Genomic DNA, 43,712 nt, shown 5'->3' with positions numbered 1-43,712 from the left:
TCTGCACCGCAGTAACCAGACAGGGCCGCCCCTTGAGACCCCCTGGCAACGTCCCCGACGAGCGCTTCCAGCTGTTCCAGCGCAAGGGCAGCGCCAAGTGGCAGATGCGCTTCAGCATCCGCGGGCAGGGGCAGCTTAAGCGCTCCCTCGACACCGACGATCTGCGGGAGGCACAGCGCCGGGCGGAAGCAATCTGGTACGAGGCCACCTACCGCGCGCAGCAAGGGCTCACCGCCCGCGCCCATACGTTCGAGAGCGTGGCTGAGGAGTACATCGCGCAGATCCTGCGTGAGGTGGAGCGCGGCGAACGGCGGGCCGACCAGGGCAAGAGCGAACCCGCGGTGATCCGCCGGTATTTCGTGGGGTACTTCGGTCAGAAGCCCGTGGATGCCGTCAGTGAGGCCGATCTGGAGCGCTATGCGGAGTGGCGGCGCACCTACTGGACCGAGGGCCCTGGCAAGCTTGTCACGCACATCGAGTACGAGAGGGGAGGCCACCGGCTGCGTCGGCCCGTACGCCGCTCAGCGCCCTCTCTGAGCCGTCAGAGGGGCGAGTTGGTGGTGCTGAGGCAGCTGCTACGCTGGGCCTCGCGGCAGGGCTACCTGAAGACGCCGCCCGAGGTCACCATCAAGGCCCGGCGCACGCCGGACAACCGGCGACCCAGCTTCGAGCCCCATGAGTTCGCCCACTTACAGAAGATCAGCCTCGGCCGGCTGGTGGACCCCATCATGGACGGCAGCGGAGTTGTGGTGGAAGCCAGCGACAAGCGGCGCTGGCGCATCAAGCGGCTGGACGACCACACCCGGCGGGATCGCACCCTGCTGCACGCCTACGTGATGATCGGCGCGTTCTCCGGTCTCCGGCCCACGGAGATGTACAATCTCACGTGGGGCGATGTGCTGGGGTATCGGGCGGGGCGGGGCAAGCCCGTGGATCAGCGCGACATCCGGTTGCAGGTGCGAGGCAAGGGCAAGAGCGGCAAGGCGATCCCGCAGAAAGCAGCGATCCCGTGGTTTGACACCCTGTGGATGCTGTTCGAGCGCAGCATGGGCCGTGAGCCCCTTGATGCCGATCCGGTGTTCGCGAGCGAGGCGGGCAAGCGGATCACGTCGGTGGCCAATGGCTTCACCGAGCTGCTGAAGGCGGCCGGGTTGGAGCGTGATCACCGCGGCATCAAGCGCACGCCGTACTCGCTCCGGCACTTCTACATCAGCGAGCAGCTTGCCAATGGCTCCGAGGTGCTGGATGTGGCCCGCAATTGCCGAACGTCACTGGCAATGATCGACAAACATTACGGACAAGTGCGACTTGAACGTGTAGTGGATCGACTTCGACCAGAGTGGCGTCGGTCGTGAAATTATTTTTACATCAATGCGGCATATATTATTATAAAATATTCAATGCTCGCCTAATTTGAGCAATGCTCATCCAAAAAAACGTTAAACTATATATTTAGATTTTTTCATCGTGTAATTTAGACTGTCCCAGTATCGATTATATCACTTATATAAATATATATCATAATATTCTTAATATAAAATACCATATATTTAACGCCAAGCATATGTATTGATTAACTATTTGCCGATAATCTCCGGCATCATTTCACATCGTATCGCGACCAAATTATAACAGTCACATCACTGACTGGTGCTCGAATGCAACGCGGAGCGGCAAATCGTCAATCCGCCTCATGTTGAGATTGTATCAACATGGATGTGTATGCGACGCATAAATTTTACCGAAAAGGGGATTAGCCTTGAGCGTTGATGACATCCGCCAGTCAGCAACTGAAAAGAAATTGGTAGTTGTTTTTGGGGCCGGCGCAAGTATGGCCCTTACACCTAAAAGTAAAAATGCATTATCGTGGACTGGACTTGTACGATCGGCGCTAGATTATGGCAAAATGCGTAGTTTTATTAAAGAAAGTCAATATGACAGATATCTGGATGCTCTTCAATCAGGGGATGTTGATGAGCTCTTAGGAGTAGCTGAGTTTATTGGGCGCAAATTAGAAGCCCCGCACGGCGATAGCTATGCGCGTTGGATGCAAAACACATTCGAAAGATGGGCACCAGAACCTGGTGGTATGCAGAATGCGCTGCGAACCATAGAGGATCAACAAATACCTATAGCAACCCTCAATTATGATACGCTCATCGAGCTTGCCACCGGGTTACAGCCGATAGATTTTGCTGATACACCACAACTAATGCGTTGGTTACGAAAAGAACATAAAGGAGTACTCCATCTCCATGGTATATGGATGAACCCTAAAAATTGTGTCTTCGGCATAAGAGATTACGAGAATGCTATAGCCAGTGAAACGCGTGAGATTGTACAGCGCTCCCTTGGTTCTCTCAATAGATTGTTATTCGTAGGATGTGGCGATACCTTTTCTGATCCGAACTTTACGGCGTGGATCAAATGGCTTAGAAAAAATATAGGAGCGAGCTATCCACAGCACTATGCTCTTGTAAAGGACGACGAGGTCAGTCAGAAGTTTGCTGATCCAACCTGGCATGGCTTCGTAGATCCTATCGGATTTGGGGCTAATTATTCTGATTTACCAGGATTTTTACTTGATTGTTTCCCCACTCGCCGCTCAGCTAAGACGCCTGCTTCAAAAAGCAAAGCTGCAGCAGTGCAGTCCAATCAAGTTATCGACGCGTATCGCAATTTCTTGATGAGAGATTGTGGTCAAATGGCAATCGAAGGAATGCCAGGCGACATGGACGCTGGACAAAGAAAGTTCGACATCGAAAAACTTTTTGTCCCACTCGAAATGATCGGAATAAATCCAGCCAACACTGAGAGAGATACTGACGGCGATATATTTGCCCAGGAATGGAGAAATACATATCAGGATCCAATTGATTTCGCCACTGTGTTCGAACGAGAACAAAGAATTGCGCTTCTAGCACTTCCTGGAGGCGGCAAAACATTGCTTCTTAAAAGATTAGCAGTCGCATATGCTAATCCGTCAAGGCGCGCTTCTAGTTCGGACAAATTGCCAGCGTTAGCCTTGATACCGATTATGATCCGCTGTCGAGAGTGGAAGGAATATATCCACCAGCCTGTTATGACGCTACTAAAAAATATTTCGAGCATAACCGGAGACGGATCACTTAATAATCTAAGTGACGCTATAGAAAAATATCTCAAATCAGGCTCTGTGCTGCTACTTATCGACGGGCTCGATGAAATACACAGCGATGGAGATCGAACGGTCTTTGTTGAAAATTTAGAAAAATTTCTTGAGCAGTACCCAAAAATACGGATCATAGTAACAAGCAGGGAAGCCGGGTTTGAATTAATCGCTCCGGTCCTAAGTCGCTTCTGTTCTAAATTCCGCATTGCACCCCTTAATAGCGAAGCAATTCAAACACTTTGTGAGCATTGGCATAAATTAATGAGTGGTGGAACACCAGACGCTATGGCTGAAGCTGCCGAAGTGGCTGATACTCTACTAAATAGCGCGTCACTTAGCATGCTCGCTGGTAATCCACTGCTATGTACTATGTTATTAGTTGTTAAGCATGGTTTTGGACGTCTTCCATCAGATCGCGTCACGCTATATGATAGAGCGGTTGAGCTGCTATTAGATACATGGAACATAAAAGGCCACAAAGCTTTAAATATCAAGGAAGCAGTACCACAACTAGCATGTGTGGCATTAGAATTATTAAAAAGAGGTAAGCAGACTGCTACGGAAAGAGAGCTGCTTGAGATTTTGGATGCTGCTCGTTCGCAATTACCTATGATTGGGCGATATGCTAAGGATAGTTCTCATGAATTTATAAAACGAGTCGAGCTACGATCGAGCTTGATGTTACAGGGCGGATTTCGCAAGGAAGATGGCAGGGTAGTGCCGTTTTATCAATTTCGCCATCTAACATTTCAGGAATATTTGAGCGCTGTCGCTGTTGTGGATGGACATATCATTAATTCTAAAAAACCTCATTCGATCCTTGGAGCAATTGGTGATAACATACTTAGCGATGAATGGAAAGAAGTTATACCTATGGCTGCCCGCTTAGGTCGATCGCAATCGCCTCCATTATTAGACGCTTTGGTTGCGCATGCAGAAAAAGAGATGGTAGATTTTGTTGTCGACCAAGAACGTCGGCTCGAGTTCTCTTCGGAAACGCATCTGCCTCCTGCTACGGCGCGTATACTACGCAGCATGATCGAAGAAGCCAATTTGAGCCCTGAAAATCTAAGTAGAGCCGCGCCAATTGTGGCGTGTTTTGCTAACGGCTGTAACACGCCTGAAAATTGGCAAGCCTTGAGCCAAGGGCCTTACGGACCGGATCTGCGAGAAGCTGCTCTGGATATATTTTTGAAGCAGCCATACTGGAACCGTTGCCACTCACGGAACACGGTTGCGCTGTTAGAGGCCATGTCGAAGCCGGGAAGTTATTGGAAAGGCAATGACTGTGTAGAAGATTTGATGAAAAAGCTGACTTCCACAGATGAGCGGGATATCGTTCGCCATACTTTATCCATCTGCGGTTGTATTTGGCAATTTAGAGATGAAAGCTCTCTAACTTCTTCTATAGAATTGTATAATGTAATTGAAAGTCTACTGTATAACCAGACAGTGAAAGTTCAATTTTGTGCTGCTTGGGCTTGGGGTTTTTGGAGATTAGTGAAAACCGAAAATGGAGACCCGGTTCCGACACCAGATAGAGGTGTGATTGGTTCTTTGATTAATATTTTTCTAAATCAAATTCCCGAAATATCCGAGATTGGGAGATTTGCGGTTCCTGATCTAAATGGCTTGCCGCGCGGTTATTGCGATATTGATCTTCAATCAGATAAGCGGGCTTTGCTCAGAGGATGGTTATCCAATCCACCTAATAGGATTGATCACGATCAATCCGAGTTGGCATTATCAGTTGCTAGAGCGTCATTCATAATCAAGGATTTTGCCAGTAATGCGGAGATAATCGATTACATCAGAGCATCCGCGCTATCGCCATCGCACGTCGAAAGAATGAGAGAGATACTTAGAATGCTTGGCGAGCCGGATTTACTTGGGGAGAGACGTCAGCCTGCACAGTCACGACGTACTCAGCGTCGAAAAGTCGCCAGAAATAACTAAGATAGATATTTTTTATTTTTATAGATTGGCATCTAACGGAGTAGATGCCAATCAATTTTGCTTCCAAAGGGTATCATTTATTTGTAATTGAATGTTTATGTTGTAGCATATGATCATAATTGCTCAACAGCTGAACGCATCATCTCGTCGTTCACGTCGATGTAGCGCTGAGTAGTCGAGAGGTGCCGGTGGCCAGCGAGCATCATGATGGCCTTGGGCGAAATGCCCGCATGCGCGAGGCGGGTGATGAACCAGCGTCGACCGCTATGGCTGGAGCCGCCGTCCAAGCCCGCCTGATCATACCATCCACCCATGAGCTGACAGAGGGTATTCGCGCTGAACGCTGCGCGCTTTTGGGTGACCAGCACCGGCTGCTCGCGGGGAGGGGAGGAGGGCAACGAGGACCGGAACTGCTCGATCTCGCGTCGCAGCCGGGCATTGAGGAATACCACGCGCGCGTGCCCGCCTTTCGTGACGGCAGCGCTCAACCGTAGCTGCTCCCGTACCTTGCCCTCACCGTCGAGCAGGTCGCTCCAGCGGAGTGATGCGATCTCACCCACTCGAAGCCCCGCCAGATAGCTGAGCATGAGGGCCATCCGGTTGCGCGGGCCGTAGCGCCCCTGGCTTACCACCGCCGCGAGACGTTTGAACTCCGCCTCCGTGGGCACACGCGCTTGCTTCACCGAAACCTCACACTTTAAGCTGTTTTGCTGCAAAGTATGATATTTCCAGGCGTCCCCTAGGGCGAGCACATAGGTGCACTCAACGGGATCAACGACTTAGCCGCAAACATCACAGAACATAGAATTTGTGATGTTTCGCCCACGCCGATGATCCCCCTTCATGCTCGCACTTCAACGCCAATGGCTACACGGCTTCCTTGCACCTTAAGCGAGGAGCCCTGCATGCGCTTGATCGATACCGCCACCCGCGAACAGCTGTTGGCCAATGGCCGTGATCGCGACGGTGACCACCATCCCGTGCTCAAGCTGTTCAACCCTACGGGGCCAGCCACGTGGCTGATCTGCGCGATGGAAGCGGATGGCGACACCCTCTACGGGCTGTGTGATCTCGGCTTCGGTGAACCCGAACTCGGGTACGTGAGCCTAGCTGAGATTGAAGAGGTCAGCGCCGGCCTCGCAATCGGCTTGGAGCGGGATACCTCTTTCCGGCCCTTGTATCCGATCTCCACCTATGCACGTGCAGCGCAGGAAGCTGGTCACATTGTGAACCTGTGATCCATCGAAACAATAATCATGTCTAGCGGTTTCAATAGTGTGTCATGTTACGTGAATACATGATAAACATAAATCCAAGTGCGGATGATCCTGCCTTTTGCCTGATCTTCCGTGCAGTGGCACATTAATTGCACGCATGCTACCTTCGTGTATGACGCGTATATGCTATGGATTTGTCGCGCTGAGGTTGCTACACGTCTCTGGCATGTCTGAATAAAGGCCATTGATTATGTCACGGTTGCTGTGGGCGTGTAAATTCGAAATTCCGGGACCGAGCGCCTGGTCGGATATTGTTTCAAAGGTCTATGCACGATGGATAAATTATCATTATAAATCGAGATATGACCAAGATGTAGTGCTGGACATGGAGGCCGATAATGTTACATGCCCGCGTGAAGGTCACAGCTTAAGTTTTCGGATTGTAGATGGCAATCTGAGAGCATACAAGATATATTGGCAAACACCAAGTGATAAAGATGCTGGCCTATCTTGGTCTAACACAATTAGTTTCTTATCGATGGATAAATCGTGCTTGGTACAGCATGAGATACATCTTAATTCAATTGATTATTTTTTAGCACCAGCTCAATTCAGTGTAGGCACACCGTATGCGGTCCGCTTATTATGCAGTAAAAATGGCCCAATTTTAGGCGATCTTAAAATAACCGCTCAACGATACTCACTTAATTCCGAAGAAGTAGAAAATTTTATGTCGCTGCTAAATTCCGACGCTCGAAAGATCCCAATTGTAGTTGTATCTAGATTTGCCAACGGCAATAAAAACATTGTCAACGTTGATGAGCTATCACAAAGACTTGCGGGTGTAGCCTTTGTGGTCGAAGCGGAAGATAACTTAGCAACCAGAATGATATCAAGGGAACTTGGAAAGCTGGGCTGTTATGATGGAGCCATCAGAATTTATTGGCCCGGCTTTGCAAAATCAGACGCCGTTACAAGGCACCCTCTTATATTGGGGCGCAAAATAGAGGAGCATGGAGCCGGAAAAACGGTTAGCATTTTAGAAAGGCTTATATTTTCTGTAATATCTTTTCGTTTTGCTCCAGATCCGCGCTTAACAACCGTAGAGATCGAGGCAGAGCAAAGAAAGAGGGCTGAACGAACTCAACAAGCTATACAAACCAGTGGAGTTGATTGGGAACAGTATGCCCTTGAGATCGATAGTGAGCTAACAGAGGCCAGATCTGAGATAATAGGGCTCAAAGCGGAGAATGAAAATCTTAGACAGAACGCTAATCTGGATTTCTCATATTTTGAAGAAGTAGAAGACCTCCCCACCGAAGAAATACCCGAAAGAGATCCCAAATCAGTGCAAGAGGCGGTAACCTTCGCTGGGGAAGATTTCAGCAATGTCGAAATATTGATTAGCGCATTTGACGCAGCTTCTAAATCGCCCTTCGTGAGACCTAAAGAAGTGTACGAGGCCTTATCCATCATGAGCGCGGTTTGCACAAAGTGGTCCGAAAATCGTACTAACAATGTAACGCAAATGCTGAGAGAGGCTGGGTTGGGCAGAAGAGTTACGAGCTTTATTTCTTCGACAACAGAGAGCAAGCACGGCGATGAGTATACTTTCAATTATAATGGGACGAGAACATTATTTGAACCTCATATTACACTCGGGTCGGGATCTGCCAACACGTGCCTATCTATACATTACATATTAGACGAAGATAAAGCATGTTTTGTCGTTGCGCACATCGGAAGACATCTCACTAACACGAGAACTTAGATTTTGATCGCAGGCACTGAAGCTTATGACGCGATTAGGATATGAGCGCCCGCGCTAACGCGATGTGTCAGCAGTTCGCGCTCGAAGCGAAGATGTAGTCCGATGATGGAGGCTTTCTCGACCTCCCCGATGTGCGGGTACGGGCGCTCAGTAGCCCGTTCCCTCATCGTTAGGCGGAGCCGCTCCTACCCACCTTTGGGTCCGTAGGTGCAGGCAAACCACCTTGCGCGGTGGCAATCTCGACGGCTTCCTGCGCATGAGGACCAACAGGGTGTTGGTGCCGTTCGAGATAGGTTTTCGCCGCCGCCAGCCGATCAAGAGCCGCGCTCGGCTTACGGTACTGCTCCGCCATGAGATCTTCGGTCATGGCGAAGGCAAGCTCTTCGGCCAGTGCGGCTATGAGCGGAAGGGTGTCAGTGAGGGCAGGTTGCGCGATCATGATGCATCCTCGGTGCCCCATCTCAATTCTATTTAGGGCGATCTTCTCTTTCTCAAAGGGATAGATCCACACAGGCGTGCTGCATCGCCACTCATAGCGGACAGCCGACGGCTGGCACCTGGCTCGTCATTCGTCCAGAGGCAGTTGGCTGCTCCTGCTTAGTCGAGGTCATGCAGTTTCGCGATCGCTGGCTCGGTTGGCACATCACGGGCCTTCGATCTCCGCCCCAACTGCTGCTCCCGCAGGAAAATGAAGAGGCCGCTGGCGACGATGACCCCGGCTCCGGCCATTGTGAGCGGGCCAATCATCTCGCCAAAGAACAAGTAGCCAAACAGCATTCCCCATAGGATCAACGTGTACTGGTAGGGCACAACCGTCGTCGCAGGCGCCAACCGGAGCGACTGGTTCACGCATAGATTGCCCAACAGCGATCCAACACCCAGCAGTAGCATCAGCGCGAAGTCCGTGGGTCCCGTGGAAGTCCACCCATAGGCCAGCACCAGAGCCGCCCCGAAAATCAGCGACGACACGAGCTGGCTCGTCATCAGAATGGTGCCGGGCACGGCCGCTAGCTTGCGCGTGGTGATGAGGAACAGCGCGTAGAAGAAGCTGCCGGCGAGGGCACACACCGCTCCTACGGACAACGATCCCGGAGAGGGGTGGAGAGCAAGGGCGACCCCGCAGAAGCCAACCCCGATGGCGGCCCAGCGACGCCAGCCCACATGTTCGCCCAGCAGCAGGGGTGAGAGGGCGGTCACGTAGATCGGACCCGCCATGTAGTACGTCATGACCTCGGCCAGCGGCAGCGTGCTGACCCCCCAGAAAAAGAGCGATGCTTCAAGCGTCGAGAAGCCCGCTCGCACCAGCTGCAACCCCGGGCGTGGTGCATCGCGGAACCCGCTGAGCCCGACCCGGTGAATGGCAGGCGCCATCACGCACAGGCCCGAGATGCTGCGCACGAGCATCAGCTGACCCACTGCGTAGGTGCCGAGCAGCCATTTGCCCATGGTGTCGTTCAGCGCGAAGAACAGCACGCCGAGCAGCATCATCACGATGCCACCGATGGCGCCCACGGGCACGGCGGCACGCCCCACACTCACAACCACAGTTTCCCACCCTTCGTCGTTTTGGGGCAGCGGGAGGCAATCAGAGTTCAGGGGCCGATCGGCCCTGATTGTGCCACCTATCGGTCGGCTTCACGCCGAACTGGTTACCCCCAGGATGCATCCTGGCGGCCGGCTCGCTGCCATACCTGGCCGAAGCCGCCCATTCCATCGCGATGATCGGTAGCTCCCGCTACCGGCGCGCACGCAGGCCTTGATGTGCGTGCAACGGCGGCGAGCAGCGTTGCCATACCTCCGATCGCCACATCCGTGTACCGCTCTTCTCAACCGCCACCGCCAGCCCTTTCGCAGCTGGTCCGATCTGAGAATGGCACCGATGAATTTGCCGCTCCGGCGGGTGTTTCCGCCCATCCTGCTCCCGACATTCGTAGCCGTGGTTGACGGCACCATCATCACGGCGGCGCTGCCTGCGATGGCGAGTGAGTTCGGCGACGTGGAGCGGGTCTCCTGGGTGGTCGCATCCTACTTGGTGGCCAGTACCGTGGCGGCCCCCGTCTACGGCCGGCTGGGGGATGCCCTCGGACGACGACGCATGCTGTTGCTGGCCCTGGCGCTGTTCGTCACAGCGTCCGTGCTGTGCGCCTTAGCTCATAGCCTCCTGACGCTGGTTGGCGCGCGCATTCTGCAGGGCTTCGGCGGCGGCGGTTTGATGGTGCTGAGCCAGGCGGTGCTGGCCGAGAACGTCGCGCGCCATCAGCTCGGTCGAGCCCAAGGGTTCATGGCCGCGGTGATCGTGGCTTCCTCAACATTCGGTCCGGTGGCAGGCGGGGCGCTGACCCAGGCGTTCGGATGGCCGTCTGTCTTCCTGGTGAACTTGCCGCTCGGCCTGTTGGCTATGGTGCTTCTTGTGCGGCTACCCAGCCGTGAAGGCAGCGGCGAACGCGGCAAATTCGACTGGCCGGGCCTGTTCCTGTTCGCTGGATCGGTGGTGCCGCTCCTGTTGGCGCTGGAGCAACTGCAGCGTGTCGAACCTGCGACGCTGCTCGGGATCGGGATGTCCCTGGTCTGTCTCGTGCTGCTGGGGCGGCAGGAGCGGCGAGCAGCGCAGCCGCTGTTCCCCCTGGAGTTGCTGCGTCGCCCAGCCATGTGGCGAGCAAACGCCATGGCGGCCTGCTCCGGCGCGTTGCTGGTGAGCGAAGCGACGATCCTGCCGATCCACCTGCGAGCGGTGGACGGGGCCTCGGCCGGAGAGATCGGGCTGATGATGCTGCCGCTGACGGCGACGGTGGGGGTGGGGTCGCTCATCACGGGGCGGCTGGTCTCACGCACTGGGCGTGTCGCCATCTTCCCCGCAGTGGGTCAGACCGCAGCGGCGTTGGGCTTACTGCTCGTGGCGTTCGGGATGCGCCCGGTCGGGGCGGTACTCGGCCCGTGGGGTCTGCCGGCGATGCTGGCGGTCGTGGCGGTGTTTCAGGGCTCGGCCATGCCGGTGGCTCAGATCACGATGCAGTCCCAGGCTCCACCCGCCATGCTGGGGGCTGCGTCTGCGTCCGTGCAACTGTCGCGCTCGGTCGGCTCGGCCATCGGCGTCACCATCGCGATGGCCGTGCTGTTCGTCACGTTGGGCCGGAACGCTGCGATTGCTGATGTATTCGCCGACGCCGTTCGACACGGTCCCGCCGCCCTGGCGAGCTTGCCAGAAGCGTCGCGCGCTTCGGCGGTGATCCACATCCAAAGCGGCTTCTCAGCTGCCTTCTCGACCATCGCGCTTTTCGCCATAGCCAATGCAGTGCTGGCCTGGACCCTGCCGGTGCGGCGGCTGTAGGGGCTGCTCGCTCACAATCACCTGATCGAGCCGTCCCCGCTCCTCACCGACCCAAGCTCGGCCTTGACCGGGAACCACGGGCCTGTTTGTTCTCTTTTCGTTCTAAAAGGAGAGCGCCAAGTGGGTTTCTACCGGGTCGGCGAGGAAGCAGCAGATGGCAGCGGGCTCGTCCGCGTGCCGTTCATGCGCACGACCCTGTGCGCGGGCTTCCCAAGCCCCGCCGAGGACTTCATCGAAGGCGCGCTGGAACTGCCGCGCTGGCTAGTCCCCAACCCACCTGCCACGTTCATCTGGCGCGTGCGGGGCTGGTGCATGAAGGGCGCCGGCATCCACGACGAGGATTTGGCCGTGGTGGATCGGTCGCTGTCGCCCACCTCCGGCGCTGTCGTGGTGGCTGTGGTGAACGGCGAGATGAGTATCAAACGGTTGTTGATGACGGGCAACCGGCTCAGCCTCACGTTCGACAATCCCGATATGGATCAGGAGTTCGCCCTGGAGGACCTGGAGGAGGGGCTGCTCTGGGGCGTGCTGCTATTCTCGGTGCGCTGGCACCATGTGAAGGCGCGCTCGGGTGCGGTGCGATGAGCCGAGCCCTCGCGCTGATCGACGGCAACAGCTTCTACTGCTCCTGCGAGCGTGTGTTCGATCCCAAGCTCTCCGGCGTGCCGGTGATCGTGCTATCCAACAACGATGGCTGCGCCATCGCCCGCACCGCCGAGGCCAAGGCCCTCGGCATCCGCATGGGCGAGCCCTACTTCAAGATCCGTGACCTGTGCCGGCGGCAGCGGGTGCGCGTGTTCTCCTCGAATTACGCCCTCTATGGGGACATGAGCGCCCGCGCCAACACGGTGTACCGGCAGTTCGCGCGGGACGTGGAGGTGTACTCCATCGATGAGAGCTTTCTCGACCTCTCCGATGTGCGGGAACGCGACCGGGTGGCCCTCGCCCGGGACCTACGCTCTACCGTGCGTCGATGGACCGGCCTGCCCACCTGTGTGGGTATCGGCCCCACCAAAACCCTCGCCAAGCTGGCCAACCACATCGCCAAATCAATCCCGGAGCTTGGCGGCGTGTGCGACCTCTCCGACGAGGCGGAACGTGCAGCTTGGATGGTGGGGATCTCGGTCGGGGAGGTATGGGGCATCGGGCGTGCCTCGCTAGCCCGGCTCACTGCGATGGGCGTGGATACGGTAGCTGATCTGCGCGACCTCGATCCCCGGCCGGCACGTCAGTCGCTGACCGTGGTGGGCGAGCGCATTATCCATGAGCTACGCGGTCGGTCGTGCCTACCTCTCGAGATCGTGCCTGCCCGGCGAAAGGGCTGCGCGGTGACCCGTAGCTTCTCCACCCGGATCACCCAGCGGGATGTGCTGGAGCAGGCCGTTGCCGCACACGCGACGCGCCTCGGCGAGAAGCTGCGGCGGGATGGGCTCGCCGTGTCGGCGGTCACGGTGTTCTACCACACCAGCGAGCACGACCGAGGCGACCCCATGCGATCTGTCTCGACGGTCATTCATATGCCCGAGGCGACCAACGACAGCCGACACCTGATCCAGGCGGCGCTGCGGGGGGTGGAGAGGACCTGGAAGGAGCAGGGGCCATCGCCTTGGCGCTACAGCAAGGCCGGGCTCGTCACCACCGACCTCGTGCCGCTGGACGATGCCCCGCGCCCTCTATTCGACGCGCACGACCGGGAGAAGTCCGGTGCGCTGATGGCGGCGATGGACGCCTGCAATAGCCGGTTCGGGCGCGGAGCCGTGGTGCCGGCCCGGGCGGGCTTGGTGGACAAGCGTAGCTGGTCCACCAAGTTCGAGATGCGCTCACCGCGCTTTACCACACGATTGAATGAGGTGCCGACGGCCAGTGCGACGGTGCAGTGATTGCGCCGTGCTCCGACGGAACGGGGGAGCTGCGAAGGCGCCCCCCTCTGCAGCCTCAGGGCTTTGAAACAGTTTGCTCCTTGGGCTGATCCCAACAGCGATCGTAAAATTCTGACCTATCAAACGACTTGTTCTCAGGATCCGCTGGGTCCTTCATCCTCAACCCGAAATGCTTGTACATCTCTGAAATTCTCACATGCGCGGCGCGCATATTTTTGCGGCGATCCTCATCGAAGTAGCTGGGACCATCGAGTTCGAGCAGGACGATGTTGGCACACATCATGACCGTATAGCCCAGCGACATAGCCTCTGTCGCGAGCAGCGTATCCTCTCCATGAATATCATACGTGGGGTTGGGGAAGACTTCAAGGCGGCCTTCTTTTCGGAAATTGCGCAAAACGAACAGGCTACCTTTTAAGTCGGGATTCTTGTGAAAAATGTGATTGATGTCGTAGTTTCGACCGGCTTTATTCCAAAAAGCAGCTGGGTGACGCGGGTCCTTTCCGTCCCAGTAGGGAAAGAAAATATCTACTCCAGCGTAAGCTGACGGACCTTTGGCGGCCATTTCATCGAAGAACGTTATATCATCGCTCTTATGATATTTGGTTTCAAGTATGGCATCGTCATCCATCATGATGCCCCAGTCGTACGTGCTGCTGTAAAACCATTCCAAGCATTCAATACGGTTGGTAATGAGCGGACGTCCCTCAACCTCACGGATGGCAGCATCACCAAATCGGGACTTCAATTCGTCGAAGACACCATTGCCTTGGACGTTGAAGCTGTCAATGTCGTTCTGGCTCCACCCACTAAGCAAAATCGCTATGGATACGTTGGTTTTCTCCATCCACCAATTCAGCTGCTCAAGGAAATTTGCGCTCCTCAGCTGCCACTTGGCTGGATCAGGCGAGCGGTAGGACGTGATATAGGCGCAGAATTGCGCTTCTGCGCCAACGACATTGAGCGCGTTGCCAGAGGCAGTCTTGCTCAGAGGCTCGCAAGCGTGCCGGCGGAGCATGGAGGCTGACTTGACAGTGGGCATCATGTAGCGGACCCGACTGTCAGGGGTGGCAAACTCGACCAGCAAAGCGGCTTGCCGGTCGTCCGTATCTACGAACTGCGCTTTCGCTCCCACATTGTGTGCCTTGAGGAGCTTGCACAGGCCTGCCATTTCCAGGACTGGCAGCCGAACATCTTGATCAATGGGAACTGGTCCCACCGCATCAAACAGCCGGCACTTCATGTTGTCCGCGCGGCTATCGAAGGGCAGCACGGACGTTGCAAAGTGATGCACGTCGATATGATATTCTGTGACTATTTTTTCCTTATCATTATTTCGGCTGGAGTTACTTTGTAACGGTATCTTATAGGTGAAGCTATCACTTGAAAGATCAAGAGCACGAGGTATTTCAACCTTGCCTGGCATTTGATATTCGTATGAACGATGGTCAAGATGCTTGTTTGTCGATGGCACGCGCATTATCGTTCGCGCGCCATAGGTGACCTCGCGGTTCTGCCTCCATAAATTTGACAAAACTGCTTGATGTCGATCGATTTGATGCCGTATGTCTTGTCGTAGCTGACGGGCTTTTACCTTGATGCTGCCAGCTACGATGTTGTGCCATTTCAAAAAAGAGGTCGCTCGTTCTGCCGTCAGTTGTAAATGCGGGCCGTAACCGACCGGGGCAGCCATATACTGAAAATCTGTGTCCATATCATTGAACACTTGTGCGACAACCCGAACTCCGTTGGAGGCGGAAAATTCCAATTGATCCACGGCTATGGTAGCATTCCAGCCGGATGTCATCGGGAAGTTGAAAGCCAAGCGGTCAGCCTCACGGAACGAGAGCGTGTACCAGCGATCCCCCAACTCCGCCCACGCAAATGGCAAAGTTACTCGTGCCGTTGTAAACGTGTAGGCCGTATCTATATTCTCCAAGCATAATAACGTCTCACCCCCAACAGACATATTTCGAATGAGAATTTTCCGTTTATCGGCACCGCTGCCTCTTTTCTCTTTTCCGTCAACGAGCCGCTTAATCGTGGCCCAGCCCTGAACGATGTTAGAAATAATGGTTTGCTGCGGCAGCAAGACGGCGGCAGGCGCGTGTGTGGAAGCTGGCAGATTGGCACTGGCAGTTGGCGACGCACCCCCACTTGAGGCCGTGATATTCATTGCAGGTTGCGGCGCTGTAACGGGCACGTGACCGGAACCGAGTGCAGGCCCCTTAGTGGCGCTCCTTACGCTATCATAAACATCTGATGGGCTGCCGAGGCTTTTGATCCATCCGACTAGATCGACTGGTGCTTTCCCCAGTCGATCTGCTTCAAGGAGCGTGGTGGCATACTGCGTTACAGCTGTAGCGCTTCGCGCGTTCTTGAAACACAGCTGGACGGGCGCATAAAATCGGTTGTTTAGCTTAATACTATTGCATTTGAGCCCATGACGATCGCAATAGGCTCTAATTAGATCGTCGTTATTGATTAGGGGCTGCCAGACCTCATAGATGTCATGCAGCGCCGCATACACGCGCGACCAAAACGCGTCCTCGTGCTTGCGAGCCTTGCCCGCGTGACGTTGAGCGGCGCTCAGCCGGCTATCAATATCGTCCAGCTCCTTCTTCAGGGCGGGCTGCTGGGTGTTATGGCTTGCGCTCATCCTGGGCCTGCAACTTTTTAGATATCTAAAATTTTTTTGGAGACCCTGGGTATCGCTGCGGCATTAGCGGCATGTTAATAGGCGCGCGCCGACACATGTCTACATGTTGGATGCCCTTTTCCCTCACCAAACCAATGTGGCTCGCTACCTGCCGGCGATTAGCCACGGGTATGCCAAATCCGCGAATGATGTGACGTGGCAGGCGGAGGGCCTGCTGGGTCCAATGCTTAACTATCTGCGGTCAGGTAGTATGTTTCACTACCCAGCAACTCTCGCGAGTGCCGGGCAAGTGATGCAGGAGAGCGGCAGCCTCAGCACGGCGCGCACGAACATCACCGAGCGCGATCGCAAAACCTCGTTCGTGGTCGCGGATAGTGGAGGTTTCCAGATCCAGCAGGGCACGCTGGGGCCCTGGCGCTACGCGCACACCGTGTTGCAGTCACTCCGGTGGCAGGAGGACCACGGCGATTACGTAATGGCCCTCGACTTCCCGACCGGGGGCATCGCCACGGGCAAGATGGCCGCACACGTTCATCGGCTCATCCATGTGGACGGCGAGAACCTCGAGGCTATGAGCCGGGCCAATGGGTTGAGCGTGGCATTCAACGGGTGCCTTCGGCAGACTTACATCAACACGGAGACCATGCTGATCCACCGGCAGCCCGAGCGAGGTTTTCTCGTGGTGCTGCAAGGCACGAGTGAGCCCGAGAGCCGCGAGTGGTATCGTGTCCACCGGCCGCTCATTGATGCCGCCGAGGGCATCGCGTTCGCTGGCACCAGCAATACCAGCTACCGACTGATGCTACACCGCCTCGTCGACATGCGCGACGACGGCACGCTTGCGCGCATCAAGCACATTCATGTTCTTGGAACGGGCACGCTCGCGAGCGCGTGTGTGCTGACGACAATGCAGCGATGCATTCGAGCAAGCATCAATCCAGACCTTCAGATCACTTTTGATACGGCTACGCCATTCCAAGAAGCGAACGAACGCTACAGCTTGCTCGCCTATTACGTGGCCGACAACAAGGCACTCTCAATCAAATATGATCGCCCATCCGACGCTGAACTCAGCGAGTTTCGGCACCACAGCGAGCTGACGTTCGCCATCAACGATTGGTGTCACGCCCGCGCACAGGCTGAAGTACACAGACTGATCAAAGACGCGCAGGGCTCATATCCCGCCATGCACGGCCGGGCTACGCCTAATGCCGGTATCAGCATCATTGGCCAGCACCTCGCGGTGAATGATGTTGCAGTGGTGCGGCCTGATCGCCAGGACCCAGATCCCCGCAACTTCATCGTCAAGCCAGATAGTAAGACTTCACTGCTCATGTGCGCGCACAATGTGGACGCCGCGACGCGGGCGCTCGAACAAGTGACTGCCAACTGGCTCAGCGACGATGGCGAGACACGAAATAATTTCCCCGTCGATCTCCTGGTGATCCGCAGCCTTATCGAAATCATTTTTGCACCCAACCGCGTGCTTGGCCTCATGGATGAGCTGAACGAACAGCCGCCGATGAAGGTGGACTATCCAACGGCGGAGTTCCCGTCGCCAATACCGAGCGTATCGCCCTATCAGGCACACGATTTCATCGAACAAAATCGACAGCGCTTGGACGCGCTCGTTTTGTAGAGCACTCAAATCGGAACGACACGGCCCCAGCGGTGCCAGATCCGCTGCGAATGTAAGCCTGCCTTAAGCCGCCCGTGATCGGTCGCAAGCCTAATAGCCGCGGAATTATCGATATGATTAGACGAAGAGAGCTTGCTGGATTTTTTCGAGGCGATTACAAGCCTCGATGGAATGATCATCTCGATCTTACGATCGCGCTCATCGTGATGTATATTGCATCCGGCGTAGCGGTAAATGCATTCGCGAAATATCTGCCTGTATACCCCGTAAAACTACCGTTCAGCGGCAATCCGCCGGTGTCGTTTCCGCTCATCCCCGGCACGCTGCTGGTGGGCCTGATATTTGTAATGCGTGACTATACGCAAAGGCTCATCGGCGATTGGGTCGCAGCATTCATGCTCATCGCGACGATCATCGTATATTTTTGCGTAGATCGAGACCTGGCCTACTATAGTGCATTGGCGTTCCTCGTGAGCGAGGGGATCGACCAGATAGCCTTCCATGCCCTCAAAAAAGAGGATCTCAAAGATCGCATCCTGTGGTCTTCAGCCGTTGCAACGCTCTTCGACGGTGCCCTCATATTGCACGGCCTAAATGAACTTACCTGGCCCAATTATATCTCACATTACGCTGGAAAAATGCTGGCCACATTCGTGATCTGGCTGGTTCTCTGGCATCTGCACAACAAGCGTAGCTCTCTAGCCCCGGCTGAATGAACATGACCGCTGCTGCAACAATCGCATCCGCTACCCCGCTTCGAATGATCTGGGTGACGTTCCAGCGCGCCGGCTTCCATCGTTGGCCCGATGCATCTGGGGACCGCGCGTACCTTTCCGCCACCCACCGCCATCTATTCAAATTTCGCGTGTGGATACAGGTATGGCACGGTGATCGTGAGGTTGAGTTTCATACGTTCCTCGAATGGCTGGAAGATCTGTACAAAGACAGTATACTCCGGCTGGATGGAAAGAGCTGCGAGACGATAAGTGACGAGATGTACGAAAAAATATCGGCGAGATATGCTGGCCGTGATGTATGGATCGAGGTAAGCGAAGACGGTGAATGCGGTAGCTTCTCGCAGTACGCGGCTAGCGAGCAACGCAAGTGACCGTCTGGATTTTGCCCATTGAGGGGCATGAGCAGCGCTACACGGCGCAGTGGCTGCACCATCTCCCCGTGCAGCTGGCGCAGGCAGCGGCGGCACGCGGCGTGCCAGCGAGCGTGATCCAAATTGAGGGCGAGATACCCCCGCCGGTGCCCCTGGCGGGCGCCTTCCTCGATTTCGCCGGCACAAACATCTTCAAGAGTACACAGATCGCCGAAGTAGCTCGGCGTTTCCAGCGGGGGGAGGTGCAGCCGGGCGACACGTTCCTCATCACCGACGCATGGCATCCCGGCGTGCATCAGATCCGGTACATGAGCGCGCTGCTCCGCATATCCGTGCGCGTCATCGGACTGTTCCACGCGGGTCATTATGACCCCAACGACTTCCTCGGTCGGATCGCGCCCCGGGACGTGACGTGGGCAAAGGCAATGGAACGCGCGCTGTTCGAGGCCTACGGTGTCAGCGTGTTCGCGACCCATGCTCACGCCGAGCTGTTTCGGGCGGGCGTGGGCGCGGCGGCGGATGATCCGCGAGTGGCCGTGTGCGGGTGGCCCATGGAATATCTGGCGGCGGAGCTACAGCCGCACCTCGGGCAGCCTAAGGAGAACATCGTGCTGTTCCCCCACCGGCTGGCACCGGAGAAGCAGCCGGAGATCTTCGCGGATCTGGCAGGGTCGTTCCCCAGTTGGCGGTTCGTGGCGTGCCAAAAGACGGCTCTCGCCAAGCGAGAGTACCACGACCTGCTCGCCCGGAGCCGGGTGGTGTTCTCGTGCAGCCTTCAGGAGACCCTAGGCATCGGCTGCTACGAAGGGGTGCTGGCGGGTGCGGTGCCGGTGGTGCCGGATCGTCTCAGCTACCGCGAGATGTACCCCGAGGAGTTCCGGTACCCCGCGGAGTGGACAGCCAGCTGGGAGGCATACCAGCGGCATAAGCCGCCATTGGTGGCGCATCTCTCGGCGGTGCTGGATCGCGTGGTCACCGGTGGGTACAGCCTGACAGCATGCGAGCAGCAGCTTTCGCGCTTCTTCTTAGGAGCGGACCTGTACGATCGCGTGCTCGCCTAGTGAAATCGGGACGGATGCCGCCGGTCCACTCAGAAGGTTTGACGGGTACCATAGGATAGCGAGCAAGCTGCGCGTGGTCGGAAGCGCAAACTACAAACCATGCGAAGACCCATATAGACAGCACCCGCGTGTTCGGTGGAGCGCCGGACTAAGCACGCGAATTATTCTAAACGTTTGTAATTCCTTACGTTATGACTGGGTCTGTGCTGGTGAAAATCATATGATGCCACACAGACCCAATCGTGTCTTCGTGCTACTTGCGATTTCGTGACGGCGTGTCCCGATAACCGGGGTTCATCTTGAGTATGAGCTGGATCATATCGTCTTCAGTTCGCTGGCGCAGTTCGGGAGACACACGTGCACAAGCGATCCAGAGATCGATATGTTCACCGACGTTCATGCTTCTATCGCAAGGCACCGATCGAGCAGGGCGTGTGGGTCGACTAAAATATTTACGGGGCATTTTATCACCTCTTTTTGCTTGGTTCGTATTGGATGCGTGATACTGTGGCAGTTCGTCCGCAGTATCGATTAGCCAAACTTAGGCCTGTCATCGAAATCTCAGGCTGCACAATCTAGGAGCCTAGCACGCTCTTCACGTTGTCTCTGCTTAGTAGCGCGAATGGCGTCAATGCGTCTTTTCTTATGGTCGTCGCTTTGAGGAACGCCTGTGCGAGCGTCGCTAATCCTCTGTTTGTGTAAATCTGAAAGTGGCTTCCCTCGTTTGGCATCTCCAATTCGGCGCTTTGCTTCGTCAGTATGCGTTTCGCCGGCCTTGAGATAAAAGCGGTGCCTGCTCGTATTACGCTGAAGAATGCGCGCGGTCGCGTAATTCATTTCTCTCGCTTCGCGTGCCTCCTTTGTCGTCCAACTAAGCACCCACCCTTTGTCGGGATCGCGCATTCTCTTGAAAAGCTTTCCTGATTTGAGCAGGCTCGTTACCTTTTTAATCCTAGCGAGGCTCCACAGATCCACATAGTCAGAAAAATTTAGATCGAACCGCACGCCTCGGCTGATTTGATATTTCTGCGAGCGCTCGAGTTGGGCGCGCAGCCAATCTCGCGTCTCCGTCTCAACATTCAGCCAGTCTTCAATTTGCTTCTTCATGGGCATCTCCTTTTTTGCTCATATCCCTTTGTACGACAGTGGGCTCGTGCCCGTCGATATTTATGCCACATAGGTAAGAACATATAATATTCATCCGACTGACAATGCATCATTGGCTAACGACATAAGAAAGAACAATCTCTCTATATAGAGAGATTACTCGTCCTTAAGACGCTATCCAACGAAGCACAATCAGGCGTTGTCCCTGACGTTCCGCGTCGTGTCTGGCTCTTCAAGCCAGCCAGCCGCGGCTCCGTCGGGACGCGCTTTCCGCGCCTGCTGCTCTCGCAGCCATCTGGCGATGGCTGCTCGTGGCGCCACTTCGCTGCCGCTACGTGGAGAGCGCCACTCGCGGACTTCCAGTCTACCCATCTGATTTTGGGTCGTAATGGCTTTGGGAGAGGGTGCCGCGGGAGAGCATGCACCGCGGTCACACCAAAGAGCCCGAAATAACGAAAAATAAGAGCGCAAAATCAACAACTTAAAATCTATATCCTGGCCGGGCAGTATCCTTGTGCGTTCTTGTGCATTTTGTGATCGATCACGGATGGGGCGACGTCCTAGATCATCTCGATTTAATCTCAGGTTGAACAGCAGGACAACGGCAGTAGTGTCCTGGACATGAGAAGTGGTCGTGCTCAAGCGAAGGACACACACATGTCGGTGCTCAAGACCCTCAAGCTCAGCGCTGCTGCCCCCGCCGTGTCGGCCAACGACCCCCTCGCGCGGGCGCGTGAGAAGCTGCTGGGTCAGCTCGCGGAGCAGAGAGAGATGGTGACGGCCACCCTCGAAGGCCGGGTGTACCAGCCCCCCAAGACCCTCGGCATGCGCAAGGATGCCCAGGGCCAGCGGGTGCGTATGGAGGTCAACCGGCGTGTGCGCCGCGGCTGGTTCCAGGACGAGGCCGGCACGACGCACTTCATCCTCCGGGTCGGCGGCAAGCCCATGCCGCTTCAGCCGGGCAAGGCCGCCATCGGCATCGGCACCCTCGACAAGCTGCCGGCGATCATCGACGCCCTGATCAACGCAGTGAGGGCAGGGGAGCTGGACGCCCAGATCAAGGAGGCGGCGGTGGCCCGGGGTCTCATGATGGCGGAGCGGCGCAAGAAGAAGGCGGCGTGACCCCGTTTCGGTGACGGCGCACGTACATGGGTGCGGCGCCGTCACCCCGAGATGCGGTGATCTCCGCGTGGTGCAGTGTCGTCAAAACCGCCGATCCCGCAGAAAAAACGAGCGATCCCACAAGAGCTTAGGTTTGCGCTTGCTCACCCAGCACAGCAAGTGCGCGAAATCGGGTTTTGGTCGTGGGTAGTCGGCCGCATCCGCAGGTCCGCCAGCATCAGCTGCACCCTCACCCGGCTCGATCTACGACGGTCCACACGTACAGCCAGCTCAAGTACGTAACGTAGGCACTCTAGTACGCAGCATATGCAAACGCATTGTCTGCCTTCCGTTCGATAACGGGCGCAGCAACACGCTCAACGCAAACTCCACTCGTCCTCGCGATCCCGCCAAGACAGAGTGATCTTCTGAAAAATGAGCCAGATCGGCCAAATTTCGGCATCCACATGCCGAGATGCGCTCTCGCGCGTGTGCGTAAGTGCCCAGCATTCCCAGGTGCAGTTTGAACCGCCGGGCAACCGCTTCGGCTGGTTCACCACGGCAGCCACGCCGTGATCCTGGAGCATCGCTTCGAGCACATCGCCGAACCCGGTCGACGCCGCCGGGCCTGGATCACCAGCCTCGCCCCCATCTTCGATGCCTCGGTCCCTACGGAGGCCGAAGTACCGATCACCGCGTTTCAGCGCTACCAACACCTCGGCCAGATGGTGCTCGCCGCGGATGAGGTTCCAGCCCAGTCCGTGGAGCGAAGCCCGGAGCGCATACGGGATCAGGGACTGGATCATCTGGTGCTGAGGACGACGGTCAGCGGCAGCATCCGGGTTGATGTGGGTGGCAGCCCCGTCGAGGCCGCTCCCGGCGATCTCCTCGTGCTGGACCTAGCTAGGCCCATCCGCATGGAGACGGAGCAGGGCCGGGGAGCAACGCTGTTCCTACCGCGACACATTTTCGGGGATCGCGCCGACGAACTCGCCAGCATGCACGGTGGCGTTCTCGCCGGCTCCGCATACCCATTGGCCCAGCTGCTGTCGGACTTCCTACGCCACTTCAACGAATGCGCCGTGTCTGCGACACCCGGGCTCACGCACCATCTGGTGCCGGCTACGGTGGACCTGTGCCGGGCATTGGCCTGGGAGGTCAGCGGCAGCGCCACAGCAGCACCCTCCGGGGATACCCAACTGCGGTTCGCCGTGCAGCAGTTCATAGAGCGGCATCTGGCGCAGGTGGACCTGCCCATGCTGAGCGCCCAGTTCGGGCTCTCGCGGACGCCGCTGTACCAGCTGTTTGCCCCTGATGGTGGCGTCTATGCGTACATCCGGGATCGCCGGCTGACCGAGGCCATGCGGCGGCTGCGGCACAGCGAGGGCCGACGTCCCAAGATCGCGCGGCTAGCCCATGATTGCGGCTTCCACAATGATCTGGTGTTCAGCCGGGCCTTCCGGCGCAAGTACGGGGTGAACCCCAGCGATGTGGAGCCCGGACCCGAGATGCGGTTGCCGCTTCCTACGGATGCCCCGCTGCTGAGCTGGCTGAGGGAGCTTTGAGCCTCACAGCATCGCAGCGGCCTCAGGCGATCCAGCGGCTGTGAGCGCGTCCTACGGGAACGCGAATGCACCCACGGTCCGTATCGAGAGCCGACCACACGCACCATCAAAGCGCAGCAACTGAGCCCCGCGAGGACCGCAGGGGGCGGGTAGCGGTCTTTCAGCCGACGCCGGTATGTATGGCCCCCAAGCCGAGTTTCCGTGTTATTGGTCGAAACCGCCCAAGACGCGGTCGAGGGTCAGCTGAGGGTGGTCATCGGCACCAAGCGCGCCACCCCCCTTTGTCCGCAAGATCAAAAATACAGGCGAAAATTCGTTATGATCTTAAATTCTCTATGTAATCATAACCGGATCGTGTAACTTTTGATACAGCATCACTTGCTCTGACCAAAAATCCTTGGGATATCAGTTCATCTTTTGCGCCAATCCAGATCGCGCTCGATCTGGCATTTTTCTCGTTAAGCTGGCGGTGATTTGCATATATGCCTTCGCCCCCGATGTTTGAGCGATGCATCACTATGCCATTTTCATCCTTGACCGCTTCCTTTAGCAGCTCCAGGGCTTCAGAGCTTAGGTTTGTCGAAAGATTTTTCTCGAAAATTTCCACAAAATCAGGCAGCTGGTCGCTGATAATTCTAGTCATCGTCTGAGAAAGATGCCTTCGAAATTTATCTCGGAATTGATCTTTGGATATATAAGTTTCTATCAGCCCATTCTTCATAGCCCAGTCTTTGAATTCATTAAGTTTATCGTATTGCTCTCTATCGACGCTACTCAGAGCAACAGGAGTATCTGAAAAATATAGCATGACAGGTCGTTTTTTGCTAAGATGCTGTTCGATTTCCTCGACGGTGCCGCTCGCAGCCTTGCCAGTATGGCTACCGAGACGGGTCCAGAATATGCCTACTAGGATGTCGGCATGAGATAGCAATCGATCGTTGATGATTTGTTGGGGCCTATCACTTAAGTCAGGCGCGGAATGCGTCTCCCACCCAATTGGCATAATAATTGTTTGGCGATCTCGGGAATGTAAAACGTTCCATTCATTTAGTATATCTCTAACTATTTGCCGCTCTTCCGGAACATCGCTAGGGGACGCGATCATGATCTCAAAAACATTGGCGTTATATGACATCAGTGCACCCTGTGAGATTTCAACTGAAATTCTAGCATTCAGGCACCCGTAAACACAACCGCGCGCCGCAGTGAAACGGTGTAGTTGCACTGGCTCGGCGGTTGCAGTGCGCACTAATGAGGCCCAGGAGCAGGATTGGAGACGGTCGCTGGTTCACAAAGCACCAGCATGCGAGACGCGGTCGCCATCAAAGCGCCAAGTACGCATCGTAGGTAGATCAGTACGCTTCATCTGAAAATTAATAAGTCAGACACAAACTATTAACTGCCAAGCCGAGCACTGCCAGCAATAATCCCCGAAGTCTTCGCGATCCACGCGAGGCCATTCCGAGGGATCAGCTCATGTCGTCTTCCATCACGCTCTCTGCCGCCACTCGCCAGAACCTGTTGTCCCTGCAGGATACTGCCGCGCTGGCAGCCACCAATCAGGGCCGCCTCTCCACGGGCAAGAAGGTGAACTCCGCCCTCGACAACCCCGTCAACTACTTCACGGCGGTGGGCCTCAGCGATCGTGCGTCCGCGCTGACGGATCTCCTCGACGGTGTCTCCAACGGCATCCAGACGATCCAGGCCGCCGCGAAGGGGGTTGATGCAGTCACCTCCGTCGTCAAGCAGATGCAGTCGGTGGTGACCCAGGCGCAGTCCAACGCCACCGCCAACCTCCCCAAGCTGCAAGGCACCCGGGCGCTCGCCACCGCCGGTGAGGCCACCGCCACGGGCAAGAGCATCTACGACGTCACGATGGGCAAGACGCTCGCCGGGACGGCCGCGGCGGCCATCTCGAGCACCCCGGGCGTGGTGGGCATCAACACGGCCAACGCCAACCAGATGCAGCTCAGCGCGGGCTTCACCACCTACAAGTTCGACATCGGCTCCACCGACACGGTGAGCGACCTCGTCAACAACATCAACAAGTCGGGCATCGCCACCGCGACGATCGACGTGCAGGGGCAGTTGCAGATCACCGGCACCGGCTCGGATACCCTTTCGGTGGGCCTGGGCAAGACCACCTCGGGAGCCTTCGCGGTGGACGCCACCGAGACGGCCAAGCTCACGGGCGGCGCAATCCCCTCGGCGGCCGGCGGCACCTCCGCGCAGCGCTCGACCCTGGTGGGTCAGTTCAACGCGCTGCGGACCCAGCTGGATCAGGCCGCCCGGGACGCCGGCTTCAACGGCACCAACCTACTGGCCGGCGACAGCCTGAGCATCGCGTTCAACGAGAAGACCGGCGCGGCCAAATCCAAGCTGGACATCCAGGGCACGTCGCTGTCCGCGTCCGCGCTGGGCATCGGCGAGTTCAAGGACAGCGCCACGGCTCAGCTGGGCGCCGACATCGGCATCCAGAACAACGCGGACCTCACCAAGGCCGCTGACGCGCTCAGCAACGCGCTGGCGAACCTGAAATCCATCTCATCCACGTTCGGCTCCAACCTGTCGACGGTTCAGAACCGACAGAACTTCACGAAGGAGATGATCAACGTGCTGACGACGGGGGCGGCCAACCTCACGAACGCCGACATGAACGAGGAAGCGGCGAACTCGCAGGCCCTGTCGACCCGTCAGTCCCTGGCGGTGTCCTCGCTGTCGCTGGCGAGCCAGGCCAGCCAGGGCATCCTTCAGCTGCTGCGCTGATCCTCGCGAGTGTCAGCAGCGGAGCCTTCCGGGGCTTCGCTGCTGCCATGAGCTGCGGGCGCAGGGAGATGTCGAGGACACCCGCAGCATGCAGCATCCTAGGGGTCAGTTCGCTCCCGCACCCCGCGTGGGGGAGGGTACTCATCGCTGACGCGTTAGGAGCGTCATACAGCGCGTTCGAGGGGCGTCCTGCTGCTGGGCTGCTGCTGCGTCGCCCCTTCGGTCCTGGGGCATTCTGAGCCCAGCGCGACAGCTTCCGCTCTTATGGAGCAGCATCGCTATCCCATGCGGACCTTCGAAATGCCTCCCATGTTGATGGAATGGGATAGAGGGGCCAGCACGGCCGTTGCCGCTTGCATCCAATGCGCTTCGAGGCTCGCATGGCCCGGCTTCAGGCGTCACGTCAGGCGGGTTGCCGGCGGAGGTAGCCACGAATAGCCGGGAACAGGATCCACTTCTTAGTTTCCCCCTGAATAAGGCAGGCTACCCAAAACTCCGCTAAGACGTAGCCTGCGGGGATGCCATATAGGAGAGACCAAGTCGCGGCCTCTCTATCACCCGCCGCGTAGGCGAAGGACGTGATAAGGAACAGCCACATAACACAGAATTGAAACAGCTTGTTTGTAGCGAAAAACTTCGACATCGAGCGGGGCCTCCGTGTTGCTGATCGATATCTGCATGGCACGGATTTCCAATGTGTTACTCAACGGAAAGGGCAGCGGGCGTAGTTAATAATCAGATGGCAAATATGATGAAATTTAGCGCTGTGCGGGCAGTGCTTCGCGTATGATGTGCCTTGCCGATGGCCAGGGTAGGGCAGCCTACGAGGAGACGTTTAGGGGCGTCATACAGCGCGTTCGAGGGGCGTCCTGCTGCTCGGATGCCCCTGCGCTGCCCCGCTGGTCCCGGAGCATCCTGAGCCCAGCACGACAGCTTCAAGCTTGCAACGAGCAGCTCCGCTGATGCGGGCCCCTTGACATCCGCAGGCCGGCCCGAACCCAGCTCACCCACTTCCGCAGCAATCTCCGCGCTTATCTCAACGTCCTCGATCGACCAGCTCAACAGCAGACTTCGTCACCCTAGCTTTTTGGGAAACCTTCCGGCGCTTCGAGCGTAGCGTTGGCTTCAGACATCCAGTCAGAGGACCGAGCGCAATGGAACCGATGAAGCCCATGGAACCCATGGAGCCGATGGAGCCGATGAAGGGCTCGGAGCCATGGTGGCCGAAGGAACTCGGCCAGCCCTCGACCAGCGGTAGCCAGAACGGGATGCGCTACGCGTTCTTCCCCGATAAGCAGCGGCTCGTCATCGAGACCGACGGCAAGCTGGCTACCTACGATAGCGGCGACCACCGCATCAGCGGCGTCTCCCAGTCGAACGGCCGGGCACCGAGCTTCACCACCCAGGATGGCGACGTGAATGTGAACGACCTCAAGGTCGTGGATTGAGAGGGCTCCGACACGAGGCCCTCCCGTGGCGGCTCAAGCCATGGCGCGGGAAGGCCCTGTGGCGACGGATGACTAGCGCTCGATGATCTGGGGTACCTCGCGTCGGCCCGAGCCTGGTACCTATCCGCCAGTTGATCAACCTCACGGGCGCCGACATGGAATGCTGGCCGGTTGAAAAACGGCGGAGTCGCACAACCACTCGATCCGAGAGTTCGGTGTGAAAGCGTCTTTGGCGAGACATATGGTATCAATCCGCGTGCTTGGTACCATATATCGTACTTAGACGGGGCTTTCTCGATGATCCTTGAGCGCATCCCGAGGCTGAGGAACATCGCCTCATCCAACGCCCGCGCGTACCTATCATCCCAGATCGTATGATGGTAGGAGTAATGGTAGGATGCTGACGGAGATAAGCTAGTGGATCCGATTATAGTCACACTTGCCGCAGGAGCAACTTATTTGCTAAAAGGAATTACAGACGAAGTTATAAAGGACGCATATCAAGGAGTCAAAGATGCTTTAGCGGGCCGTCTTTCCAATATAGACAATATCGAGGACGATCCGTTTGATGATGATTACTGTAGGGCGGCAGACAAGGAGCTTAAAAAGAAAAAATTGGACATTGATCCATTGGTGCTGCAGTCAACAAAAATTCTTAATGATAAACTTAAGGAAAGACCCGCAAATCAACTCACAGCTGCTGGAATAAATATAAATCAAATTATAGCACACAGCGATGTAATAATTAAGCGACTAGAGTCTGTAGGACCGATTGTTGTCAGCCAAGTAAATTCTACAACGGGAAAAGTCGACATTGAAGGCGTTTCAACGGGCAAGGTCGGGGAAAAAAACTGACCGGGGCGAATGATCTCGGTCCAAGATCATTCGTCCTTCAGAATCTTGAAATTGGACGGGATTTGATAGTCAAATTTGGTGCGACCCTAGCCGCACCGAGCTTCAGTTCGACCATAGAAAAATTTTTGACATCTTATCTATTATCTGAGCAAACAAACTCTCTAACACCGTTCGGTGGGCGCGGGATAGAAATAAAAAAATTTGACGAATGGCTTGCAGATGCTAGCGCGCCAGCTCGCTTATTATTACTCTCACCAGCAGGGCGTGGCAAAAGTGCCCTCATTGTTAACTGGATTAAGCAACTTCAGTATCGGGAATGCTGTCATGTAAACGATACTAAATGGCAAATCGCCTTCGTGCCTATTAGTCTTCGCTTCGAAACAAATAAGCCAGAGATTTTTTATTGCGCTCTGGCTTCGCGTTTGGCACAAATTGTCGATCATCGCGTAGACGCCCCACGGGTTGACTCTGCCGCATATTACCGTGACGAATGTGCAAAGCTACTTGACATTGTGGCCTTCCGAAAAATACCTGTAATTGTAATTATCGATGGGGCAGACGAATCGCTTCGAGAAAGCTTCTCTACAGAATGGTTTCCAAGAGGATCGGGTCCGACTTTACGTCTTTTGGTAACTGCACGAATTCAAGTAAATCGCCTGAACTCAAAGCAATGGGCTCGCCGATTTGGTTGGACGGATGGCCTGAGATGGACATCTATACTATTAAATCCATTAGATGAGCCTGCAGTGTCTGATATTGTGAAGCAGAGCTTTCATCCAAAATGCGAATTTGCGAGCCAATCAGGATTTATTGCGCGTCTCACCGCATTGTCCGAAGGCGAGCCGCTATTGCTTAAGCTATATATTGAGGATCTTCAGGTTCAAATTCAAAAGGGCGCAACTACAGTCGGTATCGATTATCTATACAATTTTAGACCGGGTTTTGCAGATTATTTCGAACGCTGGATTGAACTGCAAAAGTCTACCTGGGATGAAGAATTTTCCTCAGTAGATGAAGATACAATCCAAAGTGTACTAGCCGTGCTCGCTTGCGCATTTGGTCCGATATCAGCGGAAGCGCTGCTCAGATTGTCATCACCATCAAATTCACTCTCACTGAAACGTGTAGAAGATATTCTCCGGCCAATAAGACGATTTGTCATGGGAAGTGCAGGCCGACCAGACGAAGAAATTGTATATACCTTAGCTCACCCAAAATTTGGCGAGTATCTACGATCAGAGTACTTAAATAAGAATCTGATAACAATGAAGCGGCATGCTTTTATGGACTGGGGCCTTGAAATTGTACGAGAATTAAGTTCTGGACTAACGCAGCCCAGTGATGTGCCATCATATATTTTACAATTTCTGGGAAATCACATAGATGAAAACGATTGTTTTGCCGAACATATGTCATTGGTCACTAAGGGGTGGCTAGATGCACATCATTCCTCGGAGGGCGGCTATGCTGGATTCACATCAGATGTTACTAGAGCAAAGTATCGCATAATTTCTAATCCTGCTAAATATGACTTACCGCTTGCCTTGCAAGCCAGATGTCAAATTATACTTTGCTCACTGCAGAGCATCGGAAAAGGTGTTATGCCAATACTTTTGGCGACAGCTGTTCGTCACGGCATTGTTTCACCGCGCCATGCTTGCAGAAGCATGAACTATTATGGGGACTATCAAAAGGTTGAACTAATCAAGCTATTGGTTGACGATTTGCCAACATATCTTGTTTCTGAAATAAGAAATATGGTTCATGATATCGAACCCCCCTATAATCGCGCACTTTTTGCCTCATCTTTATTGCGCGTGTCCAGCGACGAGACCGCAAATGATTTATTAGAAACATATATTGCTCCAATTTTTAAATCGGAAAACCCTGCTTTAATTTTTAAGACACAAGTTGAAATCTTAAGTAGACTGCCTGACAATAAATTCACAATATTCAAGAATTCTATCATTCGCGCCATAAAGAATACAAAAATTTCCGACTTAGATCTCGACGATTTGGTTGACGCTTACGCAGTCATAATGCAATTTATGCCAAGTAATTTTATTTGGTTGATACTTAAGAAGATTAGAATTAGCGACGATGATATGGATAGTGCCTTAGCAATTGCCGCCTTAGCTCCATATCTCAAAGGAAAGCAGCTATCGTATGCATTTGATTTAATTGATGGCATTAATAGTTATGAGGAAAGAATGCATGCTTTGAGCTCCCTTTCGGAATATTTACCTATCGAACTAAGAGATCAAACAGTAAACTTGGTCATGGCTGGCGCACGTGACGAACTGGCTTCGAAGATTGCTCTTGCTCGCGTGGCAGGAGTTTTCGCTCGTGAAGACAGGATTCAGGCTCTTCGTAGCGCATATAATGCGATATTTACGTCAGGCGAAGATCGGATCGAAACTAGCGAGATTATAGATCTCATACCTAAGTTCGAAGGCCAAGAACGTGATGATCTTATTAAGCTATCTTTGAAAAAACTCGGTGAAGATACTTGGTTTGGGTCAGAAGCGGGAGCTCTAAAAAAAATCATGCCCTATATTCCACCTACGTGTATTGAACGTGCGATTTTGATTGCCGACAAAGTCGAAGAAAATGACGATCGCGCATTTGCGTTCGAAGCAATAGCAGAACATCTGCCGCCTCACTATATTCAACAAGCGCTGATTGCAGCCTCAAAATTGAAAGATGAGGCATATATCGGTTCTGCATTATATCGAATTGCATCATATTTTTCGGGAAGCGAGTCCAAATATTTAAAAAAAGAAGCTCTTTCAATTATACGTTCGGACAAAAGTCTAATCAATAAAGCTTGCGCGTTGGTTCTCTGTGAGACTGAACTAAGTCGGGATCTATCTGAGGAATGTCTTGATTATATAACACAATATAGTTACGATCAGTACGCGCATTTTGCTCTGATCGATCTACTGCCATCTCTAAATTTTGACCAGCTGAATAAGGCCGTCGATATTGCGTGCAATTTCGAACACGGAGGATTCAAACTTGCAGCGATGGAAGCCATGGCGACCCGACTAAATCGTGAAAATATGCTCAAATCCTGGAATTGCATATTAGAAGTTAAGGAAAAATGGGATCGCGCGGAGGGATTAGCCACATTAGCTAAATTTTTGCCTAGAGATCTTGTACAGCAATCGAGATATTTGATCGAACAAATTGATGTTCCCCATTTTCGCGCGTTGTTAGCAGCTGGTTTAAGCGACTTGCGAGACATTGATTCACAGCATGAAGTTGTTGATTTAATCAATAAAATTGATGATATCAACTATAGGGCAGATGTTTGCTACGAAATTGCAAAGATGACTTCTGGAGAATTTGGTGAGGAGATGGCAAAAAGTGCCTTTCATCTGCATTGCTACGTTTCTCTCGGCCGACCAATTTTTGATATTGGCGATCTCTTACCAGCCAGTTGGATAGACAAAGCACTCGAATTAGTGTCTGACATAGAAAGAGCCGATGTCAAAGCGTACGCTCTTGGGGCCATAGTTGGAAGACTGAGCAGCCCAACCAGATTGATTATCTATGGCGAGGCCTTAGATGCAGCACGTGAAAGTCTAAACGGAATTTTTCTTGCTAGGTACTTACTCGATCTTTCAATGAAATGCTCCGATTTTGGTGTTTCCCCCCCTATTGATGAGGTAATGAAATCGATAGAAGTTCTTGAGGACCCAGAAATGAGGATTGAATGGTTCACGGAAATAGGTTCGAAGCTGCCGAGTTCTGAGGATAGGCGTGTTGTCGACAATATTTTTGCGGATCTGAGTCAGGTTCCACGAACTATGGCTTTGAGAGCACTACCAATTGTTTATCCTGCAGTATTCCGCTTAGAAGGACCTCGTGGCTTGCGATCTTTGACGCAATCAATTCGAGACGTTGGATTGTGGTTTCCATAGGCATTTAGATATAAATTATAACAACCTATTATATGCATTGTTGATTTGAGGTCAATATCATCAATAATTACGGATTAGTTCATCAGGCAAGCTCCCCAAGCAGATCTGACGATGTTCAAAAGCTGCGACCCGTTATCGTATAGAATAATGACAAATCGTAACGCTGCGCTGGCGTAAGGGAAATAAATTATCTATTCATTATTTACCGTTGACGCAATGGTTCAACGGAAATGGCCGCCCGCGGGCATCCGGACCCAGCGGCTCGTTGACCGGCGTCAACCCTGAAGCCGCTGGATGCGATCTAGCGCACCCCTAGCGCAGCGGGAGAAAAGCTCTGTGCGATCAGCGGGGTAGGGGGCTTTCAGCTCAGATCATAATCCTTGTGTCGGGGGTTCAAATCCCTCCTCCGCTACCATTCAACACCGAGCCAGACCAGGGTTCGGCCCAATACAATCAGCGACTTAGGCCAAAGCCCCGAGCAAGGACGCCGGGGCTATTTCATTTGGGCCCTGACCCACTGGGTCGGTTCTGGGTCGCCACCCCCCTCCCGCTAGGCTTGCCGGCGACCCGGGTCGCCCCGCCGCGGGGTTCCTGTGGATAACCTGGCCCGCCGTTCCCGACCCAACGCCCGCGCCAGGTCGGCCGGCGTCGAGGCCCCGACGAACCCGGGCCCGCCCCGGCGCGCGGCCGCCGTCTCCAGATCCTCCGCCATCGCCCGCCGGAGGGCGTCCCGCTCGTCCCCGGCGGCCGCGGCCACGATGTCGTCCAAGCTGAGCATTGACCGTCTCCCCATGGAGAACAGATAGGGAACAAGCGAGGCGGTTCAACGGAGGGGACGCGATGGAGGTGCCGCGGACGCTGGGGGCGTTCCCCTACCGGCGGGTCGTCATCGTCTGCCCCTGGTGCCCCCGGCGCCGGGGCTCCTACGACACCGAGAGGCTGATCTCGCGCCTCGGGCCCCGGGCGAGCCTGGAGGAGGTCATGCTGGCGCTGGTGGCGTGCCGGTGGCCGAAGGCGTGGGGCAAGCGGGGGCCGTCGCAGTACGTGCCCTGGTGCCGTGCCAGGTTCGCCGACCTGGGGAGCCGGCGCCCTCCGGACCGCGACGTGCCCGGACCCTGATTGTCACTTTCCGCTCCACCCCACCACCTGGAGCGGAAAGTGACAATCGCCGCGCCCAGGCTTTCCGTTAACCGTGCCGCACGACCCTGCTTGACCGAAGGAATCCCGAGCTGCGATCCCTGGTCCCACGCCGACGAGAGGTCCGCCGTGAAACGAATACCCGCCCCCAAACCGACCGAGAGACCCATCCCGGGGGCGTGACGCCGCGCGCGCAGCCCCCTTCCGACAGGAGGCTGCCTTCATGACCAACCGACCGCTCACGCACCACCGCAACCTGACGCCCTCGAAGGGCACCCTCTGGCTCGTGGGCGATACCCACTTCGGCCACGCCGGGAGCATCGGCCATTCGGGCCGCCCCTTCTGCGACGTCGCCGAGATGGACCGCCTCCTGATCGAGGCCTGGGTCTCGTGCGTCCGCCCCACCGACACCGTCGTCCACCTCGGCGACTTCGAGTGGGGTCACACCCCGGAGCGGACCGCGCAGATCTTCGCGGCGCTCCCCGGGAAGAAGCACCTCGTCGTCGGCAACCACGACAGGCCCAGGGTCACCGGCTTGCCCTGGGAGAGCGTCCAGGAACGGCTCACGATCCACGCCGCGGGCCGGAAGGTCGTGGCCGATCATTACCCCCTCCGCGCCTGGCCGGGCAGCTTCCACGGCGCCCTGCACGTCCACGGCCACACGCACGGGACGCTCCCCGGGACGTCGCAGTCCTGTGACGTCGGCGTCGACGTCTGGGGCTACGCGCCGGCCCGGCTGGAGGACGTAATCTCCCGGATGGAGGCGACGCCCGACCTGCCCGAGGAGCGCTGGCGGGCCGACGCCCGCGAGGCCGAGCAGGCCTGAAACGCCGAAGGGCCCCCGGCGGCGAACCGGGGGCCCTTCGGCGTTTCAGGCTATGGGCGCGGCCCGGGCGGTTCCGGCAGCTCGTCGAGCTCGCGCTCGATCTCTATCGCCGCCTCCGTCATCACGTCGGCGCGTTCCTCCAGGCGGGCTATCTCCTCGTCGAGGCGCTCCGCATGCTCCCGCAAGATCTGCGGCAGGGCAGCCGCGGCCCACGGCAGGACCTCCATCGCACCGGTCCGCCACCGGCTGACCGAACGGGGGTCAATCGAGTCCCTCGGCCCGTCGGGGTGATAGGCCCCGAGCGCCCTGGCGAGCGGCTTGGCCCAGTCCTCCCCGCCCGTCAGGGCCCGGCCCGCGAGGACCACCATGTCGCGCGGCGTCATCAAAGCTTCTCCCTCCAAAGGACCGTGCCGCGTTCGGCGTCGGCCCAGTAAAACAGCTCCCACGGCTCTCCGTCGAAGACGCGGCCCCAGGCCAGGACCGCCCCGTTCACGAGCGTGGCGGCGAACTCGTCGGCGATGCGCTCCTCGCGGTACCAGGCCGGGCGGCGCTTGCCCGTCGAAGCCTGGACGCTCGCGATGCGGCGGCGGGCCTCCTCGACGTCGGTGACGTCGGAGAGGGCGTTGAGGACGGCCTCGGAGACCGGGTTGACGTAGCGGGCGGGGATGGATGCGACGGCCATGGCGGGTGGCTCCTCAGAATGCGCCGGGGATGGCAGTGCCGAGGGCGACGTCCTCGTCGTACAGGTCGCCGAGCTCGTCCATGAGGGCCAGCTTGTCGAGGTCGATGTCCTTGAGGCTCTCCATCTCCCTGGCGGGCCGCTCCTCCGTGGCAGGCTGGATGTACGTCAGCATGACGCGATGCGTGCCGACGGCGCCGACGTCCTCGGCGTGGCGCGTCCAGGCGTCGTATGCATCGTCCGACGTCGCGGCGCGGATGACGAGGTCGAGGCCGGTTCCCGGGATCGGCTTCCAGGCCCGGTCGACGACCTCGACGGGCTGGGCGTGGAACAGGATGGCCTTGCCGCCAGCAATGGAGAGCGCGAAGGCGGCGTAGACCTCCTCCCGCTCGCGGCGGGCGAGGGCCCGCTTCAGGACGTGGACTTTCGTGGACATCGAGGATGCTCCTGTGGTGGCGGGCGGCTCTGCCGGCCCTGGGGGTGGACTGTCCGGCCCCCGGCGGGGCGCCCCGATGAGGCGACCCGCGAGAGGCCGGGGCTGGCGCCCCGGCGATGGTGGGATCAATCGGCCTCGTGGCTGTAGAGGCGGTCCGTCTGGCCGGTGTAGGTCACGTCCAAACGCAGGTCGCAGCCGTTCTCCCGGGCGATGGCGTTGATGTGCGCGACGATGGCCTCGGCGCAGTCGTCCCACGTGGCTGCGTCCCGGAAGGCCTCGACGAGGGCACGGACCTTGGCCTCGATCTCCGGGGCGTCGAGTTCGATCACGAGCGGGTCGCCGTCCGCGTCGGTGCCGTAGGCGTAGCCGTCGAGCGACAGGACGGCCTTGCGGGCCGCATCGGCCCGATCCTCGGCCGAGAAGCGGTACTTCGAACCGTCGATGCCTTCGAAGACGCAGAACTCGGCGTATTCGCGCAAATCCTGCAGGCCGGCCTTGCTCACGGTCCAGCTGAGGGGGGAGCCGTTCTCCTCGACGTAGTCGTAGAGGCGCTTCGTGCACTCCTGGGCGACGAAGTCGAGAGGCTCCGCGGCGTCGCCGTTGCTGCGAGCGTCCTCGATGGCCTGATCGGCGCTGTGGCCGATGCCGTAGACGGCATCCTGGTCGCCGATGACGGCGATGAAGAAGCGGACGGCGGTGTCGGTGGAGGTGGTGGCGGTCGTGGCCATTAGGATGCTCCTGCTGATGGGAGGATGTGCCTGCCCATGACCGACATATACGCGCGACCATGGATGACGTCAAGCATTCGTTAGTAAAAATCTCGCACTCGCCGGGTGTAACGCGAGATCAATACTATGTAACGGATTATCAGCGGCCTGTTGGGGGGTCAGGCGACCTCGCCGAGCTCGCGCTTCGCCTCGGTCAGGGCGTGGTTCCGCATGCCCATGTCGTAGGGGCAGTTCGGGTCGAGGTGGTCCCATCCCGGGCGCCCGCTCACCCGCTTCCGACCCGCCTCGTAGAGGTCCCGGGCCCGTGCCTCGATGCGGCAGTTCCGGGTGCGCTCCTCGGGGGTGAGGTAGGCCGGCTGCAGGAGGATCTCCGCCCTCATGCCGACGGCGGAGGCCAGGACTCGGATACGGGCGCGGGCGGCCTCCATCTCGGCATGCTCGTCCTTCTCCAGGTTCTCCAGCGGGCGGTTCGGGCAGGTGTCCTGCACCCCGACGACGCGGGCGTGCTTCTCGGCGAACCGGACGGGGCCGCACATGTAGGCGTCCTCGACCATGTCCTTGGCCTCCTTGAGCCCGACGCCGAGGGCGCGCCTGACCCACTTGATGGCCTCGATCTTGGGGCTGGCGGTCTGCTCGGACGAGCGGATGGCGAGGCGGACGATGGACTGCAGGTCAATCACGGGACGCCTCCTTGGCGGTTGCGGAAGGGGTGGTGTCGTCGGCGACGCCGGCGGCGTTCCCGATGATGGCGAGGACGGCCCAGACCAGGACGAATCCCCCGGCCCAGAGGAAGGAGTGCCAGGCCGCCCGGAGGAGCTCCCCGCCGCTGCCGGCGAGGAGGAAGGCGCACGTCACGATGGCGGCCGCGCTGGTGGAGACCCTGAGCGGGCCTCCGGCGATCAGGGCGAGGAGGGCGCGCATCAGCGGAGCGTCCCCGCGTAGCCGTACGTGTCGACGTATAGGTCGCGGAACTCGCACCGGTACATCTTCGGCAGGAACGAGCGGATGACCTGCTTCGATGAGAGCTTCGGCGCGGACCCGGAGAACGGGCTGTCCGCCTGCTCCATCATGCCGGTGTCCCACTCGATGATTGCCGCGGCGAGGCGCAGGGCCTCCTCGGCGGTCGTCTCGTAGGCGAGCGGCACGGTGAACTCGTTCGCCGCCAGGACATGAAGGACGCGGACGGTCTCCTCGCCTATGCGGGCGATGCCGGTCGCCACGTCGAGGTCGATGGTCCCGATTGAGAGGCTGTCGTCGAGGTCGAGGTGAACGGTGCGCACGGTGGCGCTCCTGTGAAACCGGGGTGGAGGGGAGGAATCGGAGGCGCCACTGCCGCCTGGCGCGCGACGGAGGCGATGCCTCAGGCGGCCGCCCTCGGCGCACCGACGACGGTGGCGGCCATGTCGCGGAAGGCGACCATGTCGGCGGCGTCGCCCCCGAAGGCGATGTGTCCGTCGTCGTAGAAGACGGCCAGGATGCCGTTGTCCCGGAGCACCAGGCCGGGCACCTCCGTGACCTTTTCCCCGGGCGAGAGCTCCGCTACATCCACCCGCACTGTGCGGCGCCGGTCATCGAGCAGCTTCCAGATGTTGCCTTGGCGTCCGTCCGGAGACGACCTGCCGAGGGCCTCGGCGACGTCGACGGCGCTCTTACCCTCGCGCAGCGCGATCAGAGCCAGGCCGTAGCTGGCCTCACTTCCCTGCCGTTCGATGAGGGCTTGGCTCGGGCCGACGATGAACGTGAGGGGGGCCGGCTCGTCGGGTGCGAGGAACCGGTCCTCTTCCCAGGAGAACGTGGGCCACTGTCCCCGATGCTTCATTCCATGATGATCGGCGGCGGCATCCTTGGCTGCCCGGGCGACCGTGGCGACGTCGGAGCCCTTGGGCAGCCGGACGGCCTTGGAGAAGAATTCGGGCCAGCCAACGCGGACGTGGTAGGTCGCCATCGCCGGCTGCGCCGCATCGTTCCCCACGGGTGCGGACCGCTGCTCGGTGACGCTGCCGTCCTCGTGCGTGACGCGGGACGCCATGACGACGACCGGGGCGGGCTCCTTCCGCACGATCTCGAAGCTGGCCCTGTCGAGGGCATTCATCACGTCGGAAGCGATGACCTCACCCGCCGCGGGATGGTCGAGGTCGATCCCCGTAAGGCATGCGGTGAAGGCTTTGTCGAAGGCTGCCTTGGAGGCTTGGTTCTGGCGCACGCGGCGCTCCTGCTGAAACCGGGGTGGGGGGAGGAATCGGGGGTGCGCCCCTGTCGCCGGGCGCGTCGACGGAGCGGGGCGCTCAGGCGGCCTGCTGCGGATCGCGCGCGGCGTCCCAGGCGGACAGGACGGTCGAGAGCCAGGCGTGCGGCACCAGGACGTCGCCGTCCTCGTCCCGCCATGCCTCGACCATGCCGACGACGCGCCCCGTCGCCCGCTCCGTGACGACGACGTACTGCGGGTCGCCGGCGATGCCCTCGTCCGTCAGGGGCATGTGGGCGTCGTCCATGCCGGCGACCTCGACGCGGCAGCCGTACCGGGCCGCCAAGTCGTCCGCCGACCAGGGACGCAGGCCGAGGTCGTCCCGCTCCGGCGCCGCGGTGTCGGCGGACCGGATCTCCGTGCCGGGCGGGAGCGTCAGGATGTTGCCGACCTCCAGCGTCACGGGCCCCTCAACGACGGGGACGGCCTCGCCCGGAAGAGGCGCGTCGCGCCATGCCAGAAGATCGCGCTCCGAGACGGCGGACCAGTTGCCGGTCCGGACCGCCTCGCGGACGGCGTCGGCGTTGCCGCGCACCTTAGGCACGATGACGAGGTCCGCCTTCGCCAGGGCGGCGAGGACGCGGTCGGTGCGCTCCAGCGAGGTCTCGAAGAGCGTGCACTCGGTCATCGCCTTGGCGATGGCCTTGGCGGCGTCGGTGGTGAGGTTGAGGCCGAGGTTGAACTGGCGCACGGTGGCGCTCCTTGGGAAAACCGGGGTTGCTGGGGGATGTTGGTGGGCGCCACTGCCGCCTGGCGCGCGACGGAGGCCCTCAGGCCGCGGCGGAGAGGGGCGCCTCGGCGGGCCGCAGGCTCTCCGACAGGGCGATGTCGTCGCCGTAGACCGCGAACCACACCGCCAGGACGCTGTGCCGGGTGGTGACGAAGTCGCCCTCGCAGACCTCGCGGATGACCAGGTGGCGCTCGCCGACGGCGATGGGCAGGCCGGTCCAGTGGCACTTGTGCTCCCGGCGCGCCCGGACGACCCGGCGCGAGAGCTCCTTCGTGTCGGCCTCGTCGCCGCCGAAGACGTCGAGCTGCAGCATGTCGTCGTCGGTGACCTGGCGGGCGGCCGCGGCCTCGATCCAGGCGAGGTCGGCAGCATTGTGCGTGCCGTTCTCGACCCGGCAGAGGATGCGCCCCTTGAGGTCGTGGAACTGCTCCGGCATGCCGGGCTCCTCGACGCGGTCCCTGATGAGGAACCAGACGTCGCGCCGGGCGGCGCCGCCGAAGATGGAGACGATGGCCTGGAGCTTGGCCTCGTAGTCCTTGATCCAGTAGATGCCTGTGGCGAGGCTCCCGAACATGCTCGACGCATCCAAGAGCTCGCGCACGCAAACGCCGGAGGCGTCCTTGACGAAGACGTCGATGGCGAGGGTGTAAGCGAGCGCCAGCGCGTCGGCGTCGCCGCGGAGGAGCGAATCCCGCCAGACGCCGTAGTTGGCGAGCGCCGTGTCGGAGAGCTCGTCGACGTAGCGGTGAGGGCTGTACGGGGTGGAGGTGATCTCGCGCCGCATGGGGCGTCCTGTCGAAACCGGGGTGGATCGGAGATGTCGGGCTGCGCCACCGTCGCCTGGCGCGCGACGAAGCCATCAGGCCGCGACGGAGGCCTGGCCGGAGTGGGCGGCGTTGAGCCGAGCGAGGGCCTCGTCCACCGGCGCCTCGCCGAGGTACTCCTGCAGGTCGGCGGCCTCGCGGAGGCGGAACTCGTCGCCCTCGTGGTCGTAGGCGAGCGGGTGGCCACCGGCGTCGTACGCCCCGCGGTCGAAGCCGAGCCGATACGCGTCCCGCAGCGCGGCCTCGGTGAAGGTCGGCGCCTGCGGCCTGTCGAGGACATCGCGAACCGCGACGAGGGCGGCCATCAGGCCCGCCGGGCTCTCCATGCCCAGCTGCGTGGCCCATTCCTGCACGAGCTCCTCGTCGCCCACGAGGTCCCTGAGCGCGAGGATGGCGTCGATCCCGGCGAGGGCGCTCACGGCCTGCGCCTGGCTGGCGTCGACGACGGCGAGGCCCTGACGGTCGAGGCGGGCGAGGATACGACCGGCGACGTCGGCGGCCGGGCGGGTGCCCGAAGCGGCGATCTCGCCGGCGATGAAGCCGCGGGCCTTGGCGGTGATGTCGGTCATGCTGCGGTCCTCTCGGTGGCGGGGGTTTCGGAAGCGGCCGCGGCGCGCGCCTGCCCGGCCAGGACGGCCCTGACGCGCTCCTCGCGGCTGAGGCGGGGGACGGGGATGCCGCGCTCGACTAGGAGCGTGCGCAGCAGGGAGTGGCTGATGCCGGTCGCCCGGGCGGCGCGGTGGACGGAACCGAGGCGGAGGACCTCGGCGATGCCGTGCGCCTCCTGCTCTGGCGTCGTCGACCGGCGCCTGCCCCGGGCCGGGATCGGCCGGCCCGTCCGTCCGCGCAGGATCTCGCGACCGCGCTGGGCCAGTTTCCCGACGCCCTCGCTCGACAGCCAATAGAAGCGCCCGACGGCAGCATCCATGCCGTGGCTCTCGACGAGCCTGGCGACGGCGACGGGATCGGGCGACCGATAGACGGAGAGGGGCGAATCCCCCGGGCGGCCCTGGTTGCTCACGCCGGCCTCCCGGGCAGGATGCGCGGAAGGCGCGCGCCGCGGACCGGCAAGGTCGGGCGGGTCGACGCGGCCGGGGCGGGCTCCGGTTCCGCCGCGGGCAGGTCCTCGGCGGCCTTGGCGGCGGCGCGCTCCCGGGCGGCGGCGTAGGGGTCGTAGGGCGGGGGCGCCGGCGGCGGGCCCGAGCGGTACTCGGCGAGCAGCGCGGAAAGGCGCTCGATCTCGCCCTTGGCCGCCTTGAGCAGGTTGCGCTCGGTCTGCGAGGCCTGATCGCGCAGGCCCTGCCCCTGGTAGAACTCTAGGCCCTGGGACACGAACCGGCATTCGGCGAGGAGGTCGGCGAGGCGCTTGCGCGTCTGCACCGGGTCGAGGTCCTTGAGACCCGCGGTCCACTTATCCATGGGCCGCCTCCTTGAACCGGTAGGTCGCGTCGGCCTTCTCGACGCCGAGCGCCTCCAGGATCGCCGGGCCGGGGCCGCGACGGCCCGCCAGGGCATCGAGGACGTACGCCGTGCTGACGCCGTGGCGGCGCGACCACGCCAGCGCGCTCCCCTCCGTATCCACGCGCTGCCGTAGCAGCGCCCTCACGTCCTCCGCCGTCACCGACGCCTCCTGAAGCTATTGACGCTTTATAGCGTTCCAGCTTCAATTGGAGTCGTCAAGGCCTATTCGGCATTTGTAACGATTTGCACCCACGAGGCCCCTTTGTGTGCAAATCGTTCCCGAGGCTGATGCTTCGAGTTTCGAAGGATTACACGATGAATGCTTGGTGGCGATCGAAGGACGGAATGAGCGATCCTTCAAGGAATGGCGTCGCAGTCCTTGTCATGCCGGCCTGGGAGCAGGCCTACGAGGCCGTCCTCGCCAAGGATTGCCTCGCGCTGGGTGCGCGCTTTTGTCCTGTGGAGGGAGCCCACGAGGACGGCCGGGCTCGCTACGAGCTGGCGCCCGGGACCGTCGTCGCCGTGGCGTCTGCGCGGTCCAGCAGCCCGAGCCGGGCCTACGTCGTGGAGGCGGACGGGACGGTCGCGGAGATCAGCACCGCGGCGGCCGAGGACCTCGTCGATCCCGCGGGCGCGAATCGGCGAGCCTGGCGGAGGCGCTGCTCCCGCGTCGGCCTGACGGAGGCGCCCTGCCGTTTCGCCGTCCCTGCCGGCCACGGCTACGAAGCAGAGACTGTCTACGGCTGGGCCGGGGAAGAGCACGTCGCGGCGTGCGTGAGAGCGACCGCGAGGTGCGCGTGGTTCCGTGCCGTCACGTACGAGGAGGCCCTGGAGCTCGGCGTGGCGTGACGTACCGAGCGGGACCGCGTGTCGTATGCATCGACCCGCGGCATCTTCAGGAGCGTCAGTCCACGGAGGGGATGATGAAGGGGATTTTGCTAGCTATCGCCCGCGCTTTCGCGGCCGCCGGGCGCCTCAGTTGGGTCACGGTCTGGGAGGGCGGCCGCCTCGTCTCCCGCCTCGTCCGCACGGCCCTGACGCCGCCCGACCCCGTCGGCGAGGCCGAGGCGGCGTTCGAGGCGGAGGCTCAGCGCGCCCCCGAGGCGCCGGCGCCGCTGTCCGCGGAGGAGGCTTGGGGCCGGGCGGCGCTGGCCCATCTCATGGGCGAGGAGCTTGAGGGCGAGGCCGTCCTTGACGACGCGGCGACGGCCTATCTCGACGGCCTCTCCGTCGATCAGCAAGTCGCCCTGTCGCGGCACGACAACGCCACCGTGGGTCGGCATCTCCTCGGCGAACGGCTCCTGCCCGGTTTGCCGCGCCCGATGACGCCAGCCGAGTACCGCGGCATGGAAGCGGCCCGAACCGCCGCCGCGGCCGCCCAGGCGCACCAGCGTCTCGTGGGCGACGACGCGAAGAGGCGGCACTTCATCGAGGTCCTCGACGACCTCATCGCCGAGCCGCGCGCCGCCTGATCGCGCCAACGCCGGAACGACAAAGCCCGCCCCGGGCGACCAGGGCGGGCTTTTTCATGCCCGAAGAAATCCTGTGGATAAGTGTCTGCCTTGCTTAATTTCAGTTGACTCTTTCCCGCTGCACACATCCTGACCCGCGCTGCGCACGCGATGGCACGCGGTGCGCCCTTCTCAGCCCCGGGCGCGCTTGGCGGCGAGCGCCCGGAGTTGGATGGCGACCCGGCGCCGGTCGTCCTCGGCCAGGGCACGGCGCTCGGCCTCGGCGAAGGCGTGCTCGGCCATGACCCGGTTGTAGGCCATGCGGGCCGTCGCCTGCCTAATGGAAGCGGCCTCGCGGTAGGCCGCGTCGCGGTCGAGCTTCTGCGAGATCAGGACCGACCCGAGGCCAAGGGCGCCCGTCGTCAGGACGGTGTCGAAGCTGTCGGCTACGTCGCGGGCGGAGGTATGGTAAGACGGCATCGGGGCGACCTCCTCGGGCTTGGCACGTCCAGGAGATCGGGATCCCGGAATCGATGTCCAGCCTCCTCGTGCTGGTGTGATTACCGAGACCCTGGCCCCTGTGGACGGCTCCGGTTTTCCGTCCCGTTCGTACGCCCCCGACGACAGCGCTCTCAGGGCAAGGTGTTCGTATGCCTG

General features: G+C 58.7%; 42 protein-coding genes. 21 read left to right on the top strand and 21 right to left on the bottom strand.

Annotated features, from left to right (window positions below; translation table 11 throughout):
* The first annotated feature begins 32 nt into the window (after positions 1 to 32).
* Positions 33 to 1,355: a site-specific integrase gene (locus ABZT49_RS06075; RefSeq protein ID WP_355284342.1), complete on the top strand. Its 1,323-nt coding sequence runs from the start codon at positions 33 to 35 to the stop codon at positions 1,353 to 1,355.
* A 404-nt stretch (positions 1,356 to 1,759) separates the two neighbouring features.
* Entirely contained in the window at positions 1,760 to 5,107 is a 3,348-nt protein-coding gene (locus ABZT49_RS06070) for an SIR2 family protein (protein ID WP_355284340.1), read from the top strand.
* Between the two features lie 113 nt (positions 5,108 to 5,220).
* Here the strand turns inward: ABZT49_RS06070 and ABZT49_RS06065 are convergent, their stop codons facing one another.
* Complete coding sequence (locus ABZT49_RS06065) at positions 5,221 to 5,790, bottom strand: site-specific integrase (RefSeq protein ID WP_355284337.1); 570 nt, start codon at positions 5,788 to 5,790, stop codon at positions 5,221 to 5,223.
* Positions 5,791 to 6,012: 222 nt separating this feature from the next.
* Here ABZT49_RS06065 and ABZT49_RS06060 point away from each other — a divergent pair, with 222 nt between their 5' ends.
* Both ABZT49_RS06060 and ABZT49_RS06055 read left to right on the top strand, forming a co-directional pair.
* A complete protein-coding gene (locus ABZT49_RS06060; protein WP_355284335.1) occupies positions 6,013 to 6,345 on the top strand; it encodes a DUF2958 domain-containing protein in 333 nt (110 codons plus the stop codon).
* A gap of 355 nt (positions 6,346 to 6,700) precedes the next feature.
* The gene (locus ABZT49_RS06055) at positions 6,701 to 8,095 is read left to right on the top strand and encodes a hypothetical protein (protein ID WP_355284333.1); all 1,395 of its coding nucleotides are present in this window, start codon (positions 6,701 to 6,703) and stop codon (positions 8,093 to 8,095) included.
* Positions 8,096 to 8,264: 169 nt separating this feature from the next.
* On the opposite strand, the gene ABZT49_RS06050 is transcribed toward ABZT49_RS06055, so the two are convergent.
* Both ABZT49_RS06050 and ABZT49_RS06045 read right to left on the bottom strand, forming a co-directional pair.
* Positions 8,265 to 8,534, bottom strand: coding sequence for a hypothetical protein (locus ABZT49_RS06050; protein WP_355284330.1), 270 nt, complete (start codon positions 8,532 to 8,534; stop codon positions 8,265 to 8,267).
* 158 nt (positions 8,535 to 8,692) lie between these two features.
* Complete coding sequence (locus ABZT49_RS06045) at positions 8,693 to 9,583, bottom strand: DMT family transporter (RefSeq protein ID WP_355284327.1); 891 nt, start codon at positions 9,581 to 9,583, stop codon at positions 8,693 to 8,695.
* Between the two features lie 391 nt (positions 9,584 to 9,974).
* Here ABZT49_RS06045 and ABZT49_RS06040 point away from each other — a divergent pair, with 391 nt between their 5' ends.
* The 3 genes from ABZT49_RS06040 to ABZT49_RS06030 all read left to right on the top strand — a co-directional run bounded on the left by ABZT49_RS06040 (position 9,975) and on the right by ABZT49_RS06030 (position 13,303).
* On the top strand, positions 9,975 to 11,423 hold the full coding sequence (locus tag ABZT49_RS06040; protein ID WP_355284325.1) for an MFS transporter: 1,449 nt from the start codon (positions 9,975 to 9,977) through the stop codon (positions 11,421 to 11,423).
* Between the two features lie 120 nt (positions 11,424 to 11,543).
* Positions 11,544 to 12,008 (top strand): S24 family peptidase, encoded by a 465-nt coding sequence (locus tag ABZT49_RS06035; protein ID WP_355284322.1) that lies wholly within the window; start codon positions 11,544 to 11,546, stop codon positions 12,006 to 12,008.
* Complete coding sequence (locus ABZT49_RS06030) at positions 12,005 to 13,303, top strand: Y-family DNA polymerase (protein WP_355284320.1); 1,299 nt, start codon at positions 12,005 to 12,007, stop codon at positions 13,301 to 13,303. Before ABZT49_RS06035 ends, ABZT49_RS06030 begins: the two co-directional genes overlap by 4 nt.
* A 55-nt stretch (positions 13,304 to 13,358) precedes the next feature.
* Here the strand turns inward: ABZT49_RS06030 and ABZT49_RS06025 are convergent, their stop codons facing one another.
* Entirely contained in the window at positions 13,359 to 15,962 is a 2,604-nt protein-coding gene (locus tag ABZT49_RS06025; RefSeq protein WP_355284317.1) for a hypothetical protein, read from the bottom strand.
* A gap of 103 nt (positions 15,963 to 16,065) precedes the next feature.
* On the opposite strand from ABZT49_RS06025, the gene ABZT49_RS06020 reads away from it, so the two are divergent.
* The 4 genes from ABZT49_RS06020 (at position 16,066) to ABZT49_RS06005 (ending at position 19,770) form a co-directional block, all read left to right on the top strand.
* A complete protein-coding gene (locus tag ABZT49_RS06020; RefSeq protein ID WP_355284315.1) occupies positions 16,066 to 17,601 on the top strand; it encodes a hypothetical protein in 1,536 nt (511 codons plus the stop codon).
* Between the two features lie 74 nt (positions 17,602 to 17,675).
* On the top strand, positions 17,676 to 18,317 hold the full coding sequence (locus ABZT49_RS06015; protein WP_355284313.1) for a hypothetical protein: 642 nt from the start codon (positions 17,676 to 17,678) through the stop codon (positions 18,315 to 18,317).
* Between the two features lie 2 nt (positions 18,318 to 18,319).
* Positions 18,320 to 18,709: a hypothetical protein gene (locus tag ABZT49_RS06010; protein ID WP_355284312.1), complete on the top strand. Its 390-nt coding sequence runs from the start codon at positions 18,320 to 18,322 to the stop codon at positions 18,707 to 18,709.
* Positions 18,706 to 19,770, top strand: a complete 1,065-nt coding sequence (locus ABZT49_RS06005; protein ID WP_355284309.1) for a hypothetical protein — start codon at positions 18,706 to 18,708, stop codon at positions 19,768 to 19,770. Before ABZT49_RS06010 ends, ABZT49_RS06005 begins: the two co-directional genes overlap by 4 nt.
* Before the next feature lie 561 nt (positions 19,771 to 20,331).
* Here ABZT49_RS06005 and ABZT49_RS06000 read toward each other — a convergent pair.
* Positions 20,332 to 20,877: an NUMOD3 domain-containing DNA-binding protein gene (locus tag ABZT49_RS06000; RefSeq protein WP_355284307.1), complete on the bottom strand. Its 546-nt coding sequence runs from the start codon at positions 20,875 to 20,877 to the stop codon at positions 20,332 to 20,334.
* Between the two features lie 657 nt (positions 20,878 to 21,534).
* On the opposite strand from ABZT49_RS06000, the gene ABZT49_RS05995 reads away from it, so the two are divergent.
* The gene (locus ABZT49_RS05995) at positions 21,535 to 21,999 is read left to right on the top strand and encodes a hypothetical protein (protein ID WP_355284305.1); all 465 of its coding nucleotides are present in this window, start codon (positions 21,535 to 21,537) and stop codon (positions 21,997 to 21,999) included.
* A gap of 551 nt (positions 22,000 to 22,550) precedes the next feature.
* On the top strand, positions 22,551 to 23,543 hold the full coding sequence (locus tag ABZT49_RS05990) for a helix-turn-helix domain-containing protein (RefSeq protein ID WP_355284302.1): 993 nt from the start codon (positions 22,551 to 22,553) through the stop codon (positions 23,541 to 23,543).
* A gap of 316 nt (positions 23,544 to 23,859) precedes the next feature.
* Here ABZT49_RS05990 and ABZT49_RS05985 read toward each other — a convergent pair whose 3' ends face one another.
* Positions 23,860 to 24,678: a hypothetical protein gene (locus ABZT49_RS05985; RefSeq protein ID WP_355284300.1), complete on the bottom strand. Its 819-nt coding sequence runs from the start codon at positions 24,676 to 24,678 to the stop codon at positions 23,860 to 23,862.
* A gap of 341 nt (positions 24,679 to 25,019) precedes the next feature.
* Between ABZT49_RS05985 and ABZT49_RS05980 the strand changes: the two genes are divergently transcribed.
* From ABZT49_RS05980 to ABZT49_RS05955, 6 genes are all read left to right on the top strand, one after another.
* Complete coding sequence (locus ABZT49_RS05980) at positions 25,020 to 26,309, top strand: flagellin (protein ID WP_355284297.1); 1,290 nt, start codon at positions 25,020 to 25,022, stop codon at positions 26,307 to 26,309.
* A 1,172-nt stretch (positions 26,310 to 27,481) separates the two neighbouring features.
* A complete protein-coding gene (locus ABZT49_RS05975; RefSeq protein WP_355284294.1) occupies positions 27,482 to 27,757 on the top strand; it encodes a hypothetical protein in 276 nt (91 codons plus the stop codon).
* Between the two features lie 417 nt (positions 27,758 to 28,174).
* Positions 28,175 to 28,612, top strand: a complete 438-nt coding sequence (locus ABZT49_RS05970) for a hypothetical protein (protein WP_355284291.1) — start codon at positions 28,175 to 28,177, stop codon at positions 28,610 to 28,612.
* A 62-nt stretch (positions 28,613 to 28,674) separates the two neighbouring features.
* Complete coding sequence (locus ABZT49_RS05965) at positions 28,675 to 32,538, top strand: hypothetical protein (RefSeq protein WP_355284289.1); 3,864 nt, start codon at positions 28,675 to 28,677, stop codon at positions 32,536 to 32,538.
* An 840-nt stretch (positions 32,539 to 33,378) separates the two neighbouring features.
* Positions 33,379 to 33,657, top strand: a complete 279-nt coding sequence (locus tag ABZT49_RS05960) for a hypothetical protein (protein ID WP_093568213.1) — start codon at positions 33,379 to 33,381, stop codon at positions 33,655 to 33,657.
* Between the two features lie 241 nt (positions 33,658 to 33,898).
* Entirely contained in the window at positions 33,899 to 34,501 is a 603-nt protein-coding gene (locus tag ABZT49_RS05955; RefSeq protein ID WP_093568212.1) for a metallophosphoesterase, read from the top strand.
* A gap of 50 nt (positions 34,502 to 34,551) precedes the next feature.
* Here ABZT49_RS05955 and ABZT49_RS05950 read toward each other — a convergent pair whose 3' ends face one another.
* The 14 genes from ABZT49_RS05950 to ABZT49_RS05885 form a co-directional block, all read right to left on the bottom strand.
* Positions 34,552 to 34,884, bottom strand: a complete 333-nt coding sequence (locus ABZT49_RS05950; protein ID WP_177303064.1) for a hypothetical protein — start codon at positions 34,882 to 34,884, stop codon at positions 34,552 to 34,554.
* A complete protein-coding gene (locus ABZT49_RS05945; protein WP_093568211.1) occupies positions 34,884 to 35,183 on the bottom strand; it encodes a hypothetical protein in 300 nt (99 codons plus the stop codon). The genes ABZT49_RS05950 and ABZT49_RS05945 overlap by 1 nt, the downstream gene beginning before the upstream one ends.
* A 13-nt stretch (positions 35,184 to 35,196) precedes the next feature.
* The gene (locus ABZT49_RS05940) at positions 35,197 to 35,616 is read right to left on the bottom strand and encodes a hypothetical protein (RefSeq protein WP_093568210.1); all 420 of its coding nucleotides are present in this window, start codon (positions 35,614 to 35,616) and stop codon (positions 35,197 to 35,199) included.
* Between the two features lie 125 nt (positions 35,617 to 35,741).
* On the bottom strand, positions 35,742 to 36,344 hold the full coding sequence (locus tag ABZT49_RS05935; RefSeq protein WP_093568209.1) for a hypothetical protein: 603 nt from the start codon (positions 36,342 to 36,344) through the stop codon (positions 35,742 to 35,744).
* Positions 36,345 to 36,502: 158 nt separating this feature from the next.
* Entirely contained in the window at positions 36,503 to 37,024 is a 522-nt protein-coding gene (locus tag ABZT49_RS05930) for a ribosomal protein L7/L12 (RefSeq protein ID WP_093568208.1), read from the bottom strand.
* Positions 37,017 to 37,265: a hypothetical protein gene (locus tag ABZT49_RS05925; RefSeq protein ID WP_093568207.1), complete on the bottom strand. Its 249-nt coding sequence runs from the start codon at positions 37,263 to 37,265 to the stop codon at positions 37,017 to 37,019. Before ABZT49_RS05925 ends, ABZT49_RS05930 begins: the two co-directional genes overlap by 8 nt.
* Positions 37,265 to 37,624, bottom strand: coding sequence for a hypothetical protein (locus ABZT49_RS05920; RefSeq protein ID WP_093568206.1), 360 nt, complete (start codon positions 37,622 to 37,624; stop codon positions 37,265 to 37,267). The genes ABZT49_RS05925 and ABZT49_RS05920 overlap by 1 nt, the downstream gene beginning before the upstream one ends.
* An 80-nt stretch (positions 37,625 to 37,704) precedes the next feature.
* On the bottom strand, positions 37,705 to 38,547 hold the full coding sequence (locus ABZT49_RS05915; RefSeq protein WP_355284281.1) for a hypothetical protein: 843 nt from the start codon (positions 38,545 to 38,547) through the stop codon (positions 37,705 to 37,707).
* 82 nt (positions 38,548 to 38,629) lie between these two features.
* Entirely contained in the window at positions 38,630 to 39,280 is a 651-nt protein-coding gene (locus tag ABZT49_RS05910; protein ID WP_093568204.1) for a hypothetical protein, read from the bottom strand.
* Positions 39,281 to 39,359: 79 nt separating this feature from the next.
* The gene (locus ABZT49_RS05905) at positions 39,360 to 40,103 is read right to left on the bottom strand and encodes a hypothetical protein (protein ID WP_093568203.1); all 744 of its coding nucleotides are present in this window, start codon (positions 40,101 to 40,103) and stop codon (positions 39,360 to 39,362) included.
* A 75-nt stretch (positions 40,104 to 40,178) separates the two neighbouring features.
* Positions 40,179 to 40,712, bottom strand: a complete 534-nt coding sequence (locus ABZT49_RS05900; RefSeq protein WP_093568202.1) for a hypothetical protein — start codon at positions 40,710 to 40,712, stop codon at positions 40,179 to 40,181.
* Positions 40,709 to 41,164, bottom strand: a complete 456-nt coding sequence (locus tag ABZT49_RS05895; protein ID WP_355284278.1) for a hypothetical protein — start codon at positions 41,162 to 41,164, stop codon at positions 40,709 to 40,711. Before ABZT49_RS05895 ends, ABZT49_RS05900 begins: the two co-directional genes overlap by 4 nt.
* A complete protein-coding gene (locus ABZT49_RS05890) occupies positions 41,161 to 41,562 on the bottom strand; it encodes a hypothetical protein (RefSeq protein ID WP_093568200.1) in 402 nt (133 codons plus the stop codon). The genes ABZT49_RS05895 and ABZT49_RS05890 overlap by 4 nt, the downstream gene beginning before the upstream one ends.
* On the bottom strand, positions 41,555 to 41,764 hold the full coding sequence (locus ABZT49_RS05885) for a hypothetical protein (protein WP_058617492.1): 210 nt from the start codon (positions 41,762 to 41,764) through the stop codon (positions 41,555 to 41,557). Before ABZT49_RS05885 ends, ABZT49_RS05890 begins: the two co-directional genes overlap by 8 nt.
* Positions 41,765 to 41,988: 224 nt before the next feature.
* On the opposite strand from ABZT49_RS05885, the gene ABZT49_RS05880 reads away from it, so the two are divergent.
* Positions 41,989 to 42,453, top strand: a complete 465-nt coding sequence (locus tag ABZT49_RS05880) for a hypothetical protein (RefSeq protein ID WP_093568199.1) — start codon at positions 41,989 to 41,991, stop codon at positions 42,451 to 42,453.
* Positions 42,454 to 42,527: 74 nt separating this feature from the next.
* Complete coding sequence (locus ABZT49_RS05875; protein WP_143132049.1) at positions 42,528 to 43,076, top strand: hypothetical protein; 549 nt, start codon at positions 42,528 to 42,530, stop codon at positions 43,074 to 43,076.
* A gap of 171 nt (positions 43,077 to 43,247) precedes the next feature.
* Here the strand turns inward: ABZT49_RS05875 and ABZT49_RS05870 are convergent, their stop codons facing one another.
* Complete coding sequence (locus tag ABZT49_RS05870) at positions 43,248 to 43,535, bottom strand: hypothetical protein (RefSeq protein ID WP_093568197.1); 288 nt, start codon at positions 43,533 to 43,535, stop codon at positions 43,248 to 43,250.
* Between the last annotated feature and the right edge of the window lie 177 nt (positions 43,536 to 43,712).

The organism is Methylobacterium sp. EM32, from assembly GCF_040593685.1.
In the GTDB taxonomy this organism is placed as follows: Bacteria; Pseudomonadota; Alphaproteobacteria; order Rhizobiales; family Beijerinckiaceae; genus Methylobacterium.
Note: the sequence above shows the minus strand (reverse complement) of the source record. Positions and strands in the feature narration are given on the sequence as shown.

What these genes read in the sequence shown, in the direction of transcription:
- ABZT49_RS06020 (WP_355284315.1), top strand. Translation starts at nt 16,066, where the DNA reads ATGTTGGATGCCCTTTTCCCTCACCAAACCAATGTGGCTCGCTACCTG.
- ABZT49_RS05925 (WP_093568207.1), bottom strand. Translation starts at nt 37,265, where the DNA reads ATGCGCGCCCTCCTCGCCCTGATCGCCGGAGGCCCGCTCAGGGTCTCC.
- ABZT49_RS05880 (WP_093568199.1), top strand. Translation starts at nt 41,989, where the DNA reads ATGCCGGCCTGGGAGCAGGCCTACGAGGCCGTCCTCGCCAAGGATTGC.
- ABZT49_RS05975 (WP_355284294.1), top strand. Translation starts at nt 27,482, where the DNA reads ATGGAACCCATGGAGCCGATGGAGCCGATGAAGGGCTCGGAGCCATGG.
- ABZT49_RS06000 (WP_355284307.1), bottom strand. Translation starts at nt 20,877, where the DNA reads ATGAAGAAGCAAATTGAAGACTGGCTGAATGTTGAGACGGAGACGCGA.
- ABZT49_RS05905 (WP_093568203.1), bottom strand. Translation starts at nt 40,103, where the DNA reads ATGCGGCGCGAGATCACCTCCACCCCGTACAGCCCTCACCGCTACGTC.
- ABZT49_RS05985 (WP_355284300.1), bottom strand. Translation starts at nt 24,678, where the DNA reads ATGTCATATAACGCCAATGTTTTTGAGATCATGATCGCGTCCCCTAGC.
- ABZT49_RS05935 (WP_093568209.1), bottom strand. Translation starts at nt 36,344, where the DNA reads ATGGCCACGACCGCCACCACCTCCACCGACACCGCCGTCCGCTTCTTC.
- ABZT49_RS05995 (WP_355284305.1), top strand. Translation starts at nt 21,535, where the DNA reads ATGTCGGTGCTCAAGACCCTCAAGCTCAGCGCTGCTGCCCCCGCCGTG.
- ABZT49_RS06060 (WP_355284335.1), top strand. Translation starts at nt 6,013, where the DNA reads ATGCGCTTGATCGATACCGCCACCCGCGAACAGCTGTTGGCCAATGGC.
- ABZT49_RS05980 (WP_355284297.1), top strand. Translation starts at nt 25,020, where the DNA reads ATGTCGTCTTCCATCACGCTCTCTGCCGCCACTCGCCAGAACCTGTTG.
- ABZT49_RS05870 (WP_093568197.1), bottom strand. Translation starts at nt 43,535, where the DNA reads ATGCCGTCTTACCATACCTCCGCCCGCGACGTAGCCGACAGCTTCGAC.
- ABZT49_RS05940 (WP_093568210.1), bottom strand. Translation starts at nt 35,616, where the DNA reads ATGTCCACGAAAGTCCACGTCCTGAAGCGGGCCCTCGCCCGCCGCGAG.
- ABZT49_RS06010 (WP_355284312.1), top strand. Translation starts at nt 18,320, where the DNA reads ATGACCGCTGCTGCAACAATCGCATCCGCTACCCCGCTTCGAATGATC.
- ABZT49_RS06045 (WP_355284327.1), bottom strand. Translation starts at nt 9,583, where the DNA reads ATGATGCTGCTCGGCGTGCTGTTCTTCGCGCTGAACGACACCATGGGC.
- ABZT49_RS05945 (WP_093568211.1), bottom strand. Translation starts at nt 35,183, where the DNA reads ATGGCCGTCGCATCCATCCCCGCCCGCTACGTCAACCCGGTCTCCGAG.
- ABZT49_RS05950 (WP_177303064.1), bottom strand. Translation starts at nt 34,884, where the DNA reads ATGACGCCGCGCGACATGGTGGTCCTCGCGGGCCGGGCCCTGACGGGC.
- ABZT49_RS06030 (WP_355284320.1), top strand. Translation starts at nt 12,005, where the DNA reads ATGAGCCGAGCCCTCGCGCTGATCGACGGCAACAGCTTCTACTGCTCC.
- ABZT49_RS06050 (WP_355284330.1), bottom strand. Translation starts at nt 8,534, where the DNA reads ATGATCGCGCAACCTGCCCTCACTGACACCCTTCCGCTCATAGCCGCA.
- ABZT49_RS05890 (WP_093568200.1), bottom strand. Translation starts at nt 41,562, where the DNA reads ATGGATAAGTGGACCGCGGGTCTCAAGGACCTCGACCCGGTGCAGACG.
- ABZT49_RS05955 (WP_093568212.1), top strand. Translation starts at nt 33,899, where the DNA reads ATGACCAACCGACCGCTCACGCACCACCGCAACCTGACGCCCTCGAAG.
- ABZT49_RS06040 (WP_355284325.1), top strand. Translation starts at nt 9,975, where the DNA reads ATGAATTTGCCGCTCCGGCGGGTGTTTCCGCCCATCCTGCTCCCGACA.
- ABZT49_RS05875 (WP_143132049.1), top strand. Translation starts at nt 42,528, where the DNA reads ATGAAGGGGATTTTGCTAGCTATCGCCCGCGCTTTCGCGGCCGCCGGG.
- ABZT49_RS06025 (WP_355284317.1), bottom strand. Translation starts at nt 15,962, where the DNA reads ATGAGCGCAAGCCATAACACCCAGCAGCCCGCCCTGAAGAAGGAGCTG.
- ABZT49_RS05960 (WP_093568213.1), top strand. Translation starts at nt 33,379, where the DNA reads ATGGAGGTGCCGCGGACGCTGGGGGCGTTCCCCTACCGGCGGGTCGTC.
- ABZT49_RS05900 (WP_093568202.1), bottom strand. Translation starts at nt 40,712, where the DNA reads ATGACCGACATCACCGCCAAGGCCCGCGGCTTCATCGCCGGCGAGATC.